This window comes from Pseudomonas sp. Marseille-Q5117 (genome assembly GCF_946901175.1).
GTDB classification, from domain to species: domain Bacteria; phylum Pseudomonadota; class Gammaproteobacteria; order Pseudomonadales; family Pseudomonadaceae; genus Aquipseudomonas; species Aquipseudomonas iranensis.
This window is the reverse complement of the sequence record NZ_CAMPPP010000001.1, coordinates 283,291-340,000: the sequence shown is the minus strand read 5'-3', so window position 1 is coordinate 340,000 and position 56,710 is coordinate 283,291. Positions and strand designations below refer to the sequence as shown.

The following is a 56,710-nucleotide window of genomic DNA, read 5'->3' as shown; positions in this document are numbered from 1 at the left end:
CTTAAGGCCGAGAGCTGATGACGAGTTACCCTTTGGGTGACGAAGTGGTTGATGCCATGCTTCCAAGAAAAGCTTCTAAGCTTCAGGTAACCAGGAACCGTACCCCAAACCGACACAGGTGGTTGGGTAGAGAATACCAAGGCGCTTGAGAGAACTCGGGTGAAGGAACTAGGCAAAATGGCACCGTAACTTCGGGAGAAGGTGCGCCGGTGAGGGTGAAGGACTTGCTCCGTAAGCTCATGCCGGTCGAAGATACCAGGCCGCTGCGACTGTTTATTAAAAACACAGCACTCTGCAAACACGAAAGTGGACGTATAGGGTGTGACGCCTGCCCGGTGCCGGAAGGTTAATTGATGGGGTTAGCTAACGCGAAGCTCTTGATCGAAGCCCCGGTAAACGGCGGCCGTAACTATAACGGTCCTAAGGTAGCGAAATTCCTTGTCGGGTAAGTTCCGACCTGCACGAATGGCGTAACGATGGCGGCGCTGTCTCCACCCGAGACTCAGTGAAATTGAAATCGCTGTGAAGATGCAGTGTATCCGCGGCTAGACGGAAAGACCCCGTGAACCTTTACTATAGCTTTGCACTGGACTTTGAATTTGCTTGTGTAGGATAGGTGGGAGGCTTTGAAGCGTGGACGCCAGTTCGCGTGGAGCCATCCTTGAAATACCACCCTGGCAACTTTGAGGTTCTAACTCAGGTCCGTTATCCGGATCGAGGACAGTGTATGGTGGGTAGTTTGACTGGGGCGGTCTCCTCCTAAAGAGTAACGGAGGAGTACGAAGGTGCGCTCAGACCGGTCGGAAATCGGTCGTAGAGTATAAAGGCAAAAGCGCGCTTGACTGCGAGACAGACACGTCGAGCAGGTACGAAAGTAGGTCTTAGTGATCCGGTGGTTCTGTATGGAAGGGCCATCGCTCAACGGATAAAAGGTACTCCGGGGATAACAGGCTGATACCGCCCAAGAGTTCATATCGACGGCGGTGTTTGGCACCTCGATGTCGGCTCATCACATCCTGGGGCTGAAGCCGGTCCCAAGGGTATGGCTGTTCGCCATTTAAAGTGGTACGCGAGCTGGGTTTAGAACGTCGTGAGACAGTTCGGTCCCTATCTGCCGTGGACGTTTGAGATTTGAGAGGGGCTGCTCCTAGTACGAGAGGACCGGAGTGGACGAACCTCTGGTGTTCCGGTTGTCACGCCAGTGGCATTGCCGGGTAGCTATGTTCGGGAAAGATAACCGCTGAAAGCATCTAAGCGGGAAACTTGCCTCAAGATGAGATCTCACTGGAACCTTGAGTTCCCTGAAGGGCCGTCGAAGACTACGACGTTGATAGGTTGGGTGTGTAAGCGCTGTGAGGCGTTGAGCTAACCAATACTAATTGCCCGTGAGGCTTGACCATATAACACCCAAGCAATTTGCTGACCTGAGAAGGCACCAGATTGCGGTGTGTGAAGACGAAACGAACCGAAAGTTCGAAACGCACAAACACCAGCTGTCACATACCCAATTTGCTGAAGCGAGACCATCTGGTCACGAGTCAGTACCCGAATTTCTTGACGACCATAGAGCGTTGGAACCACCTGATCCCATCCCGAACTCAGCAGTGAAACGATGCATCGCCGATGGTAGTGTGGGGTTTCCCCATGTGAGAGTAGGTCATCGTCAAGATTAAATTCCGAAACCCCAATTGCGAAAGCAGTTGGGGTTTTGTTTTGCCTGCGAGAAAGTTTTCAGCCTGCTACCGGGGAAATTCATCCTGAAGTGGATGGCGAGTTTTGGTATGGTGCAGCTCGTTTTTTAACGGACTGATATCCTGCCCACGGATCGGCACTCATTTTATGTCAAAGAGTTGCTGTAGAAATGCCTGAACCAATCCCGATCAAGGATCATGAAAAAGAGACGCGGCTGGTCAACAAACGATTGATTGCCTGCGCTCTGTTCGTCTTCGCCATCAGCTGCGCTCTGGTGGTGCGCCTGTACATCCTCCAGGTCGTGGAGTTCGACTACCACTCGACCATCTCCGAAAACAATCGCGTCCATGTCCTCCCGATACCGCCAACCCGTGGATTGATCTACGACCGCAACGGTGTGTTGCTCGCCGACAATCGCCCCAGCTACAACCTGACCATCACCCGTGAGCGTGCCACCGACGTCAATCAAGAATTGGACGAAGTCATCAACTTGCTGCACTTGCCTGCTGAAGACCGCACGGTATTCGACAAGGCGATGAAGCAATCCCGGCATCCGTTCACACCGGTCACCCTGTTTTATGAGCTGACGGAAGAGCAGATTGCCGTCCTGGCGGTTAACGAGTTTCGCTTACCGGGACTTGATGTCGAACCGCAGTTTGTCCGCCACTATCCCCTCGGCGCACATTTCGCCCATTCGATCGGTTATGTCGGTCGGATCAATGAAAAAGAATCGAAAGCTCTCGACTCCGTGGAGTACCGAGGTACGCAATCCATTGGTAAAACCGGTATCGAGCGTTTCTACGAAGCGCAGTTGCATGGCCATGTCGGTTATGAAGAAGTCGAAACCAATGCTCAAGGCCGAGTGCTGCGCGTACTCAAGCACACCGATCCAGTGCCTGGTAAAAACATCGTACTCAGCCTCGACGTGAAGCTGCAGGAAGCAGCCGAAGCCGCTTTGGGCGACCGTCGTGGTTCAGTGGTAGCTCTCGACCCGTCCACCGGAGAAGTGCTGGCGATGGTCAGCAATCCAAGCTTCGATCCGAATCTGTTCGTGACTGGCATCAGCTCAAAGGAATATTCAGCGCTGCGCGATTCCATCGACCGTCCGCTGTTTAACCGCGTACTGCGCGGCCTGTACGCTCCAGGCTCGACGATCAAGCCGGAAGTCGCCATCGCAGGGCTGGACGCCGGCGTCGTGACCCCGCAGACCCGCGTATACGATCCCGGCTATTACCAACTGCCGGACTTCGATCACAAGTATCGCAACTGGAACCACAGCGGTGACGGCTGGGTGGACATGGACGCGGCGATCATGCGCTCCAACGACACCTACTTCTATGACCTGGCGCACAAGCTTGGCATCGATCGTCTGCACGATTACATGGCGATGTTCGGTCTCGGTGAAAAAGTCTCGCTGGACATGTTTGAAGAGTCCCCCGGTCTGATGCCATCACAAGCATGGAAGCGCGCTACACGGCGACAGGCCTGGTATCCCGGCGAGACAGTTATTCTCGGCATCGGCCAGGGCTACATGCAGGTCACACCACTGCAATTGGCCCAGGCCACTGCCCTCATCGCCAACAAGGGGATATGGAATCGACCGCACTTGGCCAAGTCGGTCGACGGTGTAGCGCCGGTTGACGAGCACCCGATGCCGAACATTCTGCTCAAGGATCCGCGCGATTGGGAACAGGTCAATCACGGAATGCAGATGGTCATGCACGATGCTCGAGGCATCGCACGAGCGGCGGCTGCGGGGGCGCAATATCGCATCGCCGGCAAGAGTGGTACGGCGCAGGTGGTGGCGATCAAGCAGGGTGAGCGTTACAACCGCGAGAAAACCCTAGAGCGCCACCGTGACAACGCCCTGTTTGTAGGATTTGCACCGGCCGAGCATCCGAAGATCGCCATCTCGGTAATGATCGAAAACGGCGAGGCGGGTGGTCGTGTTGCCGGTCCAGTAGTGCGGCAGATCATGGACGCCTGGTTACTCGATCAGGATGGCCACCTCAAGCCGCAATACGCAGCGCCGAGCAAAGCGCCGGGCGATCCTCACGTCTGAGGCGTAACGGTTCACAGCACAGGCTCCGTAAGCGGAGCCTGTGATTATGCACCGGGTACCGGGCAACTCATATCACCTTCCTCACATTTCAAATATTGCTTGAGCGACTCGACGCGCGTCTTGGTCATTTCCGTCAGGCAATCGCTGTAAATCAATGGATAGACACTCCCGCCGTCCACCCCAGAAGCCGAAAACTTGCACTCGGCATCCCGGAAGCTGACCCATGCCCGCTGCGCGTTGACCAACAGCTTCTTTCCGTCCGGGTTGTCCTTCAGGCGTCCGGTGATCTGCTGATAGAGCGTATTCAGTTCCTTGTCTGCCGCTTTGAACGCTTGCCCCGCGCATTGATTCATCGTCGCCTGATCGCTGGCGTTGGTGCAATCAACGGCGGCATGGGCGAAAGGGGCAAACAAAAAAGGCACAGAGGCCAGAAGCAAACGCACTGACATAAGGTTCTCGCTATCTCGAGTGGAAAGGGTGTATCGATTGTTATGTACGTAGCCGGGACGCCTCAAGCAAGCGATCCGCAGTGGCCGTGATTTCCTCGCCTTCATGCAACTGCTCCAGCCAGTGTTCGGGGATCGCCCGAGCGCTGTAGTAAGCACCTGCCAACTGACCCACGATAGCAGCCGTTGTGTCCGCATCTTCACCGAGATTGGCTGCTTTCAACACCGCTTCGGCGAATGTCTGCGTATGGTGAAAGCACCACAAAGCGGCTTCCAGCGATTGGACGCTATAGCCACTGCCTTTTATTTCAGTTTCCGCTTTGTGAAGGTACTCACCCTGAGCAATCGCAACCACCTTGGGCTGGGAAAGCTTGAGCAGTGGCGCCCGGCGAAGCTGTGTTTTCTCCGCACCCTCAAGCGCTCGTGCAATCAGATCAGCCAGCAATTGGCAGCACTCGATTGCCTCCGGCGCCGCATGGGTTGTGCGCGAACTGTCGGCAGCGTGGATCTGGATCTGTCCAGCGTCCGGAAAATAAAACAGCACGACTGGTGCCAACCGCATCAGCGACCCGTTACCAGCAGTCAACGGATCAGTCGACCCTGCGAAAGGCTCCCCGGTTCGCTGATACTGTTCCAGCGCCTGGCTGACGGTCATGCCGATGTCGAAACATTCACCGGTGGAGCTCAGGTATCCCCATTTCCACCAATTGAGATAGCGGCCCATCTGATCTGCCGCGTCGAAGCCGTTTTTGCTCAGCAGGCTCTCGGCCAGGCACAGTGCCATCGACGTGTCATCGGTCCATTGCCCAGGCTTGAGCTGAAACGGACCACCGCCGATCATGTCGCTCAACGGCTGGAATGATCCTCGCGGTTGGAACTCAACCGTTGTGCCGACCGCATCGCCGCAAGCCAGGCCGAGGAGGGCGCCGCGATACCGATCGGCGAGAGAAGGCTGCATGATTCGTCCTTGTTTCTGCGGATTCGCTGGAAAAATAACAGGTCATGCGGCGCCGATCACAGAGCGCAAACTACCGCAGAATGTGTCCGCTCGAATCGGTGTCTGCAGCGCTTCGATACAACTTCGCATTGGACATGTGGTCATACAAGCCTAGTGTTCAGAACAGGAGGTGACGTATGAAACCAGTACCTAACAGTTTCGAACGCAAGATCACGCTCAAGGCGTCGCGTTCCCACGTCTGGCGTGCATTGGTCGATGCAGAGGCGTTTGGCCAGTGGTTTGGCGTGGCGCTCGAGGGCCGGCGTTTCATTGCCGGCGAGTGGACGCAGGGTCAGGTCACTTACCCCGGTTATGAACACGTATTGTGGAATGTGCTGATCGAGCGGGTCGAGCCGCAGCAGTTGTTTTCTTTCCGCTGGCACCCGTATGCGGTCAACCCGAAGATCGACTACTCACAGGAGCCGACCACGCTGGTCAAGTTCGAATTGCAGGACTTCGAAGACGGCACACTACTCAAGGTCTCGGAATCCGGCTTCGCGCACATCCCTGATATCCGTCAGAAAGAGGCGTATTACATGGACAGTCGCGGCTGGGAGGAGCAGTTGAGCAGGCTTGAACAGTTTCTCGCCGAAAGCGCCAGGGCTCGTGAAAGCGGCGGTGCCTGACAGGTCTAAGGGTTTTCGGAAGTGTTTGTATGGCGAATGTCTTACACGCGTTGGTAGCTTTTACGACTATTGTTGATTGGATCCACTGGGTAATCTACACACATCAACTGAGACACAGGGAGTGTTTCAGGATCATGGACGATCGACCATCGCAAGGATCGCTGCCGACAGGGAGTCGATAATGGTCTTGGGAAAAACCCGCTTCGGCGGGTTTTTTTTCGCCTGAATGCAGGAGCCGCCGGAGGCTGCGATCTTTTGATCCTGCTTTTGAAAGCCAAGTCAAAAAGATCACAGCCTAGGCGAATGTCACCCCGTCAAGAAGCAATCAACTGCCGCAATACATAATGCAGAATCCCCCCGGATTTGAAGTACTCAACTTCATTCAAGGTATCAATCCGGCACAAGACTTCAATCTTCTCCTGACGCCCATCCTCGCAAGTGATAACCAGCGGCAGGTTCATCCGCGGCCTTAGCTCGACGCCGGTCAATCCCAGAATCTCGAACGTCTCTTTGCCGGTCAGATTGAGACTCTTGCGGTTCTGATCAAGCTTGAACTGCAACGGCAGCACACCCATGCCGACCAGATTCGAGCGGTGAATGCGTTCGAAGCTCTCCGCAATCACGGCTTTGACGCCCAGCAGATTGGTGCCTTTCGCCGCCCAGTCACGGCTCGACCCGGTGCCGTACTCCTGACCGGCAATCACCACCAACGGCGTCCCCGAAGCCTGATATTTCATCGCTGCGTCATAGATCGCCATTTTTTCCCCGGTGGGAATGTAAATGGTGTTCCCGCCTTCCTCGCCACCCAGCATCTCGTTGCGAATACGGATGTTGGCAAACGTGCCGCGCATCATCACTTCATGATTGCCGCGACGGGAACCGTAGGAGTTGAAGTCGCGCGGTTCGACGCCTTTTTCCTGCAGATACCGCCCGGCCGGGCTGTCGATCTTGATGTTGCCGGCGGGGGAGATGTGGTCGGTGGTCACTGAATCGCCGAGCAAAGCCAAGACTCGCGCACCTTTGACGTCTTTCACTTCCGGCAGAGGGCCTGAAATGTCGTCGAAGAAAGGTGGATGCTGAATGTAGGTCGAATCGTCCTGCCACACGTAAGTGGCCGCTTGCGGCACCTCGATGGCCTGCCATTGCTCATCACCGGCAAACACTTCGGCGTATTCCTTGTGGAACATCGCCGTATTGACTTGATTCACCGCTTCAGCGATTTCCCGGCTGCTCGGCCAGATATCACGCAGATACACCGGATTGCCCTGTTGATCCTCGCCCAACGGTTCGCTGCTGATATCGGTACGCACACTGCCAGCCAAAGCGTAAGCGACGACCAGAGGAGGCGAAGCCAGCCAGTTGGTTTTCACCAGTGGGTGCACACGGCCTTCGAAATTGCGGTTGCCGGACAAGACCGACGCGACGGTCAGATCGGCTTTCTGAATGGCTTTTTCGATTGGCTCCGGCAGTGGCCCGGAGTTGCCGATGCAGGTGGTGCAGCCGTAACCGACCAACGAAAACCCGAGCTGATCAAGGTACTGAGTCAGCCCGGCAGCCTTGTAGTAGTCGGTGACGACTTTCGAACCGGGGGCCAGTGAGCTTTTGACCCAGGGCTTGCGCGTCAGACCTTTCTCGACGGCTTTCTTCGCCAGCAACCCGGCCGCCATCATCACGCTCGGGTTGGAAGTGTTGGTGCAGGAAGTGATCGCGGCGATGACCACTGCACCGTTTTTCAGGCGATAGGTCTTGCCCTCGTATTCGTAGTCCGCTTCGCCCACCAGATCGGCGTTGCCCACTGCTACGCCGCCGCCGCCCTCGCTTTCCAGGCGTCCTTCTTCCTTGCTGGTGGGTTTGAATTGCAGGTCGATGAAATCACTGAAGGCCTGCGCGACGTTCGGCAGGGAGACGCGATCCTGCGGACGTTTCGGTCCAGCCAAGCTGGCCTCGACGCTGCCCATGTCCAGGGCCAGGCTGTCGGTGAACACCGGCTCCTGACCCGGCAGACGCCACAGGCCTTGAGCCTTGGTGTAGGCCTCGACCAGCTTCACCACTTCCGGCGGCCGGCCGGACAAGCGCAGGTATTCCAGCGTGACATCGTCGACCGGGAAGAAGCCGCATGTCGCACCGTATTCCGGGGCCATGTTGGCGATGGTCGCGCGGTCGGCCAATGGCAGGTCGGCGAGACCGTCGCCATAGAATTCGACGAATTTGCCGACCACGCCTTTCTTGCGCAGCATCTGCGTCACGGTCAACACCAGGTCGGTTGCGGTGATACCTTCCTTGAGCTTGCCGGTGAGCTTGAAGCCGATCACTTCCGGAATCAGCATCGACACCGGTTGCCCAAGCATCGCCGCTTCCGCTTCGATCCCGCCCACGCCCCAGCCGAGCACGCCGAGACCGTTGATCATGGTGGTGTGGGAGTCGGTGCCGACCAGGGTGTCGGGGAAGGCGTAGGTGCGGCCATCCTCGTCTTTGGTCCATACGGTGCGGCCGAGGTATTCGAGGTTGACCTGGTGGCAGATGCCGGTGCCCGGCGGGACCACGCTGAAGTTATCGAACGCACTCTGGCCCCAGCGCAGGAAGGCATAGCGCTCGCCGTTGCGTTGCATTTCGATGTCGACGTTCTGTTCAAACGCACTGGCGCTGGCAAACTTGTCGACCATCACCGAGTGGTCGATCACCAGATCCACCGGCGACAACGGATTGATCCGCTGCGGATCGCCGCCGGCCTTGGCCATTGCCGCACGCATGGCGGCGAGATCGACCACGGCGGGCACACCGGTAAAATCCTGCATCAATACACGGGCAGGGCGGTACTGGATTTCGCGATCGGAGCGGCGCTCCTTGAGCCAGGCGGCGATGGCTTTGAGGTCGGCGCCGGTGACGGTTTTTTCGTCTTCCCAGCGCAGCAGATTTTCCAGCAGGACCTTCAATGACATCGGCAGCTTGTCGAGGTCGCCCAGGCTTTTGGCGGCTTCCGGCAGGCTGAAATAGTGGTAGGTCGTGGCATCGATTTGTAGGGTTTTCAGTGACTTCAGACTATCGAGGGACGGCATTACGATCACTCCTTTGAGTCCGCACGGCTACGGACTGAGGGGACGGGCAGAGCATTAAACCTAGCCCTGTTTTGAGTAGCTGGCTAATAACTGGACTCTATCGGCGCAACCATGGTTCCGACTTCAGCTATCATGCGCCGGTTTTCGTGACAGGCATTGCGGCAACGCAAGGCTTGAGCATCGCGCAGCGGCCGAATGATCGACCGCTGCCCAGGAGTAAGAATGAACACCCTATTCATGCATTGCCGGCCCGGCTTCGAAGGCGAAGTCTGTTCGGAGATTTCCGATCTCGCCGCCCGTCTCAATGTCGCCGGTTACGCCAAAGCCAAAACCGCCACGGCCTGCGCCGAGTTTGTCTGTACTGAAGCGGACGGTGCTGAACGCCTGATGCGCGGTCAGCGTTTCGCCGAATTGATCTTCCCGCGGCAGTGGGCGCGCGGCTTTTTCATCGATCTGCCGGAAAACGACCGGATCAGTGTGATTCTCGCGCACATGGCCGATTTTCCGGTGTTTGGCAGTCTGTGGCTGGAAGTGGTCGATACCAATGACGGCAAGGAACTGTCGAATTTCTGCAAAAAGTTCGAAGGCCCGCTGCGCAAGGCGCTGACCGCCGCTGGCAAACTGGTGGAAGACGCCAGCAGGCCGCGTTTGTTGCTGACCTTCAAAAGCGGACGCGAGGTGTTTTTAGGCATGGCCGATGCCGGCAATTCGGCGATGTGGCCGATGGGCATTCCGCGTCTGAAGTTTCCCCGCGAGGCGCCGAGCCGGTCGACCTTGAAGCTGGAGGAGGCGTGGCACCACTTCATTCCGCGCGACCAGTGGGAAGATCGCCTGCACAGCGACATGACTGGCGTTGACCTCGGCGCCGCGCCGGGCGGCTGGACCTGGCAACTGGTCAACCGTGGCATGCTGGTCACCGCCATCGACAACGGCCCGATGGCCGAAAGCCTGATGGAAACCGGATTGGTCCAGCATCTGATGACGGATGGTTTCACCTTCAAGCCCAAGCAGCCGGTGGACTGGATGGTTTGCGACATTGTCGAGAAACCGGCGCGTAACGCGGCGATGCTGGAAGAGTGGATCGGCGAAGGACATTGCCGCGAAGCAGTGGTCAACCTGAAGCTGCCGATGAAGCAGCGTTATGCCGAAGTGAAACGTCTGCTCGAGCGCATTGCCGACGGTTTCAAGGCGCGTGGGATCAAGGTTGATATCGGCTGCAAGCAGCTCTATCACGACCGCGAGGAAGTGACTTGCCATTTGCGCCGGCACGACAGCAGAAAAACCAAATCGCGCTGACACAACGCTGAACCTGTGGGAGCGAGCCTGCTCGCGAAAGCGGTGGGCTGACGGATTGCCTTCGCGAGCAGGCTCGCTCCCACATGGGTTGGACGATATCCCAAGCAATGCGCGACAATGCCGGCCAGTTTCTGGAGTGAACCATGAGTGAAATGATCGATACCCCGGTCGACGGCACCCTCGACGCCACCGGCCTCAATTGCCCGGAGCCGGTGATGATGTTGCACCAGCACATCCGCGATCTGGTACCCGGCGGCCTGCTCAAGGTGATCGCCACCGATCCCTCGACCAAGCGCGATATCCCCAAGTTCTGCGTGTTTCTTGACCACGAGCTGGTCAGCCAGCACGAAGAGGCCGGCACCTATCTGTACTGGATTCGCAAGAAGCCCTGAATCAGGGCAAAAAAAGACCTGCAAATGCAGGTCTTTTTTTATGGGTGATCAACCCATCGAACGACTGATCCGAATCCGCTTGCGCGCGCTGCGTGTCAGCCGGATCGACAGCATCAGTGCAGCGCAGCTCAAGCCGACGATCAAACCCTGCCACAACCCGCTCGGCCCACGTGGCTCACCGAGCCAATCGGTCAGACCCAACGCGTAACCCACCGGCAAACCAATCCCCCAGTAGGCGAACAGAGTCAGGATCATCGTCACCCGAGTATCCTGATAGCCACGCAGTGCGCCTGCTGCGGTCACTTGGATTGCATCGGAAAACTGGAATAGCGCCGAATAGACAATCAGCATCGCCGCAATGTGAATCACCGTTGGATCAGCGGTATAGATCGCCGCAATCGGCTCGCGCAGCGCCAGCATCAGGCTCGCCGACAGGCAGGCGTAGGCCAGCGCCGTGCCCATGCCGACTCCAGCGGCAAAACGTGCCTCTCGCGGTTCCTCGCGGCCCAGCGCCTGGCCGACACGCACGGTGACCGCCATGCCCAGCGAATAGGGAATCATGAACACCAGCGAGCTGACGTTCAGCGCGATCTGATGCCCGGCCACCACCGTCGCGCCGAGGCTGCCGATCAGCAGGGCGATCACGGCGAAGATGCTCGACTCGGCAAACACCGCGATGCCGATCGGCAAACCAATCGACAGCAGACGTTTGATCACCGCCCACTGCGGCCAGTCGAAACGGCTGAACAGTTCGCTCGAACGATAGGCCGGTGCCCAGCGCTCGTACCCGGCCAGGCCCAGCGCCATCACCCACATCACGATTGCCGTGGCCCAGCCGCAGCCGACGCCGCCCATGGCCGGCACGCCGAAGTGGCCGTAGATGAAGATGTAGTTCAGCGGGATGTTCAATGCCAGACCGCACAGGCCCAACACCATGGCCGGGCGGGTGCGGCCGATGCCATCACTGGTGCAACGCAATACGTGATAGAAGGCCACCGCCGGCAAGCCGCTGGCGATGCCGTGCAGATATTGCATGCACGGGCCGATCAGCTCGGGATCGACCTTCATCAGGTGCAGTACTGGCTCTGCGGCGACCAGCATCGAGGTGGCGATCAGTCCGACTACCAATGCCAGCCATAACGCCTGACGCACAATCGGGCCAATTTCGCTGTGCTTGCCGGCGCCGAAACGCTGGGCGACTTTTGGTGTGGTGGCCAGCAGGGTGCCGGTCATCAACAGAAACACCGGAACCCAGATCGAGTTGCCCAGCGCCACTGCCGCCAGGTCCTTGGGCCCGACGCGCCCGGCCATGACCGCATCGACGAAGCCCATGGCGGTGGTCGCCAGTTGCGCGATGATGATCGGCAGGGCCAGGGCGAGCAGGTTTTTCAACTCCAGGCGAATCCGCGCAGGGCGGGTCAGGGAGACGGCGACAGGTTGGTCAGTTACAGGGTTCACAGGCAAAGCGTCCAGAAAGTATTGATGCGCAGAGCGGCGCATTCTACGCCGCTGACGCCTCGGTCAGGAAATATCCTCTGTTGCGTATTTGTAAGCGCAAACCCTGCTGGCTGATCGACGCGTCAGCACCTAAACTGCCGATCCGCCCAAGGAGCCCGCCATGCTGATTGTTGCCGACGAAAATATCCCGCTGCTCGATGCCTTTTTTGCCGGTTTCGGCGACATCCGCCGAGTGCCGGGCCGCTCCATTGACCGCGCGACGGTCGAGCAGGCTGATGTGTTGCTGGTGCGTTCGGTGACCAACGTCAATCGCGCGCTGCTCGAAGGCAGCAAGGTGCGCTTTGTCGGCACCTGCACCATCGGCACCGATCATCTGGATCTTGACTACTTCAACGAGGCCGGGATCTGCTGGTCGAGCGCGCCGGGTTGCAATGCTCGTGGTGTTGTCGACTACGTGCTGGGCAGTCTGATGACACTGGCCGAGATCGAAGGCGCAGATCTGACTCAGCGCACTTACGGCGTCGTCGGCGCCGGTGAAGTGGGGGGGCGCTTGATCAAGGTCCTGAAGGGCCTGGGCTGGAACGTCAAGGTCTGCGATCCGCCGCGTCAGGCTGCCGAGGGCGGCGAATATGTCAGCCTCGAGCAGATCATTGAGCAGTGCGACGTGATCAGCCTGCATACGCCATTGACCCGCAGCGGCGACTCTGCAACCTGGCACCTGTTCGATCAACAGCGTTTGCAGCAACTCAAGCAGGGTGCATGGCTGATCAACGCGGCGCGCGGTCCAGTGGTGGACAATGCAGCGCTGCGTGAGGTGCTGCTGGAGCGCGAGGACCTGCAAGCGGTGCTCGACGTCTGGGAGAAGGAGCCGGAAGTCGACCCTGCGCTGGCCGAGCTCTGCGTATTGGCCACGCCCCATATTGCCGGTTACAGCCTCGACGGCAAGCAACGCGGGACCGCGCAAATTTATCAGGCCTACTGCGCTTTCATTGGCCAACCTGCGGCTATCGCGCTCAGTGATCTGCTGCCAGCACCCTGGTTGTCGGAAGTTTCCCTGCACGGTGACAGCGATCCGGCATGGGCGCTGGCGATGTTGTGCCGGGGCGTGTACGACCCGCGCCGCGATGATGCGGATTTCCGCCGCAGTCTGGTGGGGAATGTCGCCGAGCAGCGAGCGGCGTTTGACGTGTTGCGCAAGCAGTATCCGGTGCGCCGCGAGATTGAAGGGCTGAAGGTGCGAATTGAAGGTGATGCGCCGGGGTTGCGGCAGATTGTGGCGGCGCTGGGGGCAACCCGTGTCCTGTAGGAGCTGTCGAGTGAAACGAGGCTGCGATCTCTTGATCTTGCTTTTTGAAGATTAAAAGATCGCAGCCTTCGGCAGCTCCTACAGGATTCGCAGCTAAATTACAGACATAAAAAACCCGGCCAATCAGGGCCGGGTCAGGAAGACGGTGGCTACATCACTCTTGTTCGGCAGGCTTGACCAATCGCTTCTCCAGTTCGCGGCAAGCGTCCTGGATCATGTCTTCAGTGATCGGTACTTCGCGGCCCTGCTCATCGATAATCGAGCAACCCAGAGACTGACCGGGTTTGGTGCGCATCACTTCAATCTTGTCTTCGCTGCTGTGTTGCAAGGACATGGCCTGTCTCCTCATCAGGTTGTGTGCCTAAGTTAAAACCGCCACGTGACCAGGCTGTGACAACTCCCTGCGGTCTGTCGGCGGGCGGCATCTCTACTCAAACAGAAATGACCGCTCGTCTCAACCGCAACCTTAGACCAATCGTTTCTAGCATCCGGACATCCCGGGCATATTTAACCTGACTCATTGTGATTTACAGAGTTCCACCCCATCTGAGTCTGTAGGCTGGCCCGATCCATCTGCGCAGACGTGAACTCCATGATCTCCATGCTTTCTTCCCGACACCGGCGCGCCCTGCGCCTGACCAGTCATTTTCTCCTGCCGTACCGCTGGCATGCCTTCGGCGCTTTGCTCGCGCTGATCGTCACCGCCGGCATTACCCTGTCGATGGGGCAGGGCATCAAGTTGTTGGTAGACCAGGGTTTCATGACCCGTTCGCCGCATCTGCTCAATCAGTCGATCGGGATTTTCATGTTGCTGGTGCTCGGGCTGGCGCTGGGCACCTTTGCCCGATTCTATCTGGTGTCCTGGATCGGCGAGCGCGTGGTCGCCGACATTCGCCGTCAGGTGTTCAATCACCTGGTGTATCTGCATCCGGGCTTTTATGAGGACAACCGCAGCTCGGAAATCCAGTCGCGCCTGACCGCTGACACCACCTTGCTGCAATCGGTGATCGGTTCGTCACTCTCGCTGTTCCTGCGCAATCTGCTGATGGTGATCGGTGGTGTAGTGCTGCTGTTCATCACCAATCCGAAGTTGACCAGCATTGTCGTGATTGCACTGCCGCTGGTGATCGCGCCGATCCTGATTTTCGGCCGCCGTGTGCGCAATCTGTCGCGCCAGAGCCAGGACCGTATCGCCGACATTGGCAGCTATGTGTCGGAAACCCTCGGCCAGATCAAAACCGTGCAAGCCTACAACCACCAGGTTCAGGACGAGCAGCGTTTCGCTTCGACCGTCGAGCAGGCGTTCGAAACTGCGCGCAAACGGATTTTCCAGCGAGCGTGGTTGGTCACTTTGGTGATCGTGCTGGTGCTTGGCGCGGTGGCGGTGATGTTGTGGGTCGGCGGCATGGACGTAATGGCCGGGCGTATCTCGGCCGGCGAGCTGGCGGCATTCGTTTTCTACAGCCTGATTGTCGGCAGCGCGTTCGGCACGCTGAGCGAAGTGATCGGCGAACTGCAACGCGCTGCGGGCGCTGCTGAACGCATTGCGGAATTGCTGCGGTCGGAAAACATCATCCAGCCACCGACGAGTGGATTGGTGACGCTGCCAGCGCGAGTCAAAGGTGAACTTGAACTGCGCGACGTGCGTTTTTCCTACCCGTCGCGTCCGCAAAGCTACGCAGTCGATGGCTTGAATCTGACAGTGAGGGCGGGCGAAACCCTGGCATTGGTGGGGCCGTCGGGCGCGGGCAAGTCCACGGTTTACGACTTGTTGCTGCGCTTCTACGATCCACGCGAGGGGCAGATTTTCCTCGATGGCGTGCCGCTGACCAGCCTTGACCCGCTGGATCTGCGCCGCTGTTTCGCCTTGGTCTCGCAAACCCCCGCGTTGTTTTTCGGCAGCGTGGAGGACAACATTCGCTACGGCTGTCCGACGGCCACGCTTGAGCAGGTCAAGGAAGCTGCGCGAATTGCCCACGCCCACGACTTCATCGAACAAATGCCGGACGGCTATCAAACTCATCTGGGAGATGGCGGCCTCGGGTTGTCCGGCGGTCAGCGCCAACGTCTGGCCATTGCCCGCGCCTTGCTGGTAGACGCGCCGATCCTGCTGTTGGACGAAGCCACCAGCGCCCTCGACGCACAGAGCGAACATCTGATCCAGCAGGCCCTGCCAACGCTGATGGAAAACCGCACCACGTTGGTCATCGCGCACCGACTGGCCACGGTGAAGAACGCTGACCGCATTGCAGTGATGGATCAGGGCAAGCTGGTAGCGGTGGGGACACATCAGCAATTGATCGCCAGCAATCCGCTGTACGCACGGCTGGCGGCGTTGCAGTTCAATGATGGTCGATCTGTCACAGCAGACTGAGCAATCGACCAAGTAACCGACCAAAAAAATGCCCGTATCTCACGATACGGGCATTTTTCATTCTCCGGCTGTCGCTGCCTGCTCATTGATCATCAAAATACCGCTCATGCCAATCCACCAGCGGTTGCGGCGAGTTGAGCTTTTGCCCGTAGATCACCGAGTAGGACAACACGTTCTGCACGTATTGACGGGTTTCGTCGAACGGGATGCTTTCCACCCAGACGTCAAAGCTCAGGTGATCTGCGCCGCGCAGCCACTGACGCACGCGGCCTGGCCCGGCGTTGTAAGCGGCGGAGGCGAGCACGCGGTTGCCGTTGAACTGGCTGTGAACCTGGCTGAGGTAAGCGGCGCCGAGCTGGATGTTCTTGTCCGGATCGAGCACTTGCTGGGGCGAGGCCAGTGGAATGCTGAACTTGCGCGCGGTTTCCTTGGCCGTGCCGGGCATCAATTGCATCAGGCCGCTGGCGCCGACGCTGGAGCGCGCGTCGTCCATGAAGGCGCTTTCCTGGCGGGTGATGGCGAACACCCAGCTCGAATGCAGGCCGCGCACCTTGGCCTCACGCACGAGGGAATCGCGGTGCGCCATCGGGAAGCGGATGTCCAGATCGTCCCAGTACTGCGCCTGACTGATGGTGCGGATCGCCGGGAAGTACCATTTCAGGTCGTAGGCCAGTTTGGCCTGGGCGACCATTTCATCGCGGTTGAAATGACGGCTGACGTGATACCACTCGCGACGCCCATCGACGATCTGCCCGCGTGCATGAAACTCCAGCGCGCGACGTACGCCGGGGGTGTTGCGGACCTTGTTGATCAGCGCCTGGCTGAGCACCAGCGGTTTGTTGTTCAGCGAGTAAGGCGATTGTGAACGGTCTGCGGCGAGGAAGCCGTAGAAGTCTCGTTCCCGCGCCAGATTCTTGTACAGGGTCAGCGCTTGCGGGTTTTGTGGCTCGGCCAGTTCCAGGCTGCGCGCCTGCCAGTAGCGCCAACGGTTGGTGGTGGCCAGGTCTTGCGGCAGACGTTTGGTCAGCTCATAGGCATCATTCCAGCGTGCCAGACGCAAGAGCAGGCGCAGGCGCCATTCCGAGACGGTGTTGTCGCGCAGCTCCGGATCGTATTTGGTCATGACGTCCAGCGCGCGGCTGTCGAAGCGGCGCGCAAGGGTCAGGCCGATCTCGCGAGCGATCGCGACTTTTTCATCACGAGAGAAATGCATGCTGCTGGCGTAACCGTCGAGCAGAGCCATGGCCTTGTCCGGATCCTGCCGAGCGAGGCGGCGCAAGCCGAGGCTGACGACGTCTGACATCGGCTCGTCGGCCGGGGTGAAGCGCGACGGCTGGTTGAGCAGTTCGGGTTTCTGCGCCACGTCGACCAGCAAGCGACCGCGCGGGGCGAGGGTGGTCAGGCCGTTGATCAGGCTGTTGGCCAGCGGATAGTTGCGTGCCTGCGCGGCAAGTTTGGTGCGCTCCCAACGTTTCTGCTCGGTAAGCTGGCCGTCGGCAGCCCAGATGCCGAACAGCGCGTCACAGGCGGCGGGTTGCGATTTGCCGGTCAGCCAGAGTTTTTCCGCACTGGCATACCCTTCGGCTTTCTTGTCGTGGCTGATCTGGTACTGCGCGTTGAGGCAGTCCAGTTCGGTGAAATTCAGCTTCGGATCGTAATACTTGACGAAGGTCGCCCAGTCGCCACGGTCGGCGAGCCAGCGCAACCAGCGCAGTTTCATCCAATTGGCCTGCGGCAAATCACCGTGTTCGGCGAGGAATTTCTCGATCTCGGCGTTGCTCGCCGTCTTCAGACGCGCGGTCAGTTCGTCGTAAGCCAGATACGGTTCCAGCGGATAATCGGCCAGCGCCTGGCTGTAACGGAAATACGGGCCAGTATCACCCTTGGCCAAGGCGCGCTTGGCTTCATCGTAATACTGGCGTTGGGTGGACAGGTCCACCGCCTGGACGGATTGAGCGGCAGCGGCGGTAAGAAACAAGCAGGACAAAACACTGAAAAGGCGACTGCGCATGAGACATCCGGGCAGAGAAATCATGACAAGTGCCGATCGAAATCCGCACTGAATTGCCTGTAGCTTAGCCTTTTGCCAGCAAGCGGCGAAAGCTTTGCGAGCCTCGCTGCACAAGTTCGCAACAAATGTTGTGCAGAGTGCTTCGACAGACAAATTGCCGGCCTGCTCAAGCCTCAAGTCAGGTAGAATGCGCGCCCGGTTTTTGGAGAAGCTCATGACCCTGCTCAAATTCAGCGATGTGTCCCTTGCGTTCGGCGCTATGCCGTTGTTGGACAAGGTGTCCTGGCAGATCGCCCGTGGTGAGCGGGTGTGCATCATCGGCCGCAACGGCACTGGCAAGTCCAGCATGATGAAGCTGGTCAAGGGCGACCAGAAGCCCGATGACGGCTCGGTGTGGCGTGCCCCCGGTCTGAAAATCGGCGAACTGCCGCAAGAATTGCCAGTGGCCGACGACCGGACGGTATTCGACGTGGTGGCTGAAGGCCTCGACGGTGTTGGCGCCTTGCTCGCCGAATACCATCACCTGAGCCAGAACATCGTCACCGACGCCGATCTGGACAAGCTGATGCACGTTCAGCACGACCTTGAAGCCCGTGACGGCTGGCGCTTGCAGACGCTGGTCGACAGCACCCTGAGCCGCCTGCAACTGCCGGCCGACAAGACCCTCGCCGAGTTGTCCGGCGGCTGGCGTCGTCGCGTGCTGCTGGCGCAGGCGCTGGTGTCCGAGCCCGATCTGCTGCTGCTCGACGAACCGACCAACCACCTGGACATCGGTGCGATTGCCTGGCTCGAAGAAGCGCTGAAAGATTTTCAGGGCGCCGTGCTGTTCATCACGCACGACCGTTCCTTCCTGCAAAACCTCGCCACGCGCATCCTCGAACTGGATCGCGGCGGCCTGATCGACTGGAACGGCGACTACGCCAGTTTCCTCGTGCACAAAGAAGCCGCGCTGGCCGCTGAAGAAACTGCCAACGCGCTGTTCGACAAGCGTCTGGCTCAGGAAGAAGTGTGGATCCGTCAGGGTATCAAGGCCCGCCGCACTCGTAACGAAGGTCGCGTGCGCGCTCTGAAAGCCCTGCGCGTTGAGCGCAGTGAGCGTCGCGAGCGTACCGGCAAGGCCAACATCCAGCTGGAAACCGCCGACAAATCCGGCAAGCAGGTGATGGTCCTCGAGAACGTGAGCTTCGCGCACCCGGGCGGGCCGTTCCTGATCAAGGATTTCTCCATGGTCCTGCAGCGCGGCGATCGTATCGGTCTGCTCGGCGCCAACGGTACCGGCAAGACCACTCTGTTGAAACTGATGCTCAGCGGTCTGCAACCGACCAGCGGTAAAGTGGAAGAGGGCACGCGGATCGACGTCGCCTACTTCGACCAGTTGCGCCATCAGCTGGATCTGGAAAAAACCGTGATCGACAACGTCGCCGAAGGTCGCGACTTCATCGACATCGACGGGCAGAGCCGCCATGTGCTGAGCTATCTCGGTGATTTCCTGTTCAGCCCGCAGCGTGCACGCACGCCGGTCAAGGCGTTGTCCGGTGGCGAGCGTGCGCGTCTGTTGCTGGCGAAGCTGTTCAGCAAGCCGGCCAACCTGCTGGTACTCGACGAACCGACCAACGACCTCGATGTGGAAACCCTCGAGCTGCTCGAAGAAGTGCTGCTGACCTTCAACGGCACCGTGCTGATGGTCAGCCACGACCGGGCATTCCTCGATAACGTGGTGACCAGCACCCTGGTCTTCGAAGGTGAAGGCAAGGTTCGTGAATATGTCGGCGGCTATCAGGACTGGATCCGTCAGGGCGGCTCGCCGCGTCTGTTGGGCGTGACTGAAAGCAAGTCGGGCAAGGCTGACCTGAATTCGGCGGTGGTTACCGCTGAGCCGGCTCCGGTGGCTGCGCCTGCCGCTGCTGCTCCGGTTGCCAAGAAGAAACTGAGCTACAAGCTGCAGCGCGAGCTGGAAGCCTTGCCGGGCGACATCGACGCCAAGGAGCAGCAGATCGCCGCGGTTGAGGCGGAAATGGCGGAAGCCGGTTTCTATCAGCGTCCGCCGGCGGAAACGGCCAAGGTAATTGCTTCGCTGGAGCAATTGCAGGCCGAGCTGGATGCGTTGGTGGAGCGTTGGGCCGAGCTGGATGCCTGATTGATCCGGATGTGAAAAAGCCCGGCGCTCAGTGATGAGCGCCGGGCTTTTCATATGTAACGCGATCTACAGGCTGGAACAAATCACCTGCGGGAGCAAGACAGATCAACGTTTGACCAGGTGCACCGCCAGTACATCGCATGGCGCACCGTGCAGCACATCATTCGCAGTCGAGCCGAGCAGCAGTGCCAGGCCATGACGGCCATGGCTTCCGACCACGATCAGATCGCACGCTTGTTCCTTGGCAAAATGATGGATTTCCTGGCGGGGCTGGCCGTAGGTCAGATGGCAATTGGCGCCTTCAAGCTCTGGATATTTCGATTTGAGTTTTTCAAGACGCTCCTTGGCCTGATCGAACTGCTGTTGTTGCAGTTGTGACAGGTCCATCGGCACGTCGCCACCGAAGGCCATGGCCATTGGTTCAACGATATGCACCAGCGACAACTTGGCAGCGTTGCTCACCGACAGCTCGCGGGCGCGGTGGATCACAGGGTCGCACTCTTCGGTCAGATCTACGGCGACCAGTATGTGGTGGTAGGGCATGAGGTGCTCCTCCTGAGGGTTCGATATTGGTAAGTATGGCTGGTTTCAAGCGCATTGGTTCGCAAGTGACACAATGCGCTCATCAAAAATCGGGAGTACAGATATGACGGTCTGGCTGGTGGTGTCAATCCTGCTGGTAGTTTTAAGTCCACTGGCATGGTTGCGCCCATCGCGCACGCAGAGCGGGCGCATGGCCTTGCGCATGGAGGCGCGACGCATCGGCCTGGCGATGCAACTGGCGCCGCAGGAGTGGCCGCACTGGCTGCTGCCGGAGCCGCCGAATCCCTGCGCCCAGTACCACCGGCCGCGGCGTGGCAGTCAACCGGCGTGCTGGACCTATTGGCAGAAAACCCCGGGCGTGTGGGTCAATCAATGGCAAGAAGTCTGCGATGACCGGACCCTGCTCGATTATTTCGAAAAATTGCCGGGGAATGTTTTCAAGATCGAAGCGGACAAGCAGATGATCGCCTTGTACTGGGGCGAAAAGGGCGAGGCGACGGTTCTGCAGGATATCGACGCGACGCTGAAAGCGCTGGCGTGAAACGGCGACTTTTCTCACTGCAACGGTGTGGAAGGTCTGGCAGACGAGCAATAAAAAGCCCGACATGATTCGTCGGGCGGGTTGGCCAGGCAGGCCGGTAATCTTTTTTTGCGGCAGGCGCTTCGATCGCCTCGGCAAATTTCCTCGCAGTCCCCCCAGCGTAGCCTTCTGACCAGGGCTCCAGTGGAAATTAGGGCGACTTTTCTAACTATTGATTCTATGAATGGCTCAACATCGAGACGGGTGTTGCTGCTCATCATGGTGCAGAAATGACTGCAAAGTCGCATTTCAGCCCGAATTTAGGGCGATTGACAATTGTCAGAAATTCCGTGAAGGTGACGTACCCGAATCAAACGGGCGTATGAATTGAGCGTTTGTCTTACAGACTGCTCCTACAGAATCCCGACTATCGCGTTGGCGGGTGTGCCAGGCGGACGGTGTCAGTATCGACGAGCAAAGCGTCCTTCTGAGCCATAAGCCTGCGTCCGACGTGTACTGTTCAGCTTCCATATCGTGGAGATCAGTTGATGATTTACGAAGGTAAAGCCATCACGGTTAAAGCTCTTGAAAGTGGCATCGTCGAATTGAAATTCGACCTCAAGGGTGAGTCCGTCAACAAGTTCAACCGTCTAACCCTGAACGAACTGCGTCAGGCCGTAGACACCATCAAGGCAGATGCTTCGATCAAGGGCGTGATCGTCAGCAGCGGCAAGGACGTATTCATCGTCGGCGCCGACATCACCGAATTTGTCGACAACTTCAAGCTGCCGGATGCCGAGCTGGTTGCTGGCAATCTCGAAGCCAACAAGATCTTCAGCGATTTCGAAGACCTCAACGTGCCAACCGTCGCGGCCATCAACGGCATCGCCCTCGGTGGCGGTCTGGAAATGTGCCTGGCGGCTGACTATCGCGTCATGTCCACCAAGGCCAAGATTGGTCTGCCTGAAGTCAAACTGGGCATCTACCCGGGCTTCGGCGGTACCGTGCGTCTGCCACGCCTGATCGGTGTCGACAATGCCATCGAGTGGATTGCCGCCGGCAAGGAAAACCGCCCGGAAGACGCGCTGAAAGTCAGCGCCGTCGACGCCGTAGTCGCCCCTGAAAAATTGCAGGAAGCTGCCCTCGAGCTGATCAAGCGCGCCATCTCCGGCGAGTTCGATTACAAGGCCAAGCGTCAGCCGAAACTTGAAAAACTCAAGTTGAACGCCATTGAGCAAATGATGGCTTTCGAAACCGCCAAAGGTTTCGTGGCTGGCCAGGCCGGTCCGAACTACCCGGCGCCGGTTGAAGCGATCAAGACCATCCAGAAAGCCGCAAACTTCGGTCGCGACAAAGCGCTGGAAGTGGAAGCAGCAGGCTTCGTCAAACTGGCCAAGACCTCTGCTGCGCAGAGCCTGATCGGCCTGTTCCTGAACGATCAGGAACTGAAGAAAAAGGCCAAGGCCTACGACGAAATCGCCAAAGACGTGAAGCAGGCTGCCGTACTGGGCGCCGGCATCATGGGTGGCGGTATCGCCTATCAGTCGGCCTCCAAAGGCACGCCGATCCTGATGAAGGACATCAACGAGCACGGTATCGAGCAGGGTCTGGCCGAAGCCGCCAAGCTGCTGGTCGGCCGCGTTGACAAGGGTCGCATGACCGCTGCGAAAATGGCTGAAGTGCTCAACGGCATTCGTCCGACGCTGTCGTACGGCGACTTCGGTCACGTCGATCTGGTCGTCGAAGCTGTGGTCGAGAACCCGAAGGTCAAGCAAGCGGTACTGGCTGAAGTCGAAGACAAGGTCAAAGAGGACACCATCCTCGCGTCCAACACCTCGACCATTTCCATCAGCCTGCTGGCGAAAGCCCTCAAGCGTCCGGAAAACTTCGTCGGCATGCACTTCTTCAACCCGGTGCACATGATGCCGCTGGTGGAAGTGATCCGTGGCGAGAAGTCCAGCGAACTGGCGATCGCCACCACAGTTGCCTACGCGAAGAAAATGGGCAAGAACCCGATTGTCGTCAATGACTGCCCGGGCTTTTTGGTGAACCGCGTGCTGTTCCCGTACTTCGGTGGTTTCGCCAAGCTGGTCAGCGCCGGTGTCGACTTCGTCCGCATCGACAAAGTCATGGAAAAATTCGGCTGGCCGATGGGTCCTGCGTACCTGATGGACGTGGTCGGCATCGACACCGGTCACCACGGTCGCGACGTCATGGCTGAAGGTTTCCCGGATCGCATGAAGGATGACCGTCGTTCGGCCATCGACGTGCTGTACGAAGCCAAACGCCTGGGCCAGAAGAACGGCAAGGGCTTCTACGCCTACGAGGCCGACAAGAAAGGCAAGCAGAAGAAAGTAGCCGATCCGTCGGTACTCGAAGTGCTCAAGCCGATCGTTTACGAGCAGCGCGAAGTCACTGACGAAGACATCATCAACTGGATGATGATCCCGCTGTGCCTGGAAACCGTGCGTTGCCTGGAAGACGGCATCGTTGAAACCGCCGCCGAAGCCGACATGGGTCTGGTCTACGGTATCGGTTTCCCTCCATTCCGTGGCGGCGCGCTGCGCTACATCGATTCGATCGGTGTCGCCGAGTTCGTTGCCCTGGCTGACCAGTACGCTGATTTGGGCGCGCTGTACCACCCGACCGCGAAGCTGCGCGAAATGGCCGAGAACGGCCAGAGCTTCTTCGGTTAAGCGCCCCCAACTAGAGTGAGAGTGAACTTATGAGCTTGAATCCTAGAGACGTCGTGATTGTCGACTTCGGTCGTACTCCGATGGGCCGCTCCAAGGGCGGCATGCACCGCAACACCCGCGCTGAAGACATGTCGGCGCACCTGATCAGCAAACTGCTGGAACGTAACAGCAAGGTCGACCCGGCGGAAGTCGAGGATGTGATCTGGGGCTGCGTCAACCAGACCCTGGAACAGGGCTGGAACATCGCGCGCATGGCTTCGCTGATGACCCAGATTCCGCACACCTCGGCCGGCCAGACCGTCAGCCGTCTGTGTGGCTCGTCGATGAGTGCACTGCACACTGCTGCGCAAGCGATCATGACCGGCAACGGTGACGTGTTCGTGGTCGGCGGCGTCGAGCACATGGGCCACGTGAGCATGATGCATGGTGTCGATCCGAACCCGCACATGTCGCTGTACGCGGCGAAAGCCTCGGGCATGATGGGCCTGACCGCTGAAATGCTTGGCAAGATGCACGGCATCACTCGTGAGCAACAGGATGCCTTTGGCGTGCGTTCCCACCAGTTGGCCCACAAGGCAACCGTGGAAGGCAAGTTCAAAGACGAAATCATCCCGATGCAGGGTTACGACGAGAACGGTTTCCTGAAACTGTACGACTACGACGAAACCATTCGTCCGGAAACCACCCTGGAAAGTCTGGCGGCACTCAAGCCGGCATTCAACCCGAAGGGCGGCACCGTGACTGCCGGTACTTCGTCGCAGATCACCGACGGTGCTTCGTGCATGATCGTGATGTCGGCGCAGCGTGCCCAGGACCTGGGTATCCAGCCGATGGCGGTGATCCGTTCGATGGCAGTAGCGGGTGTGGACCCGGCGATCATGGGCTATGGTCCAGTGCCGGCGACACAAAAAGCCCTGAAGCGTGCGGGCCTTGGCATCAACGATATCGACTTCTTCGAGCTCAACGAAGCTTTCGCCGCACAGGCCTTGCCAGTGCTGAAAGATCTGAAAGTGCTCGACAAGATGAACGAGAAGGTTAACCTGCACGGCGGCGCGATCGCCCTGGGTCACCCGTTCGGTTGCTCCGGTGCACGTATTTCCGGCACCCTGTTGAACGTGATGAAGCAGAATAGCGGCACCTTCGGGGTGGCCACTATGTGCATTGGTCTCGGCCAAGGCATCTCCACCGTCTTCGAACGCGTTTAAGCGTCTCGTCGATGGAAGCCGGGGCCCAGTGCCCCGGTTTTTGTTTTTGGGTTTTTTATTTATTTTTGAAAAGATTTCAGTGAGGGCCGAAGCATGCCGATACAACCTGGGCTCTATCAACATTACAAAGGTCCGCAATACCGTGTATTCAGTGTTGCGCGGCATTCCGAAACCGAAGAAGAAGTAGTCTTTTACCAAGCCCTGTATGGCGATTACGGTTTTTGGGTGCGCCCGCTGAGCATGTTCGTCGAGTCGGTCGAGGTTGACGGCGAGCAGGTGCCGCGCTTTGCTTTGGTGCAAGCTGAACCGAGCCTTTTTGACAAGGCATGAGGCGACTGCGCAGACAACCCTGCGCTTGACCTCACCTTGTATCAACTATATATAGCGGTGCCGCGTCAGGCGCCAACCGCCTTTCACTTCTAGAATTCAGGAATTTTCTGATCCATGGGCAAATCGCTGGTCATTGTGGAATCCCCGGCTAAGGCCAAGACCATCAACAAGTATCTGGGTAACCAATACGTGGTGAAGTCGAGTATCGGCCATATCCGAGACCTGCCCACCAGCGGTTCGGCTAGCGCCAGCAAAGAGCCCGCCGCCAAACGCGGCAAGGCGGCTGCGGGCGAAGGTCCGGTGCTCTCGCCGAAAGACAAAGCGCGCAAGCAGCTGGTTTCGCGCATGGGTGTCGATCCCGAGCATGGCTGGAAAGCCCAGTACGAGATCCTTCCCGGCAAAGAGAAGGTCATCGAAGAGCTGCGCCGGCTCGCCAAGGATGCTGACACCATCTATCTCGCAACCGACTTGGATCGCGAGGGGGAAGCCATTGCCTGGCACCTGCGCGAAGCCATCGGTGGTGACGACAGCCGCTACAAGCGCGTGGTGTTCAACGAAATTACCAAGAAGGCGATTCAGGAAGCCTTCTCCGAGCCGGGTGAGCTGGACATCGATCGCGTCAACGCCCAGCAGGCGCGTCGCTTCCTCGACCGCGTCGTCGGCTACATGGTCTCGCCGCTGCTGTGGGCCAAGATCGCCCGTGGCCTGTCCGCCGGTCGCGTGCAATCGGTTGCCGTGAAACTGGTGGTCGAGCGTGAGCGCGAAATCCGTGCGTTCAATCCCGAAGAATACTGGGAAGTGCATGCCGATCTCGGCACTGCCAAAGGCTCGACCGTGCGTTTCGAAGTGGCTCGCGAAAAAGGCGAAGCCTTCAAGCCGCTGAACGAAGCCCAGGCCATGGCTGCGCTGGAGAAGCTCAAGTCTTCCAGCTACAGCATCGTCAAGCGCGAAGACAAGCCGACCAGCAGCAAACCCTCGGCGCCGTTCATCACGTCGACCTTGCAGCAGGCTGCGAGCAACCGCCTTGGTTTCGGCGTGAAGAAAACCATGATGATGGCCCAGCGTCTGTACGAAGCCGGCTACATCACTTACATGCGTACCGACTCGACCAATCTCTCGGCCGACGCCGTGGCGATGGCGCGCACTTACATCGAGGACGAATTCGGCAAGAAATACCTGCCGGAATCGCCGAACGTCTACAGCAGCAAAGAAGGCGCGCAAGAGGCTCACGAAGCGATTCGTCCGTCCGACGCCAACACTACGCCAAGCAAGCTGGCGGGCATGGAGCGTGATGCCGAGCGTCTGTACGAGCTGATCTGGCGCCAGTTCCTCGCCTGCCAGATGCTGCCGGCGCAGTACCTGTCGACCACCGTCAGCGTCGGCGCTGGCGACTTCGAACTGCGCGCCAAGGGCCGTATCCTCAAGTTCGACGGTTACACCCGGGTGATGCCGCAGATTGCCAAGCCTGGCGATGATGACGTGCTGCCGGACATGGCCCAGGGCGATGTGATGAAGCTGATCAAGCTCGATCCGTCGCAGCATTTCACCAAGCCACCGGCGCGTTACTCCGAGGCCAGTCTGGTCAAGGAAATGGAAAAGCGCGGCATCGGTCGTCCTTCGACCTACGCTGCGATCATTTCGACCATTCAGGATCGCGGTTATGTGACCCTGCACAACCGTCGTTTCTACTCGGAAAAGATGGGCGACATTGTTACCGAGCGTCTGTCGGAGAGCTTCTCCAATCTCATGGACTACGGCTTCACTGCCGGCATGGAAGAGAACCTCGATGACGTGGCGCATGGCGAGCGCGACTGGAAAAATGTGCTGGACGAGTTTTACGGCGACTTCAAGAAGAAACTCGAAGTAGCGGAAAACCCGGACAGCGGCATGCGCGCCAACCAGCCGGTCATGACTGACATTCCGTGCACCACGTGCGGTCGTCCGATGCAGATTCGTACTGCCTCGACTGGCGTGTTCCTCGGCTGCTCGGGCTACAGCCTGCCGCCGAAAGAGCGCTGCAAGGCCACCGTCAATCTGGTGCCGGGCGATGAAATCGCAGCGGACGACGAGGGCGAATCGGAATCGCTGGTACTGCGTGGCAAGCATCGCTGCCCGATCTGCAGCACGGCGATGGACGCCTACCTGCTGGACGAAAAGCGCAAGTTGCACATCTGCGGCAACAACCCGGATTGCGCCGGTTACGAAATTGAAGAGGGCAGCTATCGCATCAAGGGCTATGAAGGTCCGAGTCTGGAATGCGATAAGTGCGGCAGTGAAATGCAGCTCAAGACCGGCCGTTTCGGCAAGTTCTTCGGATGCACCAACCCGGAGTGCAAGAACACCCGCAAGCTGCTGAAGAGCGGTGACGCGGCGCCGCCGAAGATGGATCCGGTGAAGATGCCTGAGCTGAAATGCGAAAAGGTCAACGACACCTACATCTTGCGCGACGGTGCCTCCGGTCTGTTCCTGGCCGCCAGTCAGTTCCCGAAAAACCGCGAGACTCGCGCTCCGCTGGTGATCGAGATTCTGCCGCACAAGGACGAGATCGATCCGAAGTACCACTTCCTGTGCGAGGCTCCGCAAAAGGATCCTGACGGTCTGCCAGCGGTCATTCGCTACAGCCGCAAGACCAAGGAGCAATACGTCCAGACCGAAGTCGATGGCAAACCGACAGGCTGGAAGGCGTATTACGACGGTGGCAAGTGGACTGTTGAAGACAAGCGCAGCGCAAAGGCCAAGGCTGAGTAAGCGCTAGTCTGAACAGCGAAAAGGCCGCATGAAACCTTGAGGGTTTCATGCGGCCTTTTTGTTTTGTGCTTGCGGTGGCATCGGCTGATCCACGACACTGTCCCACCTGTGTGAAGCAATTATTTCGTTGTGGAGGCTGCCGTCATGGCCCACGAACTCTATACCCGCACCAACCAGAAGATCTATTTCGCCGGCCTGTCACTCGAAGCTCTGGCTCGTGCTGAAGAAGGGCGGGCGATGAATTCTCTGGCGCTGATCCAGGCCGGGCGTGAGTCGGCGCTGTTTCACCTCTACGGCGCACTGCTGGGCTTGTGTCATGAGATCGCTGGCTTTTATCGTCTGCCGCAGGCCAATTCGCCGAGGGCGGAGGAGTTGCTGAGGCGCGACGTGCTGGAATCCATAGCGATCCCGGAGCTGGCGGAAATGGTCGAGCTGGCCGGTAATCCGGAAACCTGGCTGGCGAAACTGCTGGCGGCGCACGCAGCACTGTTTCAGCCACCGAGGGCGCCACGCAAGCCGAAAGGTGATGTGACGCAGCCGCTGATTCAAGCGATTAATCTTGATGAAGAAGAGGCGCCAGAAGAGCTCAGTCGAGATGAGCTGGAGAGCTGGCGGCAGAACCTCAAGGGCCTGGCCCTGCGTTTCCGGGAAGGCTTGAACGAGTGCTGAGGTAGTTTGGCGCAGTGGTAATCTGAAACATGCTGCTGGTCAAGATCCTGAGCGAAGCTCGAATGATGTCTATATAATCGCTGCCTTTCGTGGAGAACAGACCTATATGCCAACGTCCTTTCTAGAAATTGTCGAGTTACCAGACGGCCGAATCGAACTGCGCAGGGCTGAGGACGAAGGTTCTCTGGTGACGCTGGATTTCTCCGAGGATGCTAAAGCGTTCCTGCAGGGCCAGCACGTTGAAATCGCCAAAGCGATGTTGAGCGTTGGCGTGCAGATGGCGGGTCGTATGGTTGAAGGCGAGTTTGATAAGGAAGAGGGGCCGCGGGTTCTTCATTGATTCACGCTTTGGCCTTTTCTCGGTCGCGTGCGCTTCAGATCGGCTTCTCTGTCCCTGGAGAAGCCCTGCGCTTCACACAGCGCGCATTACCATCAATCAACCCAAACGAATGTTCAGGCTCTGAGCTTCGCCCGTACGCGCGGCGCTGATCAGTTGTTGCCGCGAATTGGCATTCAACGGGTTTAGCCATGTCACCACGGTGTGGCTGCGCCCCAGTCGCAACGCTTCGCACGCCAGTTGCTGAGCACTTTGAGTGCCGCGCGGTTGCAGCAGTAGAATGCGTTCGCGATTCAGGCCGGCATCGCGCAGCCAGGTTTGCGTCAGGCTGGCGGGTGGGGCGATCAGCGTCAGCCAGCGAGCATCCTGATCCTCGCTGAGCTCACGCAGGATCGGCGCGAGCAGGTTCAGGCAGTTCCCGGCCGCACCGCGCAGCGATAGCTCACTGAAGGCGTCAGGTTTGGCATTCCAATCACGCTCGACCACTTCTTTGAGGATCGGCGCTATCGGCTGCGCCAGAAACGCTTCAAACAAAGGCAGTTGTGTTTGCTGAGGTGTGTGTGGGAACTGCATGGAGCCTCCTTTAGCGGCGAATGACGCCGACACTCAAGCCTTCGATCACCAGTTCCTGATCTTTCAGGTCGACTTCGATAGGGGCGAACTCGGGGTTTTCAGCGATCAGCCAGACTTTGCTGCCTTCACGCTTGAAGCGTTTGACCGTCACTTCGTCGCCGATGCGGGCAACCACAACCTGACCGTTACGCGCTTCGCGAGTAGTGTGAACTGCCAGCAAGTCGCCGTCGAAGATGCCGATGTCCTTCATGCTCATGCCGTGCACACGCAACAGGTAGTCGGCGCGAGGATGGAAGAAGGTCGGGTTGATGTTGCAGGATTCTTCGATGTGCTGCTGGGCGAGGATCGGCGCGCCGGCAGCCACTCGGCCAATGATCGGCAGGGTGGAGTCGTCGGCCTTGGCTTCAAAGCCGGGAATACGGATGCCGCGGGAAGCGCCCGGGGTCATCTCGATCGCGCCCTTGCGGGCCAGGGCCTTGAGATGTTCCTCCGCTGCATTTGGCGATTTGAAACCCAGTTCCTGAGCGATTTCCGCACGGGTGGGCGGATAGCCGTTGTCTTCGAGGCAACGTTTGATAAAGGCCAGAATCTCGGCTTGGCGTGGCGTCAGCTTTAGCATATTGATCGCTCTGTCTTTTTATACAGTGACTGGGATTATATACAGTGAAGCGGTCTTGGCAATGGGCGTTTTTTTGCCGCCCGCCGAGCGGTCGCGCAGAGCACTTATTAATGCCGGCGCCTTGTGTGGTTAAATAGCTGACCGACCATTCCCAAAACGAACCGGCAGGCTTGACAAGGCACAGGCTGAAACGTATGTTTCAAACAAGTGTTTGTCAGGCGGAGTAGCCATGGCCCAGTCGGAAACCGTTGAACGCATTCTTGATGCTGCCGAGCAGTTGTTCGCGGAGAAAGGATTCGCTGAAACCTCATTGCGTTTGATCACCAGCAAGGCTGGCGTCAATCTGGCTGCGGTGAATTATCACTTCGGCTCGAAAAAAGCGCTGATCCAAGCTGTGTTCTCTCGCTTTCTCGGGCCGTTCTGCGTCAGCCTCGATAAAGAGCTGGAGCGCCGTCAGGCCAAGCCTGAGAACAAGCCGACCCTCGAGGAGCTGCTGGAAATTCTCGTCGAGCAAGCGCTCGTCGTGCAGCCTCGCAGCGGTAATGACCTGTCGATCTTCATGCGCTTGCTCGGCCTCGCGTTCAGTCAAAGCCAGGGCCACTTGCGACGTTATCTGGAAGACATGTACGGCAAGGTGTTCCGCCGCTACATGCTGCTGGTCAATGAAGCGGCGCCACGCATTCCGCCGATCGAACTGTTCTGGCGCGTGCACTTCATGCTTGGCGCCGCTGCGTTCAGCATGTCCGGGATCAAGGCCTTGCGTGCGATTGCCGAGACCGATTTCGGCGTCAATACCTCGATCGAACAAGTGATGCGCCTGATGGTGCCGTTCCTCGCTGCCGGCATGCGCGCCGAAACCGGCGTCACCGATACAGCCATGGCCAGCGCACAATTGCGTCCGCGCAGCAAATCCATGCCGGTCGCCGCCAAGGTCTGACCGCGCACGGGTGGGCGCGGCAGCTGGTATCCGCTAAGCTAGCCGGCCATGCCGACTCTCGTACTGAACCCGATCTGCATGAATTCTGCTGACCGTCCGGGCAATGCCCACGGTAGCCAATGCAAGCAGATCGGGTTTTTCGTTTTCAAGGAATCTCTATGACTGCTGGCCTGCAAGGCTCGTTGATGGTGGACGTCGCCGGTACCTGGCTGACGGCCGAAGATCGCCAATTGTTGCGTCAGCCCGAAGTGGGCGGCCTGATCATTTTCGCCCGCAACATCGAGCATCCACGCCAGGTGCGCGAACTCAGCGCCGCGATCCGCGCGATTCGCCCGGATCTGCTGCTGGCGGTGGATCAAGAGGGCGGGCGCGTGCAGCGTCTGCGTCAGGGTTTCGTCCGTCTGCCAGCGATGCGCGCCATCGCCGATAACCCGAATGCAGAGTATCTCGCCGAGCAATGCGGCTGGATCATGGCCACCGAAGTGCTGGCAGTCGGGCTCGACCTGAGTTTCGCCCCGGTGCTGGACCTGGACTATCAGCGCAGCGCTGTGGTCGGTACCCGTTCATTCGAAGGCGATCCCGAGCGCGCAGCCTTGCTCGCCGGTGCATTCATTCGCGGCATGAACAGCGCGGGCATGGCCGCCACCGGCAAGCATTTCCCGGGACACGGCTGGGCCGAAGCCGACTCCCATGTGGCGATTCCGAACGACGAGCGCAGTCTCGACGAAATCCGCGCCAATGATCTGGTGCCCTTCGCCCGTTTGAGCAAGCAGCTGGCCGCCGTCATGCCGGCCCACGTCATCTATCCGCAAGTCGACTCGCAGCCCGCCGGTTTCTCCCGACGCTGGCTGCAGGACATCCTGCGCGGCGAGTTGCAGTTCGATGGCGTGATCTTCAGCGATGATCTGTCGATGGCCGGCGCCCACGTGGTCGGCGACGCTGCCAGCCGCATCGAAGCCGCGCTGAGTGCCGGTTGCGACATGGGTCTGGTGTGCAACGACCGCGCGGCAGCCGAGCTGGCGTTGAGTGCCGCCCAGCGTATGAAGGTCAAGCCTTCCGCGCGCATCGCGAAGATGCGCGGGCAGGCCTTCGCCAGCACCGATTATCGTCAGGACCCGCGTTGGCTCACCGCCCTCGGCGCGCTCAAAGACGCTCAACTGATCGAGTAAGGATTTTTCGTTATGACCGTTTACGCAATCATCGGTGGCACTGGCCTGACTCAGCTCGAAGGCCTGAGCATTCGCCAGTCGCTGGCAGTCGACACCCCGTACGGCGCGCCTTCGGCCGAGGTGCAGATTGGTGAATACGCCGGCAAGGAAGTGCTGTTCCTCGCCCGACACGGTCACCCGCATCGTTTCCCGCCGCACAAGGTCAACTACCGCGCCAACCTCTGGGCGCTGAAGCAGGCGGGTGCCGAAGCGATCATCGCCGTAAATGCCGTTGGCGGGATCCATCCGGCCATGGGCACCGGGCATTTCTGCGTGCCGCACCAGATCGTCGACTACACCAGTGGGCGCGAGCACACCTATTTCGCCGATGATCTGGAGCACGTCACCCACATCGATTTCAGCTTTCCCTACAGCGAGCCGTTGCGTCAGCAACTGATTGCCGCGGTCGCCGCCGAAGGCTGCGAATACAGCGATCAAGGCGTGTACGCCTGCACCCAGGGACCGCGTCTGGAAACGGTCGCCGAGATCGTGCGACTGGAGCGTGACGGCTGCGACATCGTCGGCATGACCGGCATGCCGGAAGCAGCGCTGGCGCGTGAGCTGGATCTGGATTACGCCTGTCTGGCGCTGGTGGTGAATCCTGCAGCCGGCAAAACCACCGAAGTCATCACCATGGCCGAAATCGAGCAGGCCCTGCACGACGGCATGGGCAAGGTGAAATCAACGTTGGCCCGGGTGCTGACCAGCTAAGGACTGTCCATGAGCATTTTCATCGAGCGGCTCAAAGGGCTGACATGGACCCACGCATTCAGTAGCAAGGCGTTGGCCAAGGCCCGGGCTTATGCTGCCGATGACCGGGTCGAGATCCTCGAGATCGATGACAGGAAGATAGAGGCGTTCTGCGTCGGCTCGCAACTTCAGGCGTATGAGCAAAGCATTTATCTGTCCGAAGATCGGCTGGGGTCGGTAAACCTGCGTTGCCTGTGCAGCTGTCCTGTTGCAATCGACTGCAAGCACAGCGCAGCGGTGCTCTATCACCTGCTGGGCACTGGCGAGGATGCGTCTGGAAGTGACGCGCAGACCCCGTTGGGACGAGCGCTGGAGCATTGGCTTTCGACAATTCCCGTGCCGGCCAAGCCCGCTGAAGAAAGTGCGCAAACCGCAGGTACGCGTCTGTTTTACAAGCTCAAACCGACGTCTGCGAACGGCAAGTGGCTGCTGGATATTTTCAAGGTTTACCAGCTCAAGAGCGGCGAGTTACGCGAGGTCAAACCGATGTACTCGCTCGCGGAAATGCTCATGCGCCAGCCCGGCTACCTGTCCGAGCTGGATCTGCGCATCGCCCGGCTGTTGGTCGCCATGCATTCCCATCACGCCTATTACAGCGGCTATCCGCTGGAAGGCAGCAGTGGCGCCGAACTGCTGGAAATGCTCCTGCGCACCTCGCGGCTGTTCCTCGACTTCGAAGACCTGCGAGCGCTGACACCGGGGGCGAAACGCGTCGGTCAGTTCTCTTGGGCCGAGCGGGCTGACGGCGGATTCCGCGCGCAATGGAGCAGTGCCGAAGCCGCGCAGGAAACCGTGCTGGCGCTGGAGCCGCTTTATTACGTTGATCGTGAGCAGCGCCAGGTTGGCCCGCTGTTCACTGAGCTGGAAGAAAAGCTCGCCTGCCATTTGACCCTGGCGCCGGACATTCCGGCGCGACAGGCCATGCAGTTCAGCCATCGCATGAGCGCGGCGACCCAAATTGCGCCACCGCACAAGCTCACCGAACGGATCATCGATGACGTGCTGCCGCAGCCGCAATTGACCCTGGTCAGCGGCCGAGAACGCTCGCGCTGGGAATATGTGCTGGAGCACCGCGCCGCTCTGCTGTTTACCTACAACGGTCATCCGGCGGTGGATCGCAACCCGGAAGTGATGATCCTCAACGGCAGCGAAACCCAGCGCATTCAGCGTCAACCGGCGCTGGAAAAGAAGCTGCGCCAGAACCTGCAAAAACATGGCTTCAAGAAAGCCACGCGCAAGAGCGCCATGGATCGTCCCGGCGAGATGTTTACCTTGCCGGATGATTCCGCCTGGCTCGGGTTCATGCACGAAGGGCTAGCCACACTGCGCGCCGCAGATTGGAAAATCGAGATCAGTCCCGGTTTCCATTTCGATGTACAACCGGTTGAACAGTGGTACGCCGAGGTCGAAGAAGAGGCCACACATCAGTGGTTTGATCTGCAGTTGGGTATCGTCGTCAACGGCGAACGTTACAGCTTGCTGCCGATCCTTCTGCACCTGTTGCGGACCCAGCCGCGCTTGCTCGACCCGGTCAATCTGGCGCAGCGCAGCGATGATGAAAAAATCCTGATCGAGCTCAAGCCCAGCGGTTTTGGCGAGCCGGCGGGCGCGAAAGTCGCGTTGCCGCTGAGTCGGGTCAAACCGCTGATGGCGACGCTCGGCGAGCTGTACCTGGGCGGACACCAAGGCGATGCGCTGCGTTTGACCGCTCCAGACGCCGCGCGCCTGAGTATGCTCGATGGCGTGCCGCTGGACTGGCAGGGCGGCGAACGTCTGCGCACTTTTGCCAAGCGTCTGCAGAATTCCAGCCACGCCCAGGTTGCTGCGCCGGCCGGCCTCAACGCGCAGCTGCGCCCGTATCAACTCGAAGGCCTGAACTGGATGCAGACCCTGCGCGAGCTGGAGGTCGGCGGCATTCTGGGCGATGACATGGGCCTGGGTAAAACCCTGCAGACCCTGGCGCATCTGCTTACGGAGAAACACGCCGGGCGTCTGGACTGTCCGGCACTGGCGGTGATGCCGACCAGCCTGATTCCCAACTGGCTCGACGAAGCCGAGCGCTTCACGCCGCAGTTGAAAGTCCTGGCGCTGCACGGCAGCGGGCGGCAAAAGGACTTTGCCAATCTGGGCGAATACGACTTGGTGCTGACCACTTATGCATTGCTGCCCAGGGATCTGGAAATCTTGCAGCCGCAGTCGTGGAGCGTGCTGATTCTCGACGAAGCGCAGAACATCAAGAACCCGCTGAGCAAAGCCGCCCAGGCCGCCCGTGACTTGCAGGCCCGTCAGCGCTTGTGTCTGAGCGGTACGCCGCTGGAAAACCACCTCGGTGAGCTGTGGTCGCAGTTCCATTTCCTCATGCCCGGCTGGCTCGGCGACAGCAAATCCTTCAACCGCGATTACCGCACGCCGATCGAGAAGCACGGCAATGTGCAGCGCATGCAGCACCTGACCGCACGCATCAAGCCGTTTTTGCTGCGGCGCAAGAAGGATCAGGTCGCCACCGAGTTGCCGCCGAAAACCGAGATCATTCATTGGGTCGAACTCAGCGATGGTCAGCGCGACGTCTATGAGACGGTGCGTGTGGCGATGGACAAAAAGGTCCGCGACGAAATCGCCCGCAGCGGCGTGGCGCGCAGTCAGATCATCATCCTCGATGCGCTGCTCAAGCTGCGCCAGGTCTGCTGCGATCTACGCCTGGTCAATATGCCGCTGACGGCGAAAGCGTTGCGCTCGGGCAGCGGCAAGCTGATCAGCCTGATGGAGATGCTCGAAGAATTGCTCGGCGAAGGTCGGCGCATTCTGCTGTTTTCCCAATTCACCTCGATGCTGGCGCTGATCGAGCAGGAGTTGCAGCAACGCGGGCTTGCCTACTCATTGCTGACCGGCGACACCACCGATCGGCGCACGCCGGTGAGGGATTTCCAGGGCGGCAAGGTGCCGTTGTTCCTGATCAGCCTCAAAGCCGGGGGCACTGGTCTGAACCTGACGGCGGCGGACACGGTGATTCACTTCGATCCGTGGTGGAACCCGGCGGTGGAGAACCAAGCGACGGACCGGGCGTATCGCATCGGGCAGAACAATCCGGTGTTCGTCTACAAGTTGATTGCCAAAGGCACCGTCGAAGAGAAGATCCAGGCGTTGCAGCAGGAGAAGGCTGCGCTGGCCGGGGCGGTACTGGAGGGTGGCACGACGGGTGGATTCAAACTGGAACAGAGTGATATCGAGGCGCTGTTTGCGCCTTTGCCGGTTACCAGGGATTGAGGGGTTTGAATCGCAGTGGGGCCATTCGCGAGCGGGCTCGCTCCCACATTTGATCTTCAGTGAATCTGGATCGTGTGGGAGCGAGCCTGCTCGCGAAAAGCTATCTGGCCAGCGACGCCGCTTTCAGCGCTTGTCGATCTTGTCCGGCAACGGCGCAAACAGCGCTTCGATATCATCGCTCTGCAACTTCCAGTCCCCGGCCTTGCGCCCATCGAGCACGCCTGCTGCCAGGTCAGACTTTTCCTTCTGCAGGTGCTGAATCTTCTCTTCTACCGTGCCCCGGGCAATCATCTTGTAGACGAACACCGGTTTTTCCTGGCCGATTCGATAGGCCCGGTCAGTCGCCTGATTCTCGGTTGCCGGGTTCCACCACGGGTCGTAGTGAATCACCGTATCGGCTTCGGTCAGGTTCAAACCGACGCCACCGGCCTTCAGGCTGATCAGAAAGATCTGACGCTTGCCGCTCTGGAATTCCTTCACCGGGGTGCGCCGGTCACGGGTCTGGCCAGTGAGGAGGGCGTAAGCGATCTTGCGTTTTTTCAATTCCTCTTCGATCAATGACAGCATCGAAGTGAATTGCGAGAACAGCAGAATCCGCCGACCTTCCTCGAACAATTCCTCAAGCATTTCCATCAGGCTGTCGAGCTTGCCCGAGGTGCTGCCGCGTGCCGGCAGGGTGGCGTCGTTGACCAGGCGCAGATCGCAGCAGACCTGACGCAGCTTGAGCAGCGCCTCGAGGATGATGATCTGGCTGCGTGCCACGCCTTTGCGGGTGATCTCGTCACGGACTTTCTTGTCCATCGCCAAACGCATGGTTTCGTATACGTCGCGCTGCGCTTCGTTGAGTTCGACCCAGTGGATGATCTCGGTTTTCGGCGGCAGCTCGGTGGCGACCTGCTCTTTGGTGCGGCGCAGCAGAAACGGTTTTATCCGACCGTTAAGGTGTTGAAGTCTGACTTCACTGCCGCGCTTTTCGATCGGCACACGGTAATCGGCATTGAAGCTTTTCACGTCGCCGAGCCAGCCCGGCAACAGGAAGTGGAATAGCGACCAGAGTTCGCCCAAGTGGTTTTCCAGCGGCGTGCCGCTGAGGCACAGGCGCTGGCGCGCATTCAGCTCGCGCGCGGCCTGGGCGGCTTTGCTGTTGGGGTTCTTGATGTATTGCGCTTCGTCCAGCACCAAAACATGCAGCGGCTGTTTGGCGAGACGCTCAGCGTCCTTGGGCAGCAGGGCGTAAGTGGTGAGGATCAGGTCGAAGTCGGCCAGATTGTCGAAGTGCTTTTTTCGCGTCGCGCCGTACAGTGCGAGGACTTCCAGTTGCGGGGTGAAGTGCGCCGCTTCATCTAGCCAATTCGGAATCAGGCTGGTCGGCATCACTACCATGCACGGACGATCGAGGCGTCCGGCGTTCTTCTCGCTGAGAATATGCGCCAGGGTCTGTAGGGTTTTGCCCAGGCCCATGTCATCCGCAAGAATCCCGCCGACTTCCAGTTGCCGCAGCGATTGCATCCAGCTCAAGCCTTCAAGCTGATACGGGCGCAGCGTTGCATTCAGACCTTGCGGCGCTTCGGCCGTGAAATCGCGGATGTCGCGCAGCCGCTGGGCGAAGGTGCGCATCTGCTCGCCGCCTTCCCACAACAGCGGCAGGCCTTCCAGCGAATTGAGCCGGGTGGCGTCGGCCTTGCTCAGGCGCAGGGTGGTTTCGCCCGGCTCCTGCAAATAGAACTCGCCCAGCGTCATCAATACCGGCTTCAAGCGACCGAGCGGCAGCGCCACTTGCAACGGCCCATGCTCGCTGCTGCGTTGCGGAATGTTGACCAGAATCAGCTCGTCATCGCGACGGCGGGCGAGGCGTTCCGGGTTGAGGATCTCGGTGTGCGAGCGCATCAGATTCAGCAGGATCGGCAGCAGGCTCAGGCGCTCGCCGTTGACGATGATGCCCAGTTCCAGATCGAACCAGTCGCGCTCCGGCGCCTGTTCGACGGTGGCGTACCAGTCGTCGACGGCGGTCAGGTCGAAGCCGAATTCCTCATCGATCTGCAACTCCCAGCCTTGGCTGCGCAATTTCGGCAAGTCATTCAGCGTGAAGGTCAGCCAGGCGCTGTCGTTGACCATCTCGTAGAGTTCGCCGGCGCTTTCCGGCAGCGCTTTGCTCTGCCTTGTGGCGATGCGGAAACCGAGGATGCGCAACTGTTCGCGGTAGGACTGTTCGACGTCCGGGTGACGTTTTATTCGCAGGGTCTGGGCTTCCTGACGGATCAGGATATCGCTGTGTTTTTGCCCGCTGACGTATTCGTCCAGATAGCTGAACGACAGTGCCGCGCGATGCTGAATGTAGCGCTGCATCTTGCCGTTGCGCGGCTCGAAGGCGCTGAACTCGACGCTCGCCAGCCACAGGCGCGGCACCGGCTGCACGTTGTCCACCAGCACTTGCGGTGGCGCTTTCGGGCTGCGGTTTTCCAGCACGGCCTGGAGCTTCTCCAGCAGCTCGGCATCTTTCGCGGCGGCGGGGTAGTCGAGGGTTTCCTGGATTTTCAGCAGCACCGCCGCGCAGTGTTTGCAGTTGCTGCGCACCGGACAGGTGCAGGTGGCGTCGACCAGCAACAGCGTCGCTTTGGCTGACTCGCGCAGATGGATGGTTTGTCGGTAAACGCTACCGCCAGAACCTTCGCAACTGGCGGTGATGGTCGCATCGCCGACCTGGGCGATGCGCACCCGATTCTCCAAAGCGTAGCGGCGGCCGCGCTCCAGACTCTGTTCTTTGAATCGGCTGACCCACGACGGGGCCAGCGGTTTGCTCAGGGGCGGCGGCATAAGGACTTCGATCAGTCCGGCACGACTTCAGGCGCTTCGCGAGGCGCTGGCGCGGTCAGGGAAGTGATCTTGATCAGCAGGGCCAGGTGGCCGTTGTCGAGGTAATTGAGCTGGCCGTTCTTGGTGTGGCTGTCCTGACGCAGGCGCTCACTGGCAGTGACCAGGCCATTGGCGTCGATCTGATTGACCCAGAAATCGGCGGTCACGTCGGTGAAGCGGCCGAGTTTCATTTCCAGCGTGCCCTCGATCGGGAACTGGCCGAACTGCTCCTGACCTTCGCTCACTGCGACTTTCGCCGGCGCTTCGCCGAGGCTCTGCTGCCAGGCTTTGTGCATCAGCACGGTGTACTCGCCGCTGGCGGTGAGTTTGCTCACCACATCATTCAGCGCTGGGGTGCGCTGGCTGTCGCTGCCCAGACGCTGGGCGCCTGCGGCCCAGTCTTCCGGGGCGGCGCGGCTGACGATGGCCGGGACAGCATTCTGGCGCACCAGGATCATTTCGACCTGATAGGTGTCATCGGCAAACGCCGTCGGTGCTGCAAGTGCAAGCAACAAAGTCAGAGAGCGGAACAGGCGCATCGGGCGTCCTTCAAGCGGATTTCGGGATGAGACGCTCAAACAGCGCCTCGACAGTATTGAAACGTTCTTCCGGGCGCTCCATCGGCACCTGGAATTTAAACATCGTCGCGCCTTCGAACTTGTAGCGCTTGGGCTGCGTCTGGATCAGCTTGATCAAGGTCATCGGGTCAACCGGCGTCTGCGCTTCGAATTCGATACGTCCGCCTTGCGGCCCGCCGTCGACTTTCTTGATGCCGAGCTTTTCCGCCTGCAATTTCAGCGCGGTGATCCGCACCAGGTTCTTGGTCGGCTCCGGCAACAGGCCGAAGCGGTCGATCATCTCCACCTGCAGATCCTTGAGGCCTTCCTCGTCGGTGGCCGAGGCGATGCGTTTATACAGAATCAACCGCGCATGCACATCCGGCAGATAATCTTCCGGAATCAGCGCCGGCACCCGCAGATTGACTTCCGGGCCGCCACCAAGCGGTTGATCGAGGTTCGGCTGCTCGCCCTTGCGGATCGACTTCACCGCGCGCTCGAGCATTTCCATGTACAGGGTGAAACCGACGGCCTGAATCTGCCCGCTCTGACCATCGCCGAGCAGTTCGCCGGCGCCACGGATTTCCAGGTCGTTGGTGGCCAGCACGAAACCGGCGCCGAGGTCCTGGGTATTGGCGATCGCTTCCAGACGCTTTTCCGCGTCGGAAGTGATCTGCTGGCGCGGCGGCGTCAGCAGGTAGGCGTAAGCCTGGTGGTGACTGCGGCCGACACGACCACGCAACTGGTGCAGCTGGGCCAGACCGAACTTGTCGGCGCGTTCGATGATGATGGTGTTGGCGCTCGGCACGTCGATGCCGGTCTCGATGATGGTCGAGGCGATCAGCACGTTGAAGCGCTTGTGGTAGAAGTCGCTCATCACCTGTTCGAGTTCACGTTCGCGCATCTGCCCGTGGCCGATACCGATGCGCGCTTCCGGCACCAGTTCGGCGAGGTCGGCGGCGCATTTTTCGATGGTCTTCACATCGTTGTGCAGGTAGTAAACCTGACCGCCACGCAGCAGTTCACGCAGCAGGGCCTCTTTGACCGTGCTCTTGTTCTGTTCCATGACGAAGGTGCGCACCGACAGGCGACGCGCTGGCGGCGTGGCGATGATCGACAGATCGCGCATGCCCGACACCGCCATGTTCAGCGTGCGCGGAATCGGCGTCGCAGTCAGGGTGAGGATGTCGACTTCGCTGCGCAGGGCCTTGAGCTGTTCTTTCTGGCGTACGCCAAAGCGGTGCTCTTCGTCGATGATCACCAGCCCGAGGTTTTTGATTTTCACATCGTCGGACAGCAGCTTGTGCGTGCCGATGACGATGTCGATCTTGCCTTCCGCCAGATCGGCGATCGCCGCGTTGACTTCCTTGGCCGATTTGAAGCGACTCATCACTTCCACGGTCACCGGCCAGTCGGCGAAGCGGTCGCGGAAACTGTTGTAGTGCTGCTGGGCGAGCAGGGTGGTCGGCACCAGAATCGCCACCTGACGACCGCCGTGCACGGCGATGAACGCGGCGCGCATGGCCACTTCGGTCTTGCCGAAGCCAACGTCGCCGCAGACCAGCCGGTCCATCGGTTTCGGCGCGAGCATGTCTTCGCGTACCGCCTCGATGGTCGCTTGCTGATCGGGTGTTTCTTCGAACGGGAAACCGGCGCTGAAGGTGGCGTAATCGGCCTTCGGGTCGGCGAAGGCGTAACCTTCACGGGCGGCACGACGGGCGTAAATGTCGAGCAATTCGGCGGCGACGTCACGCACCTGCTCGGCGGCCTTGCGCTTGGCTTTCTGCCAGGTTTCCGAGCCGAGGCGGTGCAGCGGCGCGAGCGAATCGTCGCTGCCGGTGTAGCGCGCGATCAGGTGCAGGTTGGCCACTGGCACGTAGAGCTTGGCGTTCTCGGCGTATTCGAGGGTGAGGAATTCGGCGGCCTGATTGTCGATTTCCAGAATCGTCAGGCCCAGGTAGCGGCCGACGCCGTGATCGATATGCACCACCGGCGCGCCTTCGCGCAGTTCGGTGAGGTTCTTGATCACCGCATCGTTGCTGACGTCGCTGCGCTTCTCGCGGCGGCGACGTTGCATGACCCGTTGGCCGAACAGCGGACTTTCCGCTACCAGCGCCAGCGCCGGGTCGTCGAGCAGTAGACCTTCGTCGAGCGGGGCGATGGTGATCGCCAGACGATCCTTGCTGGCAACGAAGTCTGGCCAGCTGTCGACGGTTTTCGGCCGCAACTTCAGGCGTTCCAACAGTTCCAGCAGGACTTCGCGACGACCCGCCGATTCAGCGGTGAACAGCACGCGACCGGGGAACTCTTCGAGGAAGCCGGCCAGCGCCGCCAGTGGCTGCGTGGCCTTGGCTTCGATGGCCAGATCGGGCAGCGCATGTGCCGGGAAGCGTTCACGGCCGACACCGCTTTCAACGTCTTGCTGACTTGCGACGACCCGTGGCCAATTCTTCAGGCGCGCGAAGCAATCTTCCACCGGCAGGAACAGTTCGGCCGGTGGCAATAAAGGACGCGAAGGATCGACGCGGCGTTCTTCGTAACGATTGCGCACGTCGTTCCAGAAGTTCTCCGCCGCCTGCTCGATGCCCGGCAGCGAGAATACTTGTGTGTCCTGGGGCAGGTAATCGAACAGCGTCGAGGTTTCGTCGAAGAACAGCGGCAGGTAGTACTCGATACCGGCCGGGGTGATACCACTGCTCAAATCCTGAAAGATCGGGCAGCGGCGAAAATCGACGTCAAAGCGCTCACGGAAACGCGCCTTGAAACGGGTGACTGCGTCTTTCTGCAACGGAAACTCGCGGGCCGGCAGCAGCTTGACCGACTCGACCTTGTCGATCGAACGCTGGGTTTCCGGATCGAACGTGCGCAGGGTTTCGATTTCGTCATCGAACAGGTCGATGCGATACGGCAGTTTGCTTCCCATCGGGAACAGGTCGATCAGCGCGCCGCGTACGGTGAACTCGCCGTGCTCGTACACCGTGTCGACATAGCGATAGCCGCTGGCTTCGAGCCGCGCGCGCATCTGTTCGACGTCGAGCTTCTGGCCGATATCCAGCACCAGGCTGCTGCCGAGGAGGAATTTGGTCGGCGCCAAGCGATGCAAAGCGGTGGTGATCGGAACCACCAGCACGCCGTGGGCCAGTTCCGGCAGGCGATACAGGCTGGCGATGCGCTGGGAGATGATGTCCTGGTGCGGCGAGAACAAGTCGTAGGGCAGGGTTTCCCAGTCGGGGAAATGCAGTACGGGCAAATCCGGGGCGAAGAAACTCAGCTCCTGTTCCAGCCGTTCGGCGCTTTGGCTGTCGGCGGTCAGCAGCAGGGTAAAGCGCTTGGCAGCGCTGGCAGCCTCGGCAATCGCCAGGCTGAGGGCGGCACCGGGCAGATTGCCCCAGTGCTGTTTACCTGCTTCGGCAGGGAGTAGCGGTAGACGCAGAACAGGCACGGAAGGTTGAGCTCCAGGCGTTGCGACAAAGTCGGTAATTGTAGCGGCCTCCGGTGCCGCCTGTCAGTTGCAGACTGCGTCTATCTTCATGGTTTGGACGAAATGTAGTGGTAACCATAAAAACGAGCACTTTTTTCATGGTTATGTAGTGCCGAAACCGGGTGGTGTTACGGAGGGTTACAGATATCGTCTAACAGTCGTCGAAAAATTGACTGCGCTGAAAGCCCCGGTTTTATTGGGCTGGAGAAGGGCGTAAATTTTTTGAACGGGAATTTGTTACCGATTGCGCGACAAGCGCGCATTGCTGAAAGGGCTTGTCGGCGGCATAATGTAGCCCCTTTTTTCTGCCCCTACATGTGGAAGGTTACCGTGACTCAGAAGCCCGACCAGTGTCTTGGTGAATGGATCGACCGTGAAGCACTCGCAGAAGCGATGATCCCGCTTATCGGTCAGCTCTACCGCAATAACAACGTGGTTAGCTCGATCTATGGCCGCAGCCTGATCAACCAGTCTGTCATCGCGATTCTCAAAGCTCACCGCTTTGCTCGCCACCGTTCTTCGGACGACAGCGAACTCTCCGTCCACGAAACATTCCCACTGCTCAAGGCCATGAGCGAGCTCAAGCTCGGCGCGGCGTCGGTGGATCTGGGCAAGCTGGCGTTCAAGTTCCGTAACGAAGGCAACGGCCGCAGCGCCGAGCAGTTCGTGCGTGAAGAGATGGCTGACGTGGTTGGCCAGCAGAACGCCTCGGCCCGCAAAGGCACCGACGTTGTTCTTTACGGCTTCGGTCGTATCGGCCGTCTGCTGGCGCGCATCCTGATCGAGAAAACCGGTGGTGGCGACGGCCTGCGTCTGCGCGCCATCGTCGTGCGCAAAGGCGCCCAGAACGACCTGACCAAACGCGCCAGCCTGCTGCGTCGCGATTCGGTACACGGTTCGTTCAACGGCACCATTACCATCGACGAAGAAAACAACACCATCACCGCCAACGGTAACCTGATCCAGGTGATCTACGCGAAGAACCCGACCGAGGTGGATTACACCCAGTACGGCATCAAAGACGCGCTGCTGGTGGACAACACCGGTGTATGGCGTGACGCCGATGGCCTGGGTCAGCACCTGGCCTGCCCGGGTATCGACCGCGTTGTTCTGACCGCGCCTGGCAAGGGCAAGCTGAAGAACATCGTTCACGGCATCAACCACGGTGAAATCACCGCTGACGACAAGATCGTCTCGGCTGCGTCCTGCACCACCAACGCCATCGTGCCGGTGCTCAAAGCGGTCAACGACAAGTTCGGCATCATCAACGGTCACGTCGAAACCGTTCACTCGTACACCAACGACCAGAACCTGATCGACAACTTCCACAAGGGCGATCGCCGTGGTCGTAGCGCCGCGCTGAACATGGTAATCACCGAGACCGGTGCCGCTACCGCTGCTGCCAAGGCTCTGCCTGAGCTGGCCGGCAAGCTGACCGGTAACGCAATCCGCGTTCCGACGCCAAACGTGTCGATGGCTATTCTCAACCTCAACCTTGAGAAAGCCGCCACCCGTGAAGAGATGAACGAGTACCTGCGCTACATGGCGCTGCACTCCGAGCTGCACAAGCAGATCGACTTCGTCAATTCGCAGGAAGTGGTGTCGACCGACTTCGTCGGCTCGCGTCACGCTGGTGTGGTCGATGCTGAAGCGACCATCGTGCAGGACAACCGCGTCGTTCTGTACGTCTGGTACGACAACGAGTTCGGCTACAGCTGCCAGGTGGTTCGCGTGATGGAAGACATGGCTGATGTGAATCCGCCAGCGTTCCCGCGCTAAGCCTCAGGCTTGAATGAAAACGCCCCGGCATTTTGTCGGGGCGTTTCTGTTTGTGGGCCTGTTGGATCTTCGGTGTCCTTGCCGGCCTCTTCGCGAGCAGGCTCGCTCCCACATGGATCAGTGTCGTTCACAATCTTCTGTGGGAGCGAGCCTGCTCGCGAAAGCATTCTGTCAGGCGCCGCTGGCTACCGAAGCCTGCGCCGTGCGCAACTCATGCCGGTTGCCACGGAACAGCACCAACGTCGCAATCAACCCCAACACCGCCGCGCCACTGAGCCAGATCCCCGGTGCTGCCTTGTTGTCCAGCACGTGGATCAGGTAGGTACACGCCGCTGGGGTAAAGCCGCCGAACGTCGCCGTCGCCAGGCTGTACGCCAGCGAGAAACCGGTCGTGCGCACTTCCACCGGCATGATCTCGGTCAGCGCCACCACCATCGCGCCGTTGTACGAGCCATAAAGGAACGACAGCCACAGTTCGACAATCAGCAAATGGCTGAAGCTGGGGTTCGCCACCAGCCACGACAGCGCCGGATACGCCGTGAGGATCGCCAGAATCGTCGCTGCCAACAGCAAGGGTTTACGGCCGATCCTGTCGGATACCGCGCCCATCACCGGTAGCCAGAAGAAGTTCGACAAGCCGATGCACACCGTCACCAGCAAGGCGTCGAGGTCCGACAGATGCAGCTCGGCCTTGCCGAACGTCGGCGTGTACGCAGTGATCAGGTAGAACGACACCGTGGTCATCACCACCAGCGCCATGCCGGCAATGACGATGCCGAAGTTCTGGCCGATCGAGCGGACGATTTCGCCGAGGGTAGGGCGGTGTGTGCGCGCCTGGAATTCCGGAGTTTCTTCCAGCGAGCGACGGATGAAGAAAATCACCGGCACGATCATGCAGCCAATCAGAAACGGCACGCGCCAGCCCCATTCGCCCATTTGCTCCGGACTCAGCCAGTGATTCAGAGCAACGCCGAGCAAGCCAGCGAACACCACGGCTGCCTGTTGGCTGGCGGACTGCCAACTGACGAAAAAGCCTTTACGCCCCGGCGTAGAAATTTCCGCCAGATACACCGACACGCCGCCCAATTCCACGCCCGCCGAGAAGCCTTGCAGCAGGCGGCCGAACAACACCAGTAGCGGTGCGGCGACGCCGAGCGTCGCGTAACCGGGCACGCAGGCAATCAGCACCGTACCGGCGGCCATCATCGCCAAAGTGATGATCAGCCCTTTGCGCCGTCCGTGACGGTCGATATAGGCGCCGAGGAAAATTGCCCCCAGCGGGCGCATCAGGAAGCCGGCGCCGAAGGTCGCGAGCGACAGCATCAGCGAAGCGAAGGCGCTGTCGGTGGGGAAGAAGGTTTTGGCGATGGCCGTGGCATAGAAGCCGTAGACCATGAAGTCGAACATTTCGAGGAAGTTGCCGCTGACAACGCGAAAGATCGCTTTGCCTTTGCCCGTGGTGGAGGACATGGGAGGTACTCACTGTTCAATTTGTATAAAGGCGTTGCAGCCATGGGGAAGCGAGCGGGCGCTTGTAGTTCATAATGGCCGCCGTGGTTTTGCGGGGAGATGAAGAATTGTTAACTGGACGCTGGTTGGGGCCTGTGGTGTTGGCGGTGGCAATCGGCGGCTGCGGCAGCGGCGATTCCCTGGAACAGGTCGGTGGCTCGACCATGGGCAGCACTTGGTCGGTCAAATACGTACGCCACGCCGGGGTCGCCGATCCTTCAATGGTGCGCGGCGAAGTGCAGGCCATCCTCGGTGAAGTCGATCGACAGCTGTCGACTTACCGAAGTGACTCCGCCATCGAACGTTTCAACGCCTTGCCCGCCGATAGCTGTCAAGCCATGCCGGCAGCGGTGCTCGAATTGGTCCGCATCGGCGAACAGCTTTCAACGCAAAGCGAAGGCTCCTACGACCTGACCGTGGAACCGCTGCTGGACCTCTGGGGATTCGGCCCGCAAGGACGGGAAGAAAAGATCCCTGATGCGGCCGCTGTGGCCGAGGTCATGCAGCGGGTTGGCCATCAGCACCTGCGCATCGATGGCGAGCGGTTGTGCAAGGACGCCGCCGTCGAAGTCGACTTCAACAGTATTGCCGCCGGTTACGCCGTGGATGCCATCGCCGCCAGATTGCAGGGCATGGGCATCGACAATTATCTGGTCGAAGCCACGGGCGAACTCAAAGCCCGCGGCAAGAAGCCGGATGGTTCAGCGTGGCGCATCGCTCTCGAAGAGCCTCGCGATGACCAGCAAGTGGCGGAGCGGATTATCGATGTAGATGGCTACGGCGTGTCCCCCTCCGGTAACTACCGCCACTATTTTCTGCAGGACGGTCGGCGTTATTCCCACACCTTCGATGCACGCAGCGGGCGACCGGTCCTACATGATCTGGCGTCAGTCACGGTGATTCATCCTTCAGCGCTGATGGCCGATGGACTATCGACGCTGTTGCTGATTCTCGGGCCGGAAAGGGCGCGGGACTATGCCCAAAAACATGACATTGCTGCATTCTTTGTCTTGCGTGCCGATACAGGTTTCGTCACCCGCAGCAGTCAGGCATTTACGCAGCTTGTCGGTGAAAAAAACTGACCGAAGACAAGACGAAAGCTGGCGTTGTAGTGCAGGCAAAAGTAGCCTACGACGCGACCAAGGGTTAATGTGCGCGGCGTTGACGCTTCTATAGACTGTGTCCGGGTTCTTCACTGGCCCCCAATTGTTCCTTCGCGCCGCCGTTCGGCGTGATTTAGCCGCCGGTGCTGCTGGCACCGCGGCCTGTTCTGAGGAGTACGCATGGCTGTCTACAACTACGACGTGGTGGTACTGGGTTCCGGCCCGGCGGGAGAAGGCGCGGCAATGAACGCCGCCAAAGCGGGGCGCAAGGTCGCGATGGTCGACAGCCGTCGCCAGGTCGGCGGCAACTGCACCCACCTCGGCACCATCCCGTCCAAGGCACTGCGTCACTCGGTGCGGCAGATCATGCAGTTCAACACCAACCCGATGTTCCGCGCGATCGGCGAGCCACGCTGGTTCTCCTTCCCGGACGTGTTGAAAAGCGCCGAAAAAGTCATTTCCAAACAAGTCGCATCGCGCACCGGCTACTACGCCCGTAACCGCGTCGACGTGTTCTTCGGGACCGGCAGCTTCGCCGACGAGCAAACCATCGAAGTGGTCTGCGGCAACGGCGTGGTCGAGAAGCTGGTGGCCAAGCACATCATCATCGCCACCGGTTCGCGCCCGTATCGCCCGGCGGACATCGATTTCCACCACCCGCGCATCTACGATAGCGACACCATCCTCAGCCTCGGTCACACCCCGCGCAAACTGATCGTTTACGGCGCTGGTGTGATCGGCTGCGAATACGCATCGATCTTCAGTGGTCTGGGTGTGTTGGTCGAACTGGTCGACAACCGTGGCCAGTTGCTGAGCTTCCTCGACTCGGAAATTTCCCAGGCGCTGAGCTACCACTTCAGCAACAACAACATCACCGTGCGTCACAACGAAGAGTACGACCGCGTCGAAGGCGTGGACAACGGCGTAATCCTGCATCTTAAATCCGGCAAGAAGATCAAGGCCGACGCCTTGCTCTGGTGCAACGGCCGTACCGGCAACACCGACACGCTGGGTCTGGAAAACATCGGGGTCAAGGTCAACAGCCGTGGCCAGATCGAAGTCGACCAGAACTACCGCACCTGCATAGAGAACATCTACGGCGCCGGTGACGTGATCGGCTGGCCAAGCCTGGCCAGTGCCGCCCACGACCAGGGTCGTTCGGCCGCTGGCAGCATCGTCGACAACGGCAGCTGGCGCTTCGTCAATGACGTGCCGACCGGCATCTACACCATTCCGGAGATCAGCTCGATCGGCAAGAACGAGCAGGAATTGACCCAGGCGAAAGTGCCGTACGAAGTCGGCAAGGCCTTCTTCAAGAGCATGGCGCGGGCGCAGATTGCCGGTGAGCCGCAGGGCATGCTGAAGATCCTCTTCCACCGCGAAACGCTGGAAGTGCTCGGCGTGCACTGCTTCGGTTATCAGGCGTCGGAGATCGTGCACATCGGTCAGGCGATCATGAACCAGCCGGGTGAGCTGAATACGCTGAAGTATTTCGTCAACACCACGTTCAACTACCCGACCATGGCGGAAGCCTATCGGGTCGCGGCGTACGACGGCCTCAACCGGCTTTTTTGACGGGCTCCGGCCGGTGGCCTGAGCCGGCCGGGGAGACCGATTTCAGCAATTCTCAAGGGTGGCAGTGGCCAAACCGGGAAAGTCTGTAATCAGGCTGTCAACGCCGAAGTCGGCGAGTCTGCGCATCAGCGCAGGCTCGTTGACGGTCCACACCGACACATGCAGGCCCTGACGCTGCGCCTTCTGCAGGCGTTCCGGCGTACACAGCGTCCAGTTCAAGGCGAGAATCTCGCAGCCGTAGCTCGCCGCGACTTTCAGCGGATCGAGCCAGGCATATTCGGCCACCAAGCCACGGGATACGTCGGGTACCAGATCCAGCGCTGCCTTCAAGACTTCCCGCGAACTCGAAGTGATCGTCACCTTGTCGAGCAGGCCGTGGCGCTGAGCCATTTCCCGAATCGCCAGCACGGTAGTCGCCGCGCGGGTGCGTGATGCGCTTTTGACTTCCAGCTGCCAGGGCTCGAAATCACATGGCCCGAACAACTCTTCCAGCGTCGGAATCGGGCACGGCTTGATCCAGCCCGGGCCGCCCTTGCGCGCGTCGTAGGTGACCAGCTCGGCAGCGGTGTGCTCGACGACTTTGCCGCGACGGTCGGTGGTGCGCTTGAGGGTCGGGTCATGGATGACCATCAGCTCGCCGTCCTTGGACAGGTGCAGATCCAGTTCGCAGCGGCGCACGCCGTGCTTGAGGCATTCCTGAAAGCTGCTCAGGGTGTTTTCCGGTGCTTCGCCCTTGGCGCCGCGGTGGCCGTAGATGAGGGTCACGGTGCTTCCTTAAGTTAAATGCCAGATTCGTTCTGTTCGCGGGCCAGACGGCGTTCCTGAGCCTGCTTTTGCAAGATGTAGCGCGCGAGCAATTGGCGCTGGGCATCGGTCGGACGCTCGAACTCGGTGCCGACGTCATACCCATCCCCCTTGGGATCGCAATGGGTGACCCGGGCACGCAGCAGCAGGCCGAGTGCCTGCGGCATCAGCACCAGTTTCACCGACAGGTGTGCGCCAGTGGCAATCGGGGTCGGGTACTGAAAGTCGATCCCGCCCTCGGAGATGATCACTGGCTGCGGCTCGCCGATGTGGCCGAGCACGGTCAGGGCGATCACCTGGCTGAGCAGGTCAATGCGTTTGTTCTGCGATTTGAGAAACGCGGCGATGGCGCGGTCGCGCTCGCTGATCTGCCGCAACAGGTGCTGCGACTCGAATTCGCTCAGGTGCAGTTCGCTGAGCAGGTTGAAGAGTGGGGATGCATCCTGCAACACTTCCTGGCCTGCGGCTTCGGGAGCGGACAGGGGCCGAATTTCCAGTGCGATCGTGTCCTCGATACGGTAGTATTCGCGGCGATCTTCTTCATCTAATGTCGACATGGCGAACCCATGGTAGCGGCGGTGGGCTGAGTGTAAAGCTGGTTTTTGACCCCCGCCACAAGGACGTTCCTTTTCCCTCCGAACAAGCCCCGACATGTTCAGACCTCTCTTCGTATTTATCGGCACGCGTTATACCCGTGCAAAGCGTCGCAATCATTTTGTGTCATTCATTTCCCTGACTTCGATGATCGGGCTCGCCCTTGGCGTGGTCGTGATGATCGTCGTGCTCTCGGTGATGAACGGCTTCGATCATGAGATGCGCACCCGCGTGTTGGGCATGGTGCCCCACGCTACTCTCGAGACCGGCGAGCCGATCAATGACTGGCAGAGCCTGGCCGACAAGGTCAAGCAGAACCGGCAGGTGACGGCGGTGGCGCCGTTCACCCAGATGCAGGGCCTGCTGACCAACAACGGTCAGGTTTCCAAGGTGTTGCTCAATGCCATTGATCCTGCGCTCGAGCGCAATGTGTCGATCATCGACAACTTCATGAAGCAGGGCAAACTCGACGACCTGACACCGGGCAGCTTCGGCATCGTCATCGGCGACAAGGCGGCGACCAAGCTCGGCGTCGGCATCGGCGACAAGGTTACTTTTGTCGCACCGGAGGTCAGCGTGACCCCGGCGGGGATGTTCCCGCGCATGAAGCGCTTCACCGTGGTCGGGATTTTCCATGTCGGCGCCGGTGAGCTCGACGGCTACCTCGGCGTGACCAATCTGCAGGATCTGGCGAAAATGCACCGCTGGAAAGCCGATCAGGTGCAGGGCCTGCGGCTGAAGTTCGACGACCTGTTCCAGGCGCCGCGCGAGGCGTGGAACATTGCCCAGCAGCTCGGCGAAGATCGTTACTACGCCCGCGACTGGACGCGCACCCACGGCAACCTGTATCAAGCGATCCGCATGGAAAAAGCCATGATCGGGCTGCTGTTGCTGCTGATCGTCGCCGTCGCCGCGTTCAACATCATTTCCACGCTGGTGATGGTGGTGAACGACAAGAAGGGCGACATCGCCATTCTGCGTACCCTCGGCGCGACACCGGGCACGATCATGCGCACGTTCATGGTTCAGGGCACGGTAATCGGCGTGGTCGGCACGGCCATTGGCGCAGTGGTCGGGATCCTCGCGGCACTGAATGTCAGTGCGGCCATTTCGGCGCTTGAAGGGCTGATCGGCCACAAGTTCCTTAATGCTGACGTGTATTTCATTGATTATCTTCCTTCGCAGGTACAGAGCCAGGACGTCGTCATGGTCTGCGCCGCTGCGTTGGTCCTGAGTTTCCTCGCCACCCTGTATCCCGCCTGGCGTGCCGCGCGCACCCAGCCGGCGGAGGCGTTACGTTATGAGTGAGTCGGGCATGAGTGAACAAGCAATTCTGAGCTGCCGTAATCTGGGCAAATCCTACGAGGAGGGTCCGGAGTCGGTACAAGTGCTGGCCGGCCTGCAACTGGAGTTGCACCCAGGCGAGCGTGTGGCGATCGTGGGTAAATCCGGTTCCGGCAAAAGTACCTTGCTCAACCTGCTCGGCGGTCTCGATACGCCAAGCAAGGGCAGCGTCTGGCTCGACGGTGAAGAACTGTCTGCGTTGAGCGAGAAAAAGCGTGGCCTGCTGCGCAATCGCGCGCTTGGTTTCGTTTATCAGTTTCACCATTTGCTGCCGGAATTCACCGCGCTGGAAAACGTCTGCATGCCGCTGTTGATCGGCAAGACCGCCATCCCGGAGGCGCGCCAGCGTGCCACGGCATTACTGGAGCGTGTCGGTCTGGGCCATCGTCTGGAACACAAACCGGCGGAACTGTCCGGCGGCGAGCGTCAGCGCGTGGCCATCGCCCGTGCCCTGGTCAACAACCCGGGGCTGGTGATGCTCGATGAGCCGACCGGCAACCTCGACCTGCACACCGCCGAAGGCATTCAGGATCTGATGCTGGAGCTGAGCACTTCGATGCGCACGGCGTTTCTGGTGGTGACGCACGACATGAACCTGGCTCGCCAGATGGATCGCGTTCTGCAGCTGCAGGAAGGCTGCCTGACTCCCATCTGACTGGCTGAAACCCGGCGCCCGTAACGGTGCCGGGTCTTTTATTTCTACACGGTGCCCCAGCGAATGTTCAGACCGTTATCGATCTTTATCGGCACGCGCTATACCCGCGCCAAGCGCCGCAATCGCTTTGTTTCGTTCATTTCGATGACCTCGATGATCGGCCTCGCCCTCGGCGTGCTGGCGATGATCGTGGTGCTGTCGGTGATGAATGGCTTCCAGCGCGAGATGAGCTCGCGCATCCTTGGGATGGTGCCCCATGCGACCATCGTTGGCGTCAAGCCGATCGACGACTGGCAGCCGGTCGCTGCGGCTGCGATGAAAAATCCCGAAGTGACGGCCGCCGTGCCGTTCACCGAGATGGAAGGCATGCTTTCCTACAAGGGTTCGATGCAGCCGATTCAGATCAGCGGCGTTGATCCGGCCCAGGAAGGCAAGGTGTCGATCGTTGCCCAGCACATCGTCCAGGGTCGTCTGGATGCCTTGAAGCCGGGGGAATTCGGTGTGGTGATCGGTGAAATCACCGCGCGGCGTTTCCGCCTCAATGTCGGCGACAAGATCACTCTGATCGTCCCGGAAGTCAGCACCGCGCCGGGCGGTATCACCCCGCGCATGCAGCGCCTGAATGTGGTGGGCGTGTTCAAGGTCGGCGCCGAGCTGGACGGTTCGATGGGCCTGATTCATGTCGCCGACGCCGCGACCATGCAGCACTGGCAGCCGAATCAGGTGCAGAGCGTGCGTCTGGCGGTCAAGGATCTGTACGCCGCGCCGAAAGTGTCTGCGGACATCGCCAGTGGCCTCGGCGCTGACTTCAAGGCTGACGACTGGACTCACACCCAGGGCAGCCTGTTCAGCGCGATGAAGATGGAAAAAACCATGATTGGCCTGCTGTTGCTGATGATCGTCGCGGTGGCGGCATTCAACATCATCGCGACGCTGATCATGGTGGTGAACGACAAGGGCGCCGACATCGCGATTCTGCGCACCATCGGCGCTACACCGCGGCAGATCATGGCGATCTTCATGGTCCAGGGCACGGTGATCGGTATTGTCGGCACCATTATTGGCGGCGTGCTGGGCGTGATTGCGGCGCTTAATGTCAGTGAACTGGTCGGCTGGGTCGAGCGTGTGACCGGCCAGCATATCTTCAGTTCGGATGTGTATTTCGTCAGCAACCTGCCCTCGGAACTGCAGGGTGGGGATGTGCTGTTGATCTGCTCGGCGGGTTTCATTCTGAGCTTTTTGGCGACGGTGTATCCGGCGTGGCGGGCGGCGAAGATCGAGCCGGCGCATGCGCTGAGATATTCGTAAGCGACTCCATGCTCGTTCCCACGCTCTGCGTGGGAATGCCTCAATGGACGCTCTGCGTTCGGCTCTTGAAGGGACGCGGAGCGTCCCGGGCTGCATTCCCACGCAGAGCGTGGGAACGATCAGGTCCGAGGCAACTCGATTACAAACCGCGTCCAACCCGCCTCCGATTCGCAATGAATCGTCCCGCCATGTGCCCGCACGATCGAATGGGTAATCGACAAACCCAACCCCGCATGCTCACTGCTGCCTTCCTGCCGCGCCGGATCCGCCCGATAGAAGCGGTCGAACAGACGTGGCAGTAATTGCGCTGAAACCCCCTCGCCACTGTTCTCGACGCAGACGCGTACGGTTTCCCCCTCGTCGACGATGCTCAAGCGCACATAACCCTCGGCCGGGGTAAACCGCAGTGCGTTATCCAGCAGGTTCGACAACGCCCGGCGCAACATGCCGCGATCACCTTCGATTTGCGCCTCACCTTCACGGCTTAAACTCACGCCAGCGTCTTCCGCCAATGGTGCAAAAAACTCCAGCAGCATGTCGGCCTCATCCGCCAGCTCCAGTGGTTCGCGCTTGGGCATCAGCAAACCGTGGTCTGCCTTGGCCAGGTAGAGCATGTCGTTGACCAGTTGCGCCATCCATTGCAGTTCTTCGAGGTTGCTGTGCAGCGCTTCGCGGTAGTCCTCCAGTGCGCGTGGGCGGGTGAGGGTGACCTGGGTGTGGGTCAGCAGATTCGACAACGGTGTGCGCAGCTCATGAGCAATGTCGGCGGAGAACGCCGAGAGGCGTTGAAACGAGTCGTCGAGGCGTTCGAGCATCGCGTTGAAGCTGTAGGCCATTTCCGCAAGCTCCGGCGGCATCTTCTCTTCAGGCAGGCGGGCATTCAGTGATTGCGCAGAAATCCCACGGGCCACCGCGCTCATCCGCCGCAACGGGCGCAGACCGCTGCGCGCGGCCCAGGCGCCGAGCAGGGCGGTAGCCAGCGCTGACAGGCCGACGGTCAGCCAGATCAGATGCTGCATGCGCGTAAGAAAATGCTGGTGATGGGTGATGTCCAGCAGCAGCGTCAGTTGTGGCGAATCCGCTGCGTCCGGGTAGAGCGGGGCGCGCAGCACGCGGTAATCGGTGCCGTCATGGCTGATGGTCGACAGGCCGGTTTGCAGCGGCAGATTCTTCGGAATCTGCACCGAGCTGTCATACCAGTGCTGGCCGTCGCCACTGGTAATGCGCAACGACAGATCCGCCTGACGGCTGAGTTCATCGGCCAGCCGCGCCTCGCGCTGGGCAGGTTGGAGATCCTGCAAGGCGCGGCGCAGGCCGATCAGTTTCGTCTCCAGTTGTTGCTGGTCAAGCTCGATGAAGTGCGCCTCGCTGGCGCGGTCGAACAGCACCCCGGCGAACAGCGAGACCACCGCAGTGCAAGCGGCAAACAACAGCGCCAGGCGCGTGCTCAAGGACCAACGACGCATCACAGCGAACGCTCTTCGAGCACGTAACCCATGCCGCGCACGGTGTGGATCAACTTGTTGGGAAAGTCATCGTCGATCTTCAGGCGCAAACGGCGGATCGCCACTTCGATGACGTTGGTGTCGCTGTCGAAATTCATGTCCCAAACCTGCGAAGCGATCAGCGATTTGGGCAGGACTTCACCCTGACGGCGCAGGAGCATTTCCAGCAGGGCGAATTCCTTGGCGGTCAGGTCGATGCGCTGGCCGTTGCGCTCGACCCGGCGACGGATCAGATCCAGGCGCAGATCGGCCAGTTGCAGACTGGTTTCCTGGGCGATCGCGCTACCGCGCCGCAACAGGCTGCGCACCCGCGCGAGCAGCTCGGAAAAGGCGAACGGCTTGACCAGATAATCGTCGGCGCCCAGTTCGAGGCCGTGAACCCTGTCCTCTACGGCGTCTTTGGCGGTGAGAAAAAGTACCGGCGTGTCGAGACCGGCGCTGCGCACCGCTTGGAGAATCTGCCAGCCACTGCGCCCGGGCAGCATTACATCGAGGATCAACAGCGCGTAGTCGCCGCTCAAGGCCAATTGCTGGCCGCTGATTCCGTCGGCCACCAGCTCGGTATTGAATCCGGCCTCGGTCAGGCCCTGACGCAGGTATTGGCCGGTTTTCGCTTGGTCTTCGACGATCAACAGTTTCATGGGCGACTCGGGCGGGGTTGGTATTTGGAAGGGCGAAGGCGTTATACCGTGAGATCCGGCGATTAGCGCCAAGCTGACAAAGTTGTAATCTGCCTGTCAGGTCGATGCCAGCCCTGGGTGGTTAGAGTTTCCCACAGGCTGAACCTTCTCTTGTTGGAGTACGACCATGTTTTTGCGCACCTCGCTGAAAATAGCCGCCTGTCTGCTGGCATTGAGTTCGCCAGTCTGGGCGACACCGGTGCACACCTTCGCCTTCGGCCAGCCGGCAGCGGCGAGCCAGGCCACGCGGACTATCGAAATCGTCATGGGCGACATGAACTTCGACCCGAAAGCCATACAGGTCAAGGCCGGTGAGACGATTCGCTTTGTGCTGGTGAATAAAGGCCAGTTACTGCACGAATTCAACCTCGGTGATGCGGCGATGCATGCCAGTCACCAGCAGGAGATGTTGCAGATGCAGCAAAGCGGCATGCTTACGCCTACCGGCATGAAAGAAATGTCCCACGATATGGCGGGCATGAATCACGCGGCGATGGGGCATGGCATGCAGCATGACGACCCCAACAGCGTACTGGTCGAGCCCGGTAAAACTGCTGAGTTGACCTGGACCTTCAGCAAGGCCATGGCGCTTGAGTTTGCCTGCAATATCCCCGGGCATTATCAGGCGGGCATGGTCGGCAAACTGACAGTCAGTCAGTAAGCACTCAAAGGCGCGGGCAAAGGCTGGTAGAATCCGCTGATTCTTCAGTC

General features: G+C 59.7%; 42 protein-coding genes and 2 rRNA genes (1 of these 44 cut by a window edge). 27 read left to right on the top strand and 17 right to left on the bottom strand.

What is annotated here, in order from left to right:
• The 3 genes from OC605_RS01610 to mrdA all read left to right on the top strand — a co-directional run.
• Nucleotides 1-1,400 (top strand): 23S ribosomal RNA (locus OC605_RS01610); it begins 1,494 nt to the left of the window's first position.
• Nucleotides 1,401-1,553: 153 nt separating this feature from the next.
• Nucleotides 1,554-1,669, top strand: a 5S ribosomal RNA gene (gene rrf, locus OC605_RS01605).
• Between the two features lie 192 nt (nucleotides 1,670-1,861).
• A complete protein-coding gene (gene mrdA, locus OC605_RS01600; protein ID WP_262136142.1) occupies nucleotides 1,862-3,754 on the top strand; it encodes a penicillin-binding protein 2 in 1,893 nt (630 codons plus the stop codon).
• A gap of 44 nt (nucleotides 3,755-3,798) precedes the next feature.
• On the opposite strand, the gene OC605_RS01595 is transcribed toward mrdA, so the two are convergent.
• Together OC605_RS01595 and OC605_RS01590 are read right to left on the bottom strand one after the other, a co-directional pair.
• Nucleotides 3,799-4,203 (bottom strand): lysozyme inhibitor LprI family protein, encoded by a 405-nt coding sequence (locus OC605_RS01595; protein WP_262136141.1) that lies wholly within the window; start codon nucleotides 4,201-4,203, stop codon nucleotides 3,799-3,801.
• Nucleotides 4,204-4,243: 40 nt separating this feature from the next.
• A complete protein-coding gene (locus OC605_RS01590) occupies nucleotides 4,244-5,158 on the bottom strand; it encodes an ADP-ribosylglycohydrolase family protein (RefSeq protein WP_262136140.1) in 915 nt (304 codons plus the stop codon).
• A 176-nt stretch (nucleotides 5,159-5,334) separates the two neighbouring features.
• Between OC605_RS01590 and OC605_RS01585 the strand changes: the two genes are divergently transcribed.
• On the top strand, nucleotides 5,335-5,823 hold the full coding sequence (locus tag OC605_RS01585; RefSeq protein WP_016775506.1) for an SRPBCC family protein: 489 nt from the start codon (nucleotides 5,335-5,337) through the stop codon (nucleotides 5,821-5,823).
• A gap of 314 nt (nucleotides 5,824-6,137) precedes the next feature.
• On the opposite strand, the gene acnA is transcribed toward OC605_RS01585, so the two are convergent.
• Entirely contained in the window at nucleotides 6,138-8,879 is a 2,742-nt protein-coding gene (gene acnA / locus OC605_RS01580) for an aconitate hydratase AcnA (RefSeq protein WP_262136139.1), read from the bottom strand.
• A 222-nt stretch (nucleotides 8,880-9,101) separates the two neighbouring features.
• On the opposite strand from acnA, the gene rlmM reads away from it, so the two are divergent.
• Nucleotides 9,102-10,175, top strand: a complete 1,074-nt coding sequence (rlmM, locus tag OC605_RS01575; protein WP_262136138.1) for a 23S rRNA (cytidine(2498)-2'-O)-methyltransferase RlmM — start codon at nucleotides 9,102-9,104, stop codon at nucleotides 10,173-10,175.
• A 143-nt stretch (nucleotides 10,176-10,318) separates the two neighbouring features.
• The gene (gene tusA, locus OC605_RS01570) at nucleotides 10,319-10,567 is read left to right on the top strand and encodes a sulfurtransferase TusA (RefSeq protein WP_262136137.1); all 249 of its coding nucleotides are present in this window, start codon (nucleotides 10,319-10,321) and stop codon (nucleotides 10,565-10,567) included.
• A 48-nt stretch (nucleotides 10,568-10,615) separates the two neighbouring features.
• On the opposite strand, the gene OC605_RS01565 is transcribed toward tusA, so the two are convergent.
• Entirely contained in the window at nucleotides 10,616-12,025 is a 1,410-nt protein-coding gene (locus OC605_RS01565; protein WP_275970773.1) for an MATE family efflux transporter, read from the bottom strand.
• A 160-nt stretch (nucleotides 12,026-12,185) separates the two neighbouring features.
• Here OC605_RS01565 and pdxB point away from each other — a divergent pair, with 160 nt between their 5' ends.
• Nucleotides 12,186-13,331 carry a 4-phosphoerythronate dehydrogenase PdxB gene (pdxB, locus tag OC605_RS01560; RefSeq protein ID WP_186566094.1) on the top strand — a complete coding sequence of 382 codons (1,146 nt, stop codon included), beginning with the start codon at nucleotides 12,186-12,188 and terminating at the stop codon, nucleotides 13,329-13,331.
• Nucleotides 13,332-13,485: 154 nt separating this feature from the next.
• Here the strand turns inward: pdxB and OC605_RS01555 are convergent, their stop codons facing one another.
• Entirely contained in the window at nucleotides 13,486-13,665 is a 180-nt protein-coding gene (locus OC605_RS01555; protein WP_016775501.1) for a PA1571 family protein, read from the bottom strand.
• Between the two features lie 258 nt (nucleotides 13,666-13,923).
• Between OC605_RS01555 and OC605_RS01550 the strand changes: the two genes are divergently transcribed.
• Nucleotides 13,924-15,705 (top strand): ABC transporter transmembrane domain-containing protein, encoded by a 1,782-nt coding sequence (locus OC605_RS01550; RefSeq protein WP_410055971.1) that lies wholly within the window; start codon nucleotides 13,924-13,926, stop codon nucleotides 15,703-15,705.
• A gap of 82 nt (nucleotides 15,706-15,787) precedes the next feature.
• Here OC605_RS01550 and OC605_RS01545 read toward each other — a convergent pair whose 3' ends face one another.
• Nucleotides 15,788-17,716: a transglycosylase SLT domain-containing protein gene (locus OC605_RS01545; RefSeq protein ID WP_262136136.1), complete on the bottom strand. Its 1,929-nt coding sequence runs from the start codon at nucleotides 17,714-17,716 to the stop codon at nucleotides 15,788-15,790.
• 214 nt (nucleotides 17,717-17,930) lie between these two features.
• Between OC605_RS01545 and OC605_RS01540 the strand changes: the two genes are divergently transcribed.
• The gene (locus tag OC605_RS01540; RefSeq protein WP_039760799.1) at nucleotides 17,931-19,853 is read left to right on the top strand and encodes an ATP-binding cassette domain-containing protein; all 1,923 of its coding nucleotides are present in this window, start codon (nucleotides 17,931-17,933) and stop codon (nucleotides 19,851-19,853) included.
• A gap of 105 nt (nucleotides 19,854-19,958) precedes the next feature.
• On the opposite strand, the gene OC605_RS01535 is transcribed toward OC605_RS01540, so the two are convergent.
• Nucleotides 19,959-20,396, bottom strand: coding sequence for a universal stress protein (locus tag OC605_RS01535; protein ID WP_016775498.1), 438 nt, complete (start codon nucleotides 20,394-20,396; stop codon nucleotides 19,959-19,961).
• Nucleotides 20,397-20,499: 103 nt separating this feature from the next.
• Between OC605_RS01535 and OC605_RS01530 the strand changes: the two genes are divergently transcribed.
• The 7 genes from OC605_RS01530 (at nucleotide 20,500) to OC605_RS01500 (ending at nucleotide 28,904) form a co-directional block, all read left to right on the top strand.
• Nucleotides 20,500-20,937 (top strand): hypothetical protein, encoded by a 438-nt coding sequence (locus OC605_RS01530; protein WP_071173062.1) that lies wholly within the window; start codon nucleotides 20,500-20,502, stop codon nucleotides 20,935-20,937.
• A gap of 527 nt (nucleotides 20,938-21,464) precedes the next feature.
• A complete protein-coding gene (fadB, locus tag OC605_RS01525) occupies nucleotides 21,465-23,612 on the top strand; it encodes a fatty acid oxidation complex subunit alpha FadB (protein ID WP_262136135.1) in 2,148 nt (715 codons plus the stop codon).
• Between the two features lie 29 nt (nucleotides 23,613-23,641).
• Nucleotides 23,642-24,817: an acetyl-CoA C-acyltransferase FadA gene (fadA, locus tag OC605_RS01520; protein ID WP_016775495.1), complete on the top strand. Its 1,176-nt coding sequence runs from the start codon at nucleotides 23,642-23,644 to the stop codon at nucleotides 24,815-24,817.
• Between the two features lie 93 nt (nucleotides 24,818-24,910).
• A complete protein-coding gene (locus tag OC605_RS01515; RefSeq protein ID WP_016775494.1) occupies nucleotides 24,911-25,147 on the top strand; it encodes a DUF1653 domain-containing protein in 237 nt (78 codons plus the stop codon).
• 114 nt (nucleotides 25,148-25,261) lie between these two features.
• Nucleotides 25,262-27,895 carry a type I DNA topoisomerase gene (gene topA, locus OC605_RS01510; protein WP_262136134.1) on the top strand — a complete coding sequence of 878 codons (2,634 nt, stop codon included), beginning with the start codon at nucleotides 25,262-25,264 and terminating at the stop codon, nucleotides 27,893-27,895.
• A 144-nt stretch (nucleotides 27,896-28,039) separates the two neighbouring features.
• Entirely contained in the window at nucleotides 28,040-28,564 is a 525-nt protein-coding gene (locus tag OC605_RS01505; RefSeq protein ID WP_217852144.1) for a DUF6586 family protein, read from the top strand.
• A 106-nt stretch (nucleotides 28,565-28,670) separates the two neighbouring features.
• Nucleotides 28,671-28,904: a hypothetical protein gene (locus tag OC605_RS01500; RefSeq protein WP_003226592.1), complete on the top strand. Its 234-nt coding sequence runs from the start codon at nucleotides 28,671-28,673 to the stop codon at nucleotides 28,902-28,904.
• Nucleotides 28,905-29,000: 96 nt separating this feature from the next.
• Here the strand turns inward: OC605_RS01500 and sulA are convergent, their stop codons facing one another.
• Together sulA and lexA are read right to left on the bottom strand one after the other, a co-directional pair.
• Nucleotides 29,001-29,474: an SOS-induced cell division inhibitor SulA gene (sulA, locus tag OC605_RS01495; protein WP_133340504.1), complete on the bottom strand. Its 474-nt coding sequence runs from the start codon at nucleotides 29,472-29,474 to the stop codon at nucleotides 29,001-29,003.
• 10 nt (nucleotides 29,475-29,484) lie between these two features.
• Nucleotides 29,485-30,093, bottom strand: a complete 609-nt coding sequence (lexA, locus tag OC605_RS01490; protein WP_016775490.1) for a transcriptional repressor LexA — start codon at nucleotides 30,091-30,093, stop codon at nucleotides 29,485-29,487.
• Between the two features lie 229 nt (nucleotides 30,094-30,322).
• Here lexA and OC605_RS01485 point away from each other — a divergent pair, with 229 nt between their 5' ends.
• From OC605_RS01485 to OC605_RS01470, 4 genes are all read left to right on the top strand, one after another.
• Nucleotides 30,323-31,030 (top strand): TetR/AcrR family transcriptional regulator, encoded by a 708-nt coding sequence (locus OC605_RS01485; RefSeq protein ID WP_016775489.1) that lies wholly within the window; start codon nucleotides 30,323-30,325, stop codon nucleotides 31,028-31,030.
• A 158-nt stretch (nucleotides 31,031-31,188) separates the two neighbouring features.
• Nucleotides 31,189-32,199, top strand: coding sequence for a beta-N-acetylhexosaminidase (gene nagZ / locus OC605_RS01480; RefSeq protein WP_262136133.1), 1,011 nt, complete (start codon nucleotides 31,189-31,191; stop codon nucleotides 32,197-32,199).
• 12 nt (nucleotides 32,200-32,211) lie between these two features.
• Complete coding sequence (locus OC605_RS01475; protein ID WP_186566102.1) at nucleotides 32,212-32,949, top strand: S-methyl-5'-thioinosine phosphorylase; 738 nt, start codon at nucleotides 32,212-32,214, stop codon at nucleotides 32,947-32,949.
• A 9-nt stretch (nucleotides 32,950-32,958) separates the two neighbouring features.
• Complete coding sequence (locus OC605_RS01470; protein ID WP_262136132.1) at nucleotides 32,959-36,252, top strand: DEAD/DEAH box helicase; 3,294 nt, start codon at nucleotides 32,959-32,961, stop codon at nucleotides 36,250-36,252.
• Nucleotides 36,253-36,375: 123 nt separating this feature from the next.
• Here the strand turns inward: OC605_RS01470 and OC605_RS01465 are convergent, their stop codons facing one another.
• The 3 genes from OC605_RS01465 to mfd are packed head-to-tail and all read right to left on the bottom strand — an operon-like array spanning nucleotide 36,376 to nucleotide 43,104.
• Nucleotides 36,376-39,066 (bottom strand): DEAD/DEAH box helicase, encoded by a 2,691-nt coding sequence (locus OC605_RS01465; protein WP_262136131.1) that lies wholly within the window; start codon nucleotides 39,064-39,066, stop codon nucleotides 36,376-36,378.
• An 11-nt stretch (nucleotides 39,067-39,077) separates the two neighbouring features.
• Entirely contained in the window at nucleotides 39,078-39,644 is a 567-nt protein-coding gene (locus OC605_RS01460) for a CsiV family protein (protein WP_071173055.1), read from the bottom strand.
• Nucleotides 39,645-39,654: 10 nt separating this feature from the next.
• The gene (mfd, locus tag OC605_RS01455) at nucleotides 39,655-43,104 is read right to left on the bottom strand and encodes a transcription-repair coupling factor (RefSeq protein WP_024013632.1); all 3,450 of its coding nucleotides are present in this window, start codon (nucleotides 43,102-43,104) and stop codon (nucleotides 39,655-39,657) included.
• Between the two features lie 354 nt (nucleotides 43,105-43,458).
• On the opposite strand from mfd, the gene OC605_RS01450 reads away from it, so the two are divergent.
• On the top strand, nucleotides 43,459-44,922 hold the full coding sequence (locus OC605_RS01450) for a glyceraldehyde-3-phosphate dehydrogenase (RefSeq protein WP_262136130.1): 1,464 nt from the start codon (nucleotides 43,459-43,461) through the stop codon (nucleotides 44,920-44,922).
• Nucleotides 44,923-45,093: 171 nt separating this feature from the next.
• Here OC605_RS01450 and OC605_RS01445 read toward each other — a convergent pair whose 3' ends face one another.
• Complete coding sequence (locus OC605_RS01445) at nucleotides 45,094-46,392, bottom strand: MFS transporter (RefSeq protein ID WP_262136129.1); 1,299 nt, start codon at nucleotides 46,390-46,392, stop codon at nucleotides 45,094-45,096.
• Nucleotides 46,393-46,466: 74 nt separating this feature from the next.
• Between OC605_RS01445 and OC605_RS01440 the strand changes: the two genes are divergently transcribed.
• Both OC605_RS01440 and sthA read left to right on the top strand, forming a co-directional pair.
• Nucleotides 46,467-47,513: an FAD:protein FMN transferase gene (locus OC605_RS01440; RefSeq protein ID WP_262136128.1), complete on the top strand. Its 1,047-nt coding sequence runs from the start codon at nucleotides 46,467-46,469 to the stop codon at nucleotides 47,511-47,513.
• A 201-nt stretch (nucleotides 47,514-47,714) separates the two neighbouring features.
• Complete coding sequence (gene sthA / locus OC605_RS01435; protein WP_039760770.1) at nucleotides 47,715-49,109, top strand: Si-specific NAD(P)(+) transhydrogenase; 1,395 nt, start codon at nucleotides 47,715-47,717, stop codon at nucleotides 49,107-49,109.
• A 42-nt stretch (nucleotides 49,110-49,151) separates the two neighbouring features.
• On the opposite strand, the gene OC605_RS01430 is transcribed toward sthA, so the two are convergent.
• Both OC605_RS01430 and OC605_RS01425 read right to left on the bottom strand, forming a co-directional pair.
• Nucleotides 49,152-49,874: a glycerophosphodiester phosphodiesterase gene (locus tag OC605_RS01430; protein WP_262136127.1), complete on the bottom strand. Its 723-nt coding sequence runs from the start codon at nucleotides 49,872-49,874 to the stop codon at nucleotides 49,152-49,154.
• Between the two features lie 14 nt (nucleotides 49,875-49,888).
• Nucleotides 49,889-50,470: a PilZ domain-containing protein gene (locus OC605_RS01425; protein ID WP_016775478.1), complete on the bottom strand. Its 582-nt coding sequence runs from the start codon at nucleotides 50,468-50,470 to the stop codon at nucleotides 49,889-49,891.
• 94 nt (nucleotides 50,471-50,564) lie between these two features.
• On the opposite strand from OC605_RS01425, the gene OC605_RS01420 reads away from it, so the two are divergent.
• From OC605_RS01420 to OC605_RS01410, 3 genes are all read left to right on the top strand, one after another.
• Nucleotides 50,565-51,815 (top strand): lipoprotein-releasing ABC transporter permease subunit, encoded by a 1,251-nt coding sequence (locus OC605_RS01420; RefSeq protein ID WP_024013629.1) that lies wholly within the window; start codon nucleotides 50,565-50,567, stop codon nucleotides 51,813-51,815.
• Complete coding sequence (gene lolD, locus OC605_RS01415; protein WP_024013628.1) at nucleotides 51,808-52,506, top strand: lipoprotein-releasing ABC transporter ATP-binding protein LolD; 699 nt, start codon at nucleotides 51,808-51,810, stop codon at nucleotides 52,504-52,506. Before OC605_RS01420 ends, lolD begins: the two co-directional genes overlap by 8 nt.
• 63 nt (nucleotides 52,507-52,569) lie before the next feature.
• Nucleotides 52,570-53,814, top strand: a complete 1,245-nt coding sequence (locus tag OC605_RS01410) for a lipoprotein-releasing ABC transporter permease subunit (protein ID WP_071173051.1) — start codon at nucleotides 52,570-52,572, stop codon at nucleotides 53,812-53,814.
• A gap of 119 nt (nucleotides 53,815-53,933) precedes the next feature.
• Here the strand turns inward: OC605_RS01410 and OC605_RS01405 are convergent, their stop codons facing one another.
• On the bottom strand, nucleotides 53,934-55,280 hold the full coding sequence (locus OC605_RS01405) for a heavy metal sensor histidine kinase (protein WP_262136126.1): 1,347 nt from the start codon (nucleotides 55,278-55,280) through the stop codon (nucleotides 53,934-53,936).
• Complete coding sequence (locus OC605_RS01400; RefSeq protein ID WP_133340484.1) at nucleotides 55,280-55,960, bottom strand: heavy metal response regulator transcription factor; 681 nt, start codon at nucleotides 55,958-55,960, stop codon at nucleotides 55,280-55,282. Before OC605_RS01400 ends, OC605_RS01405 begins: the two co-directional genes overlap by 1 nt.
• 166 nt (nucleotides 55,961-56,126) lie before the next feature.
• Between OC605_RS01400 and OC605_RS01395 the strand changes: the two genes are divergently transcribed.
• Nucleotides 56,127-56,660 carry a cupredoxin family protein gene (locus OC605_RS01395; protein WP_262136125.1) on the top strand — a complete coding sequence of 178 codons (534 nt, stop codon included), beginning with the start codon at nucleotides 56,127-56,129 and terminating at the stop codon, nucleotides 56,658-56,660.
• Nucleotides 56,661-56,710 lie beyond the last annotated feature (50 nt).

Excerpts from the sequence above, each read along its gene's own strand:
- sulA (WP_133340504.1), bottom strand. The coding sequence starts at position 29,474 with ATGCAGTTCCCACACACACCTCAGCAAACACAACTGCCTTTGTTTGAA.
- fadA (WP_016775495.1), top strand. The coding sequence starts at position 23,642 with ATGAGCTTGAATCCTAGAGACGTCGTGATTGTCGACTTCGGTCGTACT.
- pdxB (WP_186566094.1), top strand. The coding sequence starts at position 12,186 with ATGCTGATTGTTGCCGACGAAAATATCCCGCTGCTCGATGCCTTTTTT.
- OC605_RS01460 (WP_071173055.1), bottom strand. The coding sequence starts at position 39,644 with ATGCGCCTGTTCCGCTCTCTGACTTTGTTGCTTGCACTTGCAGCACCG.
- OC605_RS01420 (WP_024013629.1), top strand. The coding sequence starts at position 50,565 with ATGTTCAGACCTCTCTTCGTATTTATCGGCACGCGTTATACCCGTGCA.
- OC605_RS01425 (WP_016775478.1), bottom strand. The coding sequence starts at position 50,470 with ATGTCGACATTAGATGAAGAAGATCGCCGCGAATACTACCGTATCGAG.
- mrdA (WP_262136142.1), top strand. The coding sequence starts at position 1,862 with ATGCCTGAACCAATCCCGATCAAGGATCATGAAAAAGAGACGCGGCTG.
- topA (WP_262136134.1), top strand. The coding sequence starts at position 25,262 with ATGGGCAAATCGCTGGTCATTGTGGAATCCCCGGCTAAGGCCAAGACC.
- OC605_RS01535 (WP_016775498.1), bottom strand. The coding sequence starts at position 20,396 with ATGCCCTACCACCACATACTGGTCGCCGTAGATCTGACCGAAGAGTGC.
- acnA (WP_262136139.1), bottom strand. The coding sequence starts at position 8,879 with ATGCCGTCCCTCGATAGTCTGAAGTCACTGAAAACCCTACAAATCGAT.
- OC605_RS01440 (WP_262136128.1), top strand. The coding sequence starts at position 46,467 with ATGGCCGCCGTGGTTTTGCGGGGAGATGAAGAATTGTTAACTGGACGC.
- OC605_RS01515 (WP_016775494.1), top strand. The coding sequence starts at position 24,911 with ATGCCGATACAACCTGGGCTCTATCAACATTACAAAGGTCCGCAATAC.
- OC605_RS01400 (WP_133340484.1), bottom strand. The coding sequence starts at position 55,960 with ATGAAACTGTTGATCGTCGAAGACCAAGCGAAAACCGGCCAATACCTG.
- OC605_RS01505 (WP_217852144.1), top strand. The coding sequence starts at position 28,040 with ATGGCCCACGAACTCTATACCCGCACCAACCAGAAGATCTATTTCGCC.
- OC605_RS01500 (WP_003226592.1), top strand. The coding sequence starts at position 28,671 with ATGCCAACGTCCTTTCTAGAAATTGTCGAGTTACCAGACGGCCGAATC.
- sthA (WP_039760770.1), top strand. The coding sequence starts at position 47,715 with ATGGCTGTCTACAACTACGACGTGGTGGTACTGGGTTCCGGCCCGGCG.
- OC605_RS01540 (WP_039760799.1), top strand. The coding sequence starts at position 17,931 with ATGACCCTGCTCAAATTCAGCGATGTGTCCCTTGCGTTCGGCGCTATG.
- nagZ (WP_262136133.1), top strand. The coding sequence starts at position 31,189 with ATGACTGCTGGCCTGCAAGGCTCGTTGATGGTGGACGTCGCCGGTACC.
- OC605_RS01590 (WP_262136140.1), bottom strand. The coding sequence starts at position 5,158 with ATGCAGCCTTCTCTCGCCGATCGGTATCGCGGCGCCCTCCTCGGCCTG.
- tusA (WP_262136137.1), top strand. The coding sequence starts at position 10,319 with ATGAGTGAAATGATCGATACCCCGGTCGACGGCACCCTCGACGCCACC.
- OC605_RS01395 (WP_262136125.1), top strand. The coding sequence starts at position 56,127 with ATGTTTTTGCGCACCTCGCTGAAAATAGCCGCCTGTCTGCTGGCATTG.
- OC605_RS01475 (WP_186566102.1), top strand. The coding sequence starts at position 32,212 with ATGACCGTTTACGCAATCATCGGTGGCACTGGCCTGACTCAGCTCGAA.
- OC605_RS01550 (WP_410055971.1), top strand. The coding sequence starts at position 13,924 with ATGATCTCCATGCTTTCTTCCCGACACCGGCGCGCCCTGCGCCTGACC.
- OC605_RS01445 (WP_262136129.1), bottom strand. The coding sequence starts at position 46,392 with ATGTCCTCCACCACGGGCAAAGGCAAAGCGATCTTTCGCGTTGTCAGC.
- lexA (WP_016775490.1), bottom strand. The coding sequence starts at position 30,093 with ATGCTAAAGCTGACGCCACGCCAAGCCGAGATTCTGGCCTTTATCAAA.
- OC605_RS01530 (WP_071173062.1), top strand. The coding sequence starts at position 20,500 with ATGACGGTCTGGCTGGTGGTGTCAATCCTGCTGGTAGTTTTAAGTCCA.
- OC605_RS01410 (WP_071173051.1), top strand. The coding sequence starts at position 52,570 with ATGTTCAGACCGTTATCGATCTTTATCGGCACGCGCTATACCCGCGCC.
- OC605_RS01450 (WP_262136130.1), top strand. The coding sequence starts at position 43,459 with ATGTGGAAGGTTACCGTGACTCAGAAGCCCGACCAGTGTCTTGGTGAA.
- fadB (WP_262136135.1), top strand. The coding sequence starts at position 21,465 with ATGATTTACGAAGGTAAAGCCATCACGGTTAAAGCTCTTGAAAGTGGC.
- OC605_RS01555 (WP_016775501.1), bottom strand. The coding sequence starts at position 13,665 with ATGTCCTTGCAACACAGCAGCGAAGACAAGATTGAAGTGATGCGCACC.
- rlmM (WP_262136138.1), top strand. The coding sequence starts at position 9,102 with ATGAACACCCTATTCATGCATTGCCGGCCCGGCTTCGAAGGCGAAGTC.
- OC605_RS01585 (WP_016775506.1), top strand. The coding sequence starts at position 5,335 with ATGAAACCAGTACCTAACAGTTTCGAACGCAAGATCACGCTCAAGGCG.
- OC605_RS01465 (WP_262136131.1), bottom strand. The coding sequence starts at position 39,066 with ATGCCGCCGCCCCTGAGCAAACCGCTGGCCCCGTCGTGGGTCAGCCGA.
- OC605_RS01485 (WP_016775489.1), top strand. The coding sequence starts at position 30,323 with ATGGCCCAGTCGGAAACCGTTGAACGCATTCTTGATGCTGCCGAGCAG.
- OC605_RS01470 (WP_262136132.1), top strand. The coding sequence starts at position 32,959 with ATGAGCATTTTCATCGAGCGGCTCAAAGGGCTGACATGGACCCACGCA.
- lolD (WP_024013628.1), top strand. The coding sequence starts at position 51,808 with ATGAGTGAGTCGGGCATGAGTGAACAAGCAATTCTGAGCTGCCGTAAT.
- OC605_RS01545 (WP_262136136.1), bottom strand. The coding sequence starts at position 17,716 with ATGCGCAGTCGCCTTTTCAGTGTTTTGTCCTGCTTGTTTCTTACCGCC.
- OC605_RS01405 (WP_262136126.1), bottom strand. The coding sequence starts at position 55,280 with ATGCGTCGTTGGTCCTTGAGCACGCGCCTGGCGCTGTTGTTTGCCGCT.
- OC605_RS01595 (WP_262136141.1), bottom strand. The coding sequence starts at position 4,203 with ATGTCAGTGCGTTTGCTTCTGGCCTCTGTGCCTTTTTTGTTTGCCCCT.